At 57.0% G+C, this 57,671-nt stretch carries 47 protein-coding genes (2 of these 47 running past the window's edge); 30 read left to right on the forward strand and 17 right to left on the reverse strand.

The window, feature by feature from the left end:
* Positions 1-415, reverse strand: partial view of a mechanosensitive ion channel family protein gene (locus BXY66_RS16290; RefSeq protein WP_132861441.1) — the 5' portion only. The gene continues 899 nt to the left of window position 1, outside the view; 415 of the gene's 1,314 nt are visible here — the first part of the coding sequence; its start codon is at positions 413-415; its stop codon lies beyond the left edge, outside the window.
* 82 nt (positions 416-497) lie between these two features.
* Between BXY66_RS16290 and BXY66_RS16295 the strand changes: the two genes are divergently transcribed.
* Positions 498-803 carry an HNH endonuclease gene (locus BXY66_RS16295; RefSeq protein ID WP_132861442.1) on the forward strand — a complete coding sequence of 102 codons (306 nt, stop codon included), beginning with the start codon at positions 498-500 and terminating at the stop codon, positions 801-803.
* A gap of 170 nt (positions 804-973) precedes the next feature.
* Here BXY66_RS16295 and BXY66_RS16300 read toward each other — a convergent pair whose 3' ends face one another.
* Positions 974-1,591, reverse strand: a complete 618-nt coding sequence (locus tag BXY66_RS16300; RefSeq protein ID WP_132861443.1) for an enoyl-CoA hydratase/isomerase family protein — start codon at positions 1,589-1,591, stop codon at positions 974-976.
* A complete protein-coding gene (locus BXY66_RS16305) occupies positions 1,588-2,340 on the reverse strand; it encodes an SDR family oxidoreductase (RefSeq protein ID WP_132861444.1) in 753 nt (250 codons plus the stop codon). The genes BXY66_RS16300 and BXY66_RS16305 overlap by 4 nt, the downstream gene beginning before the upstream one ends.
* Before the next feature lie 128 nt (positions 2,341-2,468).
* On the opposite strand from BXY66_RS16305, the gene BXY66_RS16310 reads away from it, so the two are divergent.
* The 6 genes from BXY66_RS16310 (at position 2,469) to lpxK (ending at position 8,782) form a co-directional block, all read left to right on the forward strand.
* A complete protein-coding gene (locus BXY66_RS16310) occupies positions 2,469-3,971 on the forward strand; it encodes a DUF2125 domain-containing protein (RefSeq protein ID WP_132861445.1) in 1,503 nt (500 codons plus the stop codon).
* A 115-nt stretch (positions 3,972-4,086) separates the two neighbouring features.
* Positions 4,087-5,433, forward strand: a complete 1,347-nt coding sequence (locus BXY66_RS16315) for a TldD/PmbA family protein (RefSeq protein WP_132861446.1) — start codon at positions 4,087-4,089, stop codon at positions 5,431-5,433.
* Complete coding sequence (locus tag BXY66_RS16320) at positions 5,420-6,208, forward strand: 3'(2'),5'-bisphosphate nucleotidase CysQ (RefSeq protein ID WP_132861447.1); 789 nt, start codon at positions 5,420-5,422, stop codon at positions 6,206-6,208. The genes BXY66_RS16315 and BXY66_RS16320 overlap by 14 nt, the downstream gene beginning before the upstream one ends.
* Positions 6,209-6,309: 101 nt before the next feature.
* Positions 6,310-6,552 carry a DUF4170 domain-containing protein gene (locus BXY66_RS16325; RefSeq protein ID WP_132861448.1) on the forward strand — a complete coding sequence of 81 codons (243 nt, stop codon included), beginning with the start codon at positions 6,310-6,312 and terminating at the stop codon, positions 6,550-6,552.
* Between the two features lie 8 nt (positions 6,553-6,560).
* Positions 6,561-7,781, forward strand: a complete 1,221-nt coding sequence (locus BXY66_RS16330; protein WP_132861449.1) for a 3-deoxy-D-manno-octulosonic acid transferase — start codon at positions 6,561-6,563, stop codon at positions 7,779-7,781.
* Positions 7,778-8,782 (forward strand): tetraacyldisaccharide 4'-kinase, encoded by a 1,005-nt coding sequence (gene lpxK / locus BXY66_RS16335; RefSeq protein WP_132861450.1) that lies wholly within the window; start codon positions 7,778-7,780, stop codon positions 8,780-8,782. Before BXY66_RS16330 ends, lpxK begins: the two co-directional genes overlap by 4 nt.
* A 19-nt stretch (positions 8,783-8,801) precedes the next feature.
* On the opposite strand, the gene BXY66_RS16340 is transcribed toward lpxK, so the two are convergent.
* Entirely contained in the window at positions 8,802-9,473 is a 672-nt protein-coding gene (locus BXY66_RS16340) for a DsbA family protein (protein WP_132861451.1), read from the reverse strand.
* Positions 9,474-9,989: a DUF721 domain-containing protein gene (locus BXY66_RS16345; RefSeq protein WP_132861452.1), complete on the reverse strand. Its 516-nt coding sequence runs from the start codon at positions 9,987-9,989 to the stop codon at positions 9,474-9,476. It abuts the gene before it with no gap.
* An 87-nt stretch (positions 9,990-10,076) separates the two neighbouring features.
* Here BXY66_RS16345 and mutY point away from each other — a divergent pair, with 87 nt between their 5' ends.
* Both mutY and BXY66_RS16355 read left to right on the forward strand, forming a co-directional pair.
* Complete coding sequence (gene mutY / locus BXY66_RS16350; RefSeq protein ID WP_132861453.1) at positions 10,077-11,129, forward strand: A/G-specific adenine glycosylase; 1,053 nt, start codon at positions 10,077-10,079, stop codon at positions 11,127-11,129.
* A 59-nt stretch (positions 11,130-11,188) separates the two neighbouring features.
* A complete protein-coding gene (locus BXY66_RS16355; protein ID WP_132861454.1) occupies positions 11,189-12,322 on the forward strand; it encodes an alkane 1-monooxygenase in 1,134 nt (377 codons plus the stop codon).
* On the opposite strand, the gene BXY66_RS16360 is transcribed toward BXY66_RS16355, so the two are convergent.
* The 4 genes from BXY66_RS16360 to BXY66_RS16375 all read right to left on the reverse strand — a co-directional run bounded on the left by BXY66_RS16360 (position 12,319) and on the right by BXY66_RS16375 (position 16,279).
* Positions 12,319-13,731 carry an adenylate/guanylate cyclase domain-containing protein gene (locus tag BXY66_RS16360; protein WP_132861455.1) on the reverse strand — a complete coding sequence of 471 codons (1,413 nt, stop codon included), beginning with the start codon at positions 13,729-13,731 and terminating at the stop codon, positions 12,319-12,321. The two genes, BXY66_RS16355 and BXY66_RS16360, sit on opposite strands and share 4 nt — an antisense overlap.
* 154 nt (positions 13,732-13,885) lie before the next feature.
* Positions 13,886-15,001 carry a site-specific DNA-methyltransferase gene (locus BXY66_RS16365; protein WP_132861456.1) on the reverse strand — a complete coding sequence of 372 codons (1,116 nt, stop codon included), beginning with the start codon at positions 14,999-15,001 and terminating at the stop codon, positions 13,886-13,888.
* A 106-nt stretch (positions 15,002-15,107) separates the two neighbouring features.
* A complete protein-coding gene (locus BXY66_RS16370; RefSeq protein ID WP_132861457.1) occupies positions 15,108-15,725 on the reverse strand; it encodes a ribonuclease HII in 618 nt (205 codons plus the stop codon).
* A gap of 107 nt (positions 15,726-15,832) precedes the next feature.
* On the reverse strand, positions 15,833-16,279 hold the full coding sequence (locus BXY66_RS16375) for a hypothetical protein (RefSeq protein WP_132861458.1): 447 nt from the start codon (positions 16,277-16,279) through the stop codon (positions 15,833-15,835).
* A gap of 176 nt (positions 16,280-16,455) precedes the next feature.
* Here BXY66_RS16375 and BXY66_RS16380 point away from each other — a divergent pair, with 176 nt between their 5' ends.
* The 4 genes from BXY66_RS16380 (at position 16,456) to BXY66_RS16395 (ending at position 20,204) form a co-directional block, all read left to right on the forward strand.
* Positions 16,456-16,758: a hypothetical protein gene (locus tag BXY66_RS16380; RefSeq protein WP_132861459.1), complete on the forward strand. Its 303-nt coding sequence runs from the start codon at positions 16,456-16,458 to the stop codon at positions 16,756-16,758.
* On the forward strand, positions 16,730-17,434 hold the full coding sequence (locus BXY66_RS16385) for a winged helix-turn-helix domain-containing protein (protein ID WP_132861460.1): 705 nt from the start codon (positions 16,730-16,732) through the stop codon (positions 17,432-17,434). The genes BXY66_RS16380 and BXY66_RS16385 overlap by 29 nt, the downstream gene beginning before the upstream one ends.
* A 106-nt stretch (positions 17,435-17,540) precedes the next feature.
* Entirely contained in the window at positions 17,541-19,100 is a 1,560-nt protein-coding gene (locus tag BXY66_RS16390) for a DUF427 domain-containing protein (protein ID WP_132861461.1), read from the forward strand.
* Between the two features lie 87 nt (positions 19,101-19,187).
* Complete coding sequence (locus BXY66_RS16395; protein ID WP_132861462.1) at positions 19,188-20,204, forward strand: LacI family DNA-binding transcriptional regulator; 1,017 nt, start codon at positions 19,188-19,190, stop codon at positions 20,202-20,204.
* On the opposite strand, the gene BXY66_RS16400 is transcribed toward BXY66_RS16395, so the two are convergent.
* The 6 genes from BXY66_RS16400 to BXY66_RS16425 form a co-directional block, all read right to left on the reverse strand.
* On the reverse strand, positions 20,205-21,125 hold the full coding sequence (locus BXY66_RS16400) for a phosphoadenosine phosphosulfate reductase (protein ID WP_132861463.1): 921 nt from the start codon (positions 21,123-21,125) through the stop codon (positions 20,205-20,207).
* A complete protein-coding gene (locus BXY66_RS16405) occupies positions 21,125-21,886 on the reverse strand; it encodes a sulfotransferase family 2 domain-containing protein (protein WP_132861464.1) in 762 nt (253 codons plus the stop codon). Before BXY66_RS16405 ends, BXY66_RS16400 begins: the two co-directional genes overlap by 1 nt.
* Positions 21,887-21,889: 3 nt before the next feature.
* Entirely contained in the window at positions 21,890-22,897 is a 1,008-nt protein-coding gene (locus BXY66_RS16410) for a hypothetical protein (RefSeq protein WP_132861465.1), read from the reverse strand.
* A gap of 86 nt (positions 22,898-22,983) precedes the next feature.
* Complete coding sequence (locus tag BXY66_RS16415) at positions 22,984-25,242, reverse strand: glycosyltransferase family 2 protein (protein ID WP_132861466.1); 2,259 nt, start codon at positions 25,240-25,242, stop codon at positions 22,984-22,986.
* Between the two features lie 31 nt (positions 25,243-25,273).
* Positions 25,274-26,326, reverse strand: a complete 1,053-nt coding sequence (locus BXY66_RS16420; RefSeq protein WP_165929222.1) for a glycosyltransferase family 2 protein — start codon at positions 26,324-26,326, stop codon at positions 25,274-25,276.
* Positions 26,327-26,395: 69 nt separating this feature from the next.
* Positions 26,396-26,785, reverse strand: coding sequence for a RidA family protein (locus BXY66_RS16425; protein WP_132861468.1), 390 nt, complete (start codon positions 26,783-26,785; stop codon positions 26,396-26,398).
* A gap of 165 nt (positions 26,786-26,950) precedes the next feature.
* Here BXY66_RS16425 and BXY66_RS16430 point away from each other — a divergent pair, with 165 nt between their 5' ends.
* The 6 genes from BXY66_RS16430 (at position 26,951) to BXY66_RS16455 (ending at position 33,541) form a co-directional block, all read left to right on the forward strand.
* On the forward strand, positions 26,951-27,730 hold the full coding sequence (locus BXY66_RS16430; protein WP_132861469.1) for a creatininase family protein: 780 nt from the start codon (positions 26,951-26,953) through the stop codon (positions 27,728-27,730).
* 12 nt (positions 27,731-27,742) lie between these two features.
* Positions 27,743-28,951 carry an amidohydrolase family protein gene (locus tag BXY66_RS16435; protein ID WP_243694407.1) on the forward strand — a complete coding sequence of 403 codons (1,209 nt, stop codon included), beginning with the start codon at positions 27,743-27,745 and terminating at the stop codon, positions 28,949-28,951.
* Positions 28,948-30,369 (forward strand): FAD-binding oxidoreductase, encoded by a 1,422-nt coding sequence (locus BXY66_RS16440; protein WP_132861471.1) that lies wholly within the window; start codon positions 28,948-28,950, stop codon positions 30,367-30,369. The genes BXY66_RS16435 and BXY66_RS16440 overlap by 4 nt, the downstream gene beginning before the upstream one ends.
* Positions 30,362-31,246: a TauD/TfdA dioxygenase family protein gene (locus BXY66_RS16445; RefSeq protein WP_132861472.1), complete on the forward strand. Its 885-nt coding sequence runs from the start codon at positions 30,362-30,364 to the stop codon at positions 31,244-31,246. Before BXY66_RS16440 ends, BXY66_RS16445 begins: the two co-directional genes overlap by 8 nt.
* Positions 31,247-31,333: 87 nt before the next feature.
* Positions 31,334-32,995, forward strand: a complete 1,662-nt coding sequence (locus BXY66_RS16450) for an ABC transporter substrate-binding protein (protein ID WP_132861473.1) — start codon at positions 31,334-31,336, stop codon at positions 32,993-32,995.
* A 63-nt stretch (positions 32,996-33,058) separates the two neighbouring features.
* Entirely contained in the window at positions 33,059-33,541 is a 483-nt protein-coding gene (locus BXY66_RS16455; protein WP_132861474.1) for a DUF2165 family protein, read from the forward strand.
* Between the two features lie 16 nt (positions 33,542-33,557).
* Here the strand turns inward: BXY66_RS16455 and BXY66_RS16460 are convergent, their stop codons facing one another.
* Complete coding sequence (locus tag BXY66_RS16460; RefSeq protein ID WP_132861475.1) at positions 33,558-34,628, reverse strand: zinc ABC transporter substrate-binding protein; 1,071 nt, start codon at positions 34,626-34,628, stop codon at positions 33,558-33,560.
* Between the two features lie 87 nt (positions 34,629-34,715).
* Between BXY66_RS16460 and BXY66_RS16465 the strand changes: the two genes are divergently transcribed.
* The 3 genes from BXY66_RS16465 to BXY66_RS16475 are packed head-to-tail and all read left to right on the forward strand — an operon-like array spanning position 34,716 to position 36,737.
* On the forward strand, positions 34,716-35,189 hold the full coding sequence (locus BXY66_RS16465; RefSeq protein WP_132861476.1) for a transcriptional repressor: 474 nt from the start codon (positions 34,716-34,718) through the stop codon (positions 35,187-35,189).
* Positions 35,186-35,941, forward strand: a complete 756-nt coding sequence (locus BXY66_RS16470) for a metal ABC transporter ATP-binding protein (RefSeq protein WP_132861477.1) — start codon at positions 35,186-35,188, stop codon at positions 35,939-35,941. The genes BXY66_RS16465 and BXY66_RS16470 overlap by 4 nt, the downstream gene beginning before the upstream one ends.
* Before the next feature lies 1 nt (position 35,942).
* Positions 35,943-36,737 carry a metal ABC transporter permease gene (locus BXY66_RS16475; protein ID WP_132861566.1) on the forward strand — a complete coding sequence of 265 codons (795 nt, stop codon included), beginning with the start codon at positions 35,943-35,945 and terminating at the stop codon, positions 36,735-36,737.
* 100 nt (positions 36,738-36,837) lie between these two features.
* On the opposite strand, the gene BXY66_RS16480 is transcribed toward BXY66_RS16475, so the two are convergent.
* The gene (locus BXY66_RS16480) at positions 36,838-38,013 is read right to left on the reverse strand and encodes a serine hydrolase domain-containing protein (RefSeq protein ID WP_243694418.1); all 1,176 of its coding nucleotides are present in this window, start codon (positions 38,011-38,013) and stop codon (positions 36,838-36,840) included.
* A 253-nt stretch (positions 38,014-38,266) separates the two neighbouring features.
* Between BXY66_RS16480 and BXY66_RS16485 the strand changes: the two genes are divergently transcribed.
* From BXY66_RS16485 to BXY66_RS16520, 8 genes are all read left to right on the forward strand, one after another.
* Positions 38,267-41,212, forward strand: a complete 2,946-nt coding sequence (locus BXY66_RS16485; protein WP_243694408.1) for a calcium-binding protein — start codon at positions 38,267-38,269, stop codon at positions 41,210-41,212.
* Between the two features lie 103 nt (positions 41,213-41,315).
* Positions 41,316-42,155: a glycosyltransferase gene (locus BXY66_RS16490; protein WP_132861478.1), complete on the forward strand. Its 840-nt coding sequence runs from the start codon at positions 41,316-41,318 to the stop codon at positions 42,153-42,155.
* Entirely contained in the window at positions 42,152-43,519 is a 1,368-nt protein-coding gene (locus BXY66_RS16495) for an oligosaccharide flippase family protein (protein ID WP_132861479.1), read from the forward strand. The genes BXY66_RS16490 and BXY66_RS16495 overlap by 4 nt, the downstream gene beginning before the upstream one ends.
* A gap of 87 nt (positions 43,520-43,606) precedes the next feature.
* Positions 43,607-50,068, forward strand: coding sequence for a type I polyketide synthase (locus BXY66_RS16500; protein WP_132861480.1), 6,462 nt, complete (start codon positions 43,607-43,609; stop codon positions 50,066-50,068).
* On the forward strand, positions 50,065-51,069 hold the full coding sequence (locus BXY66_RS16505) for a glycosyltransferase (protein ID WP_132861481.1): 1,005 nt from the start codon (positions 50,065-50,067) through the stop codon (positions 51,067-51,069). The genes BXY66_RS16500 and BXY66_RS16505 overlap by 4 nt, the downstream gene beginning before the upstream one ends.
* On the forward strand, positions 51,066-55,724 hold the full coding sequence (locus BXY66_RS16510) for a MupA/Atu3671 family FMN-dependent luciferase-like monooxygenase (RefSeq protein ID WP_132861482.1): 4,659 nt from the start codon (positions 51,066-51,068) through the stop codon (positions 55,722-55,724). The genes BXY66_RS16505 and BXY66_RS16510 overlap by 4 nt, the downstream gene beginning before the upstream one ends.
* A complete protein-coding gene (locus BXY66_RS16515; protein WP_132861483.1) occupies positions 55,721-56,452 on the forward strand; it encodes a 4'-phosphopantetheinyl transferase family protein in 732 nt (243 codons plus the stop codon). Before BXY66_RS16510 ends, BXY66_RS16515 begins: the two co-directional genes overlap by 4 nt.
* Positions 56,453-56,526: 74 nt before the next feature.
* On the forward strand, positions 56,527-57,671 hold the 5' portion of the coding sequence (locus BXY66_RS16520; RefSeq protein WP_132861484.1) for a GumC family protein. It continues 130 nt past the right edge of the window; 1,145 of the gene's 1,275 nt are visible here — the first part of the coding sequence; it begins with the start codon at positions 56,527-56,529; its stop codon lies off the right edge, out of view.

Raw genomic sequence — 57,671 nt, forward strand, 5'->3', positions numbered from 1 at the left:
TGCCCAGGACCTTCATCACCGGATCGGCGATGATCTCCCGCACCAGAATACGCACAGCAAGGAAAAGGAACACACGCTTGCCGAAAGCAATAACAGCACCGGACCCGAACATGGCCCGCGTTGCCGTTTCTCCAACACCGATAAACACATAGGCCAACAACGGCAGCAACAGCGGTAAAAACAACGCCACAAAGCGGCGGGCGCGCGCAACATATGTCTCCGCCTCGGCAGGCGGCGTCAGCAATTTGTCAAGCAACGGGCGAAGCTTCTTGGCTGCATAGACCGCCGCAACATAGGCCACCACCAACAGCGCGAATTGTGACCATGCAGCCGGCGACAACAGCCACCCCTGCGCGACTTCCCAGAACTCCGCCAATTTCTCCAGCGTCTTGTCGACGATCACTGAACCTTCCATCCGCGCCTCGCGTAACCTACCCTGACAATCCTCTTGCCTGCTTGGGCGGGCCAAAACAATGGGGAACAGAGGGGAAAGCACGATGGGGAACGTCACTGATGCACCGACCTGCCCGCTTTGCGAGCGCCCTATTCCGGCACATGCCAAACAGAGCCTGCATCACCTCGTGCCAAAACTGCGTGGTGGCAAAGGCGGCGAAACGGTGTTGCTGCATCAGATCTGTCACAACGAAATACACGCAAGCCTGACCGAAACCGAACTGGCGCGAGACTTCTCGACAATCCCTGCTCTGCGTGCCCATCCGAGGCTCGCAAAATTCATAGCGTGGGTGGCCAAACGCCCACCCGACTTTCACTCGAAAACTCCTGGCGCTCGCCGCAAACGCTGAAGGTTGCAACGCACGTCGCGTTTACGATCCGCGAAAACCGAATTGGCACCGACGTAATACCGACGTTTTGCAGACGCTTTGCAGACACTCGATTCGCGCCCAAAACGCCAAGGATTAAAGAGCGAGGGAAAATCGGGCGGCCTATGCTGCCTGCCGCCCGCTCGGTACATTCATGACCCGTTGCACAACGTTTTGATGCCGGTCGCGATCTCCGGCTTGGCGGCCAATGTGTCCGCTGCAATCAATCGTGCCTCGTCCAGCAACTGATCACGCGCAATCAAACGGTCCACCAATCCGAAGGCAAGCGCTTCATCTGCAGGAATTTTCTGTCCGCCCATCAAGATCAGCTTGGTCCGCGCGGGGCCAATCAATGCGGCCATGCGCGCCGGATCGGACGGTTGCGGCAAAAAGCCAAGCTTCATCACAGGATAAAAGAACTTTGCGTCCGGCACCGAAATACGAATGTCACACGCCAGCGCCATTCCCATTGCCCCGCCCGCCAAAGTCCCGTTTAGCGCCGCAATGCTCAGCCCCGGCAGCGCCGCTACAGCACCTGACAACCGCTCCCAGACATCGCTGGTCGCAAGCCCCGCGCGCGCCTCTTCAAGATCAGCGCCAGCCGAGAAAACCTTTCCAGTTCCTGTGATTACAAGGCCCCGTGCCTCCCGAGCCGCCTCGGCAATGTCTGCCAACTCGCTCAACATCGCATAGGTTAGGGAGTTGGCCTTGTCGGGGCGGTTGATCGTGACAATCCAGAGCCCCGACGGTTCTTTGATCAGGTCGATCATATAAGGCCGACCTTGCGGCGAATGTCTTCATCTCTCAGCGAGATTTCATCCCCCAGCCAATCATCAGCCGCGCTGGAGCACATCCAAAGCAGGCACTTCGCAGGCCATTCCGGCGGGATGTGATCCGTCCATTCCAGCTTGGACACAGGATTGATCCCGCTGGCTTTGATTTCCCTCTGCATTTGGGTCGCCACCGTGCCTGGGCTCAAACCGATGGCACGAATGCCTTTTTCGCCAGCTTCTTTATGAACACAGCGCGTCAGCATGTTCACCGCGGCCTTGGACGCGCAATAATGGCTCCAGGCCTCCACCGGCCCATGAGCTGCACCTGAACTGATGGTGAGGATTGAGCCGCCGCCCGCCTGTTCCATCATCGGCATGACCGCACGCATCCCGTGATACACGCCTTTCAGATTGATATCGATCACCTGTCCCCAATCGCTGGGATCCGACTGATCCAGATGAGAGATTGGCTCCACAACCCCTGCGTTATTGATGAGCACATCAACTCCGCCAAACTTGTCAACCGCCGCGGCAACTGCGGCTTCAACCTGCGCGTAGTCAGCAACATCGCAAGCCACCGCTAGCGCCGTATCACCGATTTCTTCGGCAATCGCATCAATCGCTGATCCGCTCCGCGCGGTCAGAACCACGTTGGCCCCCGCTGCCGCGAACGCGCGCGCCGCGCTTTCCCCAATTCCCCGGCTCGCGCCAGTGATCATGACAGTTTTTCCAGAAACATCAGACATATCGCTCTCCCGCCTTGCCGTTTGCCCTGTGCTACTGCGCCAGGCGCGATTGGTCCAGTCTTTCGACTTGACGACACGCCGCCTTAGACGGACTCTGTCGCGGACCTGTTCCAGTAAGGATTATTCAGATGCGCATTTATCTCACTTCACGACTACTCGCTGGCTCGACAGCCATTGCCCTCTGCAGCGGGCCCGTCTTCGCCGACATCACGGCTCAAGATGCCTGGTCCAATTGGCGCGCGTATATGGAAGAATTCGGCTACGAAATTCAGGCCACGGAAGAAGCGGGAGCCGGATCTCTAGCGATCAAGGATCTGGTCGCCACAATGGACATGCCCGAGGAGAGCGGGCAGGCACAGGTCAACATGTCGGAGATGGTTTTCACCGAAAACGGTGAAGGAGCTGTCTCGATCACGATTGCAGACAGCGTCCCTTTCAGCTTCAGCATGGACGACGGCGATGAGCAGGTCACTGCCAACATCATGATGACCCACGCGGGCCTCAGCACGATTGCCTCGGGCAACCCGGATGAGATCACATACGCCTATGGCGCTGAAAACGTGACGATGGCACTGCAGGACCTGGTCGTTAATGGCGAGACCATTTCCGATTTCAGCGGTGAAATCGCCGTAAATGGTATCGACGGAACTACCCAATTCTCGCTGGGCGAGACAATGACTTCCAAAGACAGCATGAGCGCCGAGCAACTCTCCGTGATGATCAAAGGCGTCGACCCTGACACCGGCGACAACGTGGACTTCGCGATGACCTTGGCTGGCCTGAATGGCACAAGTGAAGGCACAATGCCGCTCGGCAGCTTCACCAGCAACCCCAGCGCCATGTTCGCGGACAGTCTCGACCTGGTCGCAGATTTCACGATGCAAGCAGCGCAAATCTCCGCGGCCTTCGAAGACGAAGAAGGCCCAGGTCAGCTCAATCTTACAACCGGTCCCGGGGCCGTTGACGTTGAGATGACGGATGAACTCATGTCCTATGGCGGCAAAATAACCGACGTCGCAGCCTCAGTGGCTGCGCCGGACATTCCCCTTCCGATCGATGTAACTTTCGGCGAACTCGGATATGATTTTGCTGTTCCGCTAAAGGCATCAGAGGAAGCACAGGACTTCAACCTTGGTCTTAACTTTACGGATATCGGATTGTCTGAGTTTATCTGGAACTTGTTCGATCCGGGCGCGATCCTACCGAGGGATGCGGCAACTCTGGTTCTCGGCCTTTCTGGCAAGGCAACCGTTTTCCAAGACCTTGTGACACTTGACGAAAACATGTCCGAAGCGCCTGGCGAGTTGAACGCGTTGTCTTTGGACGAGCTGCAACTCAGCGCAGCAGGCGCAGATGTCTCCGGAACAGGAAGTTTCACTTTCGACAACACCGATCTGGTGTCGTTTGACGGGCTGCCACGTCCCGAAGGTGCCATCGATGTCAAGCTCAAAGGGATCAACGGCCTGATCGACAAATTGATCCAAATGGGCTTGCTGCCCGAGGAGCAGGCTATGCCCGCGCGTATGATGCTCGGCATGTTCTCGGTTCCGGTTGGAGAAGACGAGCTGACGTCCCGCATCGAAATAAACGAGGCCGGACATGTCTTGGCCAACGGACAGCGCCTAAAATAATCTTCGATTGAAACAACGATCCGGAGGCCGCCATGAGCGGCCTCCTTTTTTGCTGGCGCCTTGCACCGGACCTTCCAGCGGTCTAACTCAGTTGAAACACCGAAACGAGGACACAATGGCCCAAACTCCCGAAGCCCTGACCAACCAGCTTTTGGACGCCGCAAAAGTCGCGGGAGCAGAAGCATGCGACGCTGTTGTGGTCGTAGGCACATCGTTGTCCATCGAGGTGCGCGAAGGCACATTGGAACAGGCTGAGCGCGCCGAGGGACTGGACCTAGGACTCCGTGTCCTTGTCGGAAAACGACAGGCCAACGTTTCGATCTCGGACGCTCGACCCGACGCCATTCGGGAAATGGCTGAACGCGCCGTGGCCATGGCGAAGGAAGCTCCCGAAGATCCGTATGTGGGCTTGGCCGACCCGGGCCAGTTGGCGGCGGAAAGGGATGCAGGTTGCCTGGAGCTTTCGGACCCTTCCGCGGAACCTGACCCCTCGATGTTGCAGTCGGACGCACTTGCAACCGAAGCTGCGGCAAAGGCCGTTAATGGGGTCACCCAAGTGCAATCCGCCACGGCAGGTTATTCAGCCAACGATGTCTGGATAGCCGCCAGCAACGGCTTTTCCGGCGGATACCGACGCACCAGCCGTGGCACCTATTGTACTGCAATCGCAGGCAGTGGCGACGGTATGGAGCGCGACTATGACGGTGACAGCCGCATCTTTGCGTCTGACATGCGCGACCCCGCCGACATTGGTCAATCTGCCGGCGAACGGGCCGTGGGCCGCCTGCACGCGCGCCAACCAAAAACCGGTGCATTTCCTGTTCTGTTTGACGAACGAATTTCCAGTTCGCTTCTCGGCCACCTTTTGGCCGCCGCGAACGGCGCGACAGTTGCAAGGGGATCAGGTTGGCTACGCGAAAAACTCGGGGAACAGGTTTTGCCGACCACGCTTTCTGTAATCGAAGATCCACACCGTCCGCGTGTCACCGGCTCTCGCATGTTCGATGCAGAGGGTCTGCCGACCCAACGCCGGGCAATCGTGGAAAACGGCGTTTTGACAGGTTGGACATTGGATCTCGCAAACGCGCGCAAGCTTGGCCTGAGCAGCACGGCGAACGCTGCACGCGGCGTATCAGGGCCACCCTCTCCCTCCAATTGGAACGTCGCCTTGACGCAGGGAGAAAAGTCTCGAGACGCTTTGATCAAGGAAATGGGCACAGGCCTTTTGGTTACGAGCCTGATTGGCTCAACCATCAATCCTAACACCGGTGACTACTCCCGTGGTGCGGCTGGCTTTTGGGTGGAAAACGGAGAACTGACGCACGCAATCAACGAATGTACGATTGCTGGCAATCTGCACGATATGATGCGAACTCTTGTACCCGCCAACGACGCGCGCCAGCACCTGTCGCGACCGGTTCCATCGCTGCTGGTCGAAGGACTCACACTTGCCGGATCCTGATCTGAAGCTTCTGCTCGACGCCGCGGAGGAAGCCGGGCGCATCGCAACCCGCTACACCGGCTCCGAAGCAGAAACCTGGCACAAGCCAGACGGTGCAGGCCCCGTGACGGAGGCGGACCTCGCCGTCAACGATATGCTGGAAGCCACCTTGCGAGCAGCGCGTCCGGACTATGGTTGGCTCAGCGAGGAAAGCCACGATGGACCTGAGCGCCTCGAGGCAGCGCGTTGCTTTATTATCGACCCCATTGACGGTACCCGCAGCTTCATCGATGGCTCCAACACGTGGGCGCACTCGCTCGCAATTGCAGAACATGGCAAAGTCACTGCCGCGGTGGTCTTCCTACCTTTGCGCGACCGAATGTACGCTGCGGCGCATGGGGCCGGCGCTACCCTGAACGGCACTCCGATCGCAGCTTCCCAACGAGCCGAAATTTGGGACGCCAACGTCTTGGCGGCACGACCCGTCATGCATTCGGATCTCTGGCGCGCAAAAGCTCCAGGGTTCAAACTTGGCTACCGCCCCTCGTTGGCATACCGCCTCGCTCTTGTGGCTCAAGGCCGATTTGACGCAATGCTCACTCTTCGCCCGACATGGGAATGGGATATTGCCGCGGGTGATTTGATTTTGCGCGAAGCTGGCGCGGCAGTTTCTGATCGAATGGCCGAGCCGCTCACTTTCAACAAAGCCGACCCGCGACTAAATGGCGTTGTAGCCGGAGGCAGCGCGTTGCATCGGCAAATCTGCGATGCGCTCGCTCCTGTTAACTCACTTTAACCACTTGCCCCGATAGTTGAAACTGCATCAGGTCAGGCCTTGAGGCCCGTCGCCATCGCCTTTAGTTTGCGCGCAACGCAGCATCTCAAAGGAGATTGACGATGGCGCAACGCCTGCACCTTGTATTCGGCGGCGAATTGATCGACCCGACAAAGACCGCTTTCAAAGACGTGGACGACATCCACGTTGTCGGTATTTTCCCCGACTACCAGTCGGCCTATGATGCGTGGAAAGCAGAAGCGCAGCGCACGGTAGACAACGCACACATGCGCTACTTCATAGCGCATCTTCATCGCCTGCGCGACGAAGAGCTCGCCGCCTCCTCCACCGAAGAACTCGGCTAAGGCCACCCATGCCGCGCTCGCTCGGACTGGCAGCATATCTGGCCTTTGCACGCCGCCAGCCGCGCAAGCCGGTACCATTGGCGGCCGAACGACCCAAAGGCGAGCTGATCTGGCTACACTGTTCCGACCCCTCCCGCGCCCGAAGCCTTGCTCAACTTGGCCTTCGTCTGGCGAATCTGCGGGACGAGACCCAAAAGGTTCTGATCACCACTGCGTCCGGCACCCCGCCAGCCCAGAACCTTCCGGACGGGGCAATTTGGCAGGAGTGCCCAACTGAAAACCCCGACGACATCGAGGCTTTCCTCCACCATTGGCGACCGGACATGCTTATCTGGCTTGGCAAGCTACTGCGCCCGGCCCTGACAGTTGCAAGTTCCAAGCGCATGCCTTGCATGTTGGTGGAACCCAATGCACCAACTCTGGAAAACAAACGCTGGCGCGTAGGCCCTGAACCAATTCGGGCAACCTTGGCGCATTTCAACGTAATTCTGGCCGACACCAAGGCCATTGTCGCACGCTTCCGCTCGATGTTGCCCGAGGACGTCGAGGTCCACCCGGGAGGCCTCCTGACCGAAGAACCCCCTGCGTTGGTACACGTGGAAAGCGACCTTGAGGAGCTTCGTGATGCTTTGAAGGGACGCCCTGTTTGGTTGGCCGCACGCGTGCATCCAGACGAGCTTCCGGCTATTCTCGCTGCGTTCCGTTCGGCGCTTCGGCTGTCACATCGGTTGCTGCTTGTCATCGTCCCGGATAGGGCCGACCACGCAACGGCCATCAGGGATCAGGTGCATGCACAGGATTGGCGCGTAGCGAATTGGGACGACGGGGCATTTCCCGAGGAAGATACCCAAATTCTCCTAACGGAGAGTCCTGGTGAATTGGGGCTGTGGTACCGGATCGCGCCGGTTAGCTTTGTTGGGTCTTCGCTGATTTCCGGCCACGGCGGTCGCGATCCATTGGAACCTGCTGCGCTCGGGTCTGCCGTTCTCTATGGGCCGTCCGTACGTAACCATCTGGACAGTTACACGCGGCTGGCCAACGCAGGAGCCGCGCGCATCGTCCGTGATGCCGACAGCCTCGCCACTGCGCTCATCCAGCTGGCAGCGCCCGACCAACTGGCAGCCATGGCCCACGCCGGTTGGCAGGTCATTTCCGAAACGGCCGAAGTGACCGACGCCATCGTCGCGCACGCTCAACGGCTTCTGGACGGTGACGAGGTCGTAGGATGAAACCCCCTGTATTCTGGAACAATGCGCCAGACGCCCCCGGTTGGAAATCCACGCTGCTGGCTCCGCTTGGCAGTCTCTACGCCTCGGCCACACGACGTCGCATTGCCAAATCGGGCAGTGCCTACCACTCGCCAGTACCCGTGATCTGCATCGGCAACCTGAACGCCGGTGGCACAGGCAAAACACCAACCGCCATCGCTCTTGTTCAACACCTACAGGCGAGAGGGTTTTCACCGCATGTCGTGTCCCGCGGATACGGCGGAAGCCTCCACGGCCCGGTAGAAGTACATGAACGCACCCACACCGCTGACCAAACCGGCGACGAACCCCTCCTGCTTGCCGCCTTCGCCCCGACCTGGGTGTCAAAAGACCGCGCAAAGGGTGTCAAAGCCGCGACCGAGGCAGGAGCCAAGGTAATTTTACTTGATGACGGATTTCAAAATCCGTCCGTATACAAGGCCGCATCTATCGTCGTGGTAGATGCAAAACGCGGTTTCGGGAACGGGCGATGCATCCCTGCCGGACCACTGCGAGAACCCGTTGGTGAAGGGCTAAAGCGCGCAGATGTCGTACTTTCAATCGGCGATGCTCCAGCGCAAAAAGCTTTCTCCGAAACATGGGGGCATGCGATTTCGCTACCTCACGTTCAGGGCGAGTTAGTGCCATTACCGACAGGCATGGACTGGACGCAAACACCCTTCTTGGCCTTTGCCGGCATTGGTCATCCGGAGAAATTCTTTGCTACATTGCGAAGCCTCGGTGCCACCATCCTTCATGCCGAAGCTCTGGACGACCACCAACCGCTTTCCCCGCAACTCCTCACCCGTCTTTCGATGGACGCCCAACGCCTTGGCGCTCAGCTGGTGACCACCGAAAAAGACGCCGTTCGTTTGCCACAAGACATGCGCCGTGAAGTTTTGACAGTCCCCGTGAGACTTAACATTTCGGATTGGTCAGAAGTGGATACGATGCTGGATCGGGTGTTGCCCGAGCAACCGTGAGTCACTCGGGCAACTGTTTTTATTCGCCCAGTTTGGCGTCAAGAATTTCCCGCAGAGCGTCATAGCTCATGTTGGAATGTTTCTCTCCGTCAATGATCAGCGTTGGCGTCGCGCTCACGTTGTCCGCAGCAGCGTTTTCCTGAAACCACCCGACCAAGGCCTTGGCTTTATCTTCATCCTGCAAGCAGGCCTGCAGCGTGTCGTCATCAAGGCCTGCCAGTCGGCCGGTCTTGCGCAAAGAACCGGCAATTGCAGTCGGATCACCTGCGCGCGTCCATTCTGACTGCGTCTCCATCAGGATATCTGTAATCCCGAAAAATTTCTCGGGCCCACCGCAGCGAGCCACCATGCTGGCCCAAAGACCGAAGCGGTCAAAATACACGTCACGGAAGATGAACTTCACTTTGCCGTTATCCACGTAGTCCGCCTTCAAAGGCTTCAAAACCTGTGTGTGGAACGTCGCGCAGTGCGGGCACGTGAAAGAGGCATATTCGACGATCGTGATCGGCGCATCGTCTGCGCCCATCATCATTTCAACAATGCCAGAAGTCTCCACATCCGCGCCGTCCGAAGACACTGGCTCAATGTTGGTAACGCCCGCTACCGGGGCCGACTGTTGTGTATTCATCCAATATGCGCCGCCGGCAATTGCTAGCACGGCCACCGCCACTATGGGAAGGAGTCGTTTCATTTAGAAACCTTTCTTCGAGTTTTTGTTCTTGTCGATAACATTCTCGGCCAAACGCGCCAGCGCCTGCCGCAAATCCGCATCCCTCACTGGCGCTGCAACTTCCGCTGCTTCTCGCACCACATCCGGGTCTTTGAGGGCATCTGTGGATTCCTTTTTCGGAGCAAATTGGGCCTGGCCTTCGGCAAACCCTGACGCGGCAGTCTGCGTAATACGCAAATGCGCAATAGCGTTGTAACCATAGGCCGCGTTCACCTTGCCCCGTAGTTTTTCTTTTTGCATCTCTAGCATCGGCGCTTGGGCACCGGTGGTAAGCACCGTGAGTGTGGCCCCGAAACCTGATCGCCCGTACTTCACATCAACGGGACGACACACGCTGGCCATATCTTGCCCTACAATTTCAGACCAATGCGTCAGCACGCGCGTAACCGCAAAACCACGGCTTTCGCCCGCGCTGCGGATACGGTCCCGCAACAGGGTCGAAGTGCGTTTGAAGCCTTTCGTGGTGGCGCGTCGCATGGTCGGCCTTGCATCCTTGGGTCGGGCGCTATCTTAGTAGCCCCGCGCCAGTGTGCCAGCGAAACCGACCAATTGAGAGGATAAAAGTTGCGTGACCAGCCAAACAGCGTCGATTTGCTGGAATGGTATGACCACCATGCCCGAGTAATGCCATGGCGCGTCGGTCCGGCCGAACGTGCCGCAGGGATCGCTCCAGATCCTTACAGGGTATGGCTATCAGAAATAATGCTCCAACAAACAACGGTAGCCGCCGTCAAAGACTACTTCTTACGCTTTACTACAAGATGGCCGACGGTCAGCGCACTGGCAGATGCGGAAGATGCGGACGTCATGGCAGAATGGGCAGGGCTTGGCTACTACGCGCGGGCCAGAAACCTGCTCAAATGCGCCCGGGTTGTTGCCAACGAAATGCAGGGAAAGTTTCCTGCAAACTATGAGGATCTTCTCAAGCTACCCGGTATTGGCCCTTATACTGCTGGGGCTGTATCCGCCATTGCGTTTGACCGTCCTTCTACCGTCGTTGACGGAAATGTAGAGCGGGTCATGGCCCGCCTCTTTGATGTACATACGCCTCTCCCGGCCGCAAAGCCGGAGTTAACCGATTTTGCGACGCGCCTCACGCCAACGGACCGCCCAGGCGATTATGCCCAAGCAGTTATGGACCTCGGCGCCACAATTTGCTCCCCCCGTAATCCCGCGTGCGGAATTTGCCCTTGGCGGGAGCCGTGCAAGGCCCGCGACTCTGGCACCGCGGCCGATTTGCCAAAGAAAACTCCAAAGAAACCAAAACCTGTCAGGCACGGGGTTGTCTATGTTGCAAAGCGCGTTGACGGCGCATTTCTTCTGGAGCGCCGACCCGACTCAGGCCTTCTTGGCGGAATGCTGGGCTGGCCCGGTTCTCCTTGGCAGGAAGGTGAAATACCTCCGCATTCCCGGCCAATTCGTGCGGAATGGAAAACACTATCCGGCGAGGCGCGCCATACTTTCACTCATTTCCATTTGCGCTTGACCATCAAGACCGCGTTGGTGCCAATGGATCGCAGTCCCGACACCGGGTTCTTTGTCGAAAAGACCGCGTTCAGTCCTTCAGACCTTCCAACAGCAATGCGCAAAGCATTTGACTTGTATTCCAAATCATAGAGCCGTTGCGAGGACATCGGGAACGGCTCATACTCCGGACAAATTCGATGGAGTCGCCCATGATCCCTGCCAAAGACGTCGCAAAGCTCACTAGCGCGTTGCCTTTCTGGTTGTCGCTGATGCTCATTCCGCTGATCTGGATTACCGCAGGTCTCGGCGGCTGGTGGGTACTGCTCGTACCCGTGACGACTTGGTACCTTTTTGCAGGTCTGGATGCCGCGCTCGGTCTCAATCTCGAGAATGCCGATTTGGATACAACAGACGAGCAGCTGCATTGGTACAGCCTGATTACAAAGGTTTGGCCGTTCGCTCAGTTTCTTACACTTTTCGGGCTGATATGGTTTGCCACTCACACCGATCACCTCAGTGTCGGCGCGACGATTGGCCTGTTCTTCGGCATGGGAGTGATCTCAGGCACGATCGGGATCAACTACTCTCACGAATTGATGCACCAGAAAAACAAGACCGAGCGTTGGATGGGCGACATCCTTCTGGCAATGGTCCTTTATAGCCATTTTCGCTCTGAACATCTGCTGGTGCACCACCGCTACGTCGGCACCCCGCGCGACCCGGTGACCGCGCGATACAACGAAGGATTTCACCGCTTTTTCCCGCGTGTCCTGATCGGATGCTTCAAGAGTGCTTTCCGGGCAGAGAAGGAGATGCTGGAACGCAAAAACCTTCCTTGGACAGACCTGTCTAACCCGTTCTTTCGCTATTGGGCACTCCAAGGCGGAATGCTGCTTTTTGCGCTCATCGTTGGCGGCTGGATCGGCTTCCTACTGTTCATATGGCAAGCGTATATCGCAATTTGGCAACTGGAGTTGGTCAACTACGTGGAACACTACGGGCTAACCCGCAAACATCTGGGGGAAGGAAAATACGAGCATGTGAAGCCCCATCACAGCTGGAATGCCGCTCACAAAGCGTCCAACTGGCTTCTGATAAACCTGCAGAGACATTCGGACCACCATTACAAGCCTGACCGCCGTTTCCCGCTTTTGCAAAATTACACAGATGCTGACGCACCGCAGTTGCCGTTTGGCTATCCTGTGATGACCATCGCAGCGATGATCCCGCCGCTTTGGAAAAAGGTCATGAACCCCCGCGTTCGTAAATGGCGAGGCATGTATTATCCGGAAATCACCAATTGGCATGCCTACAACAAGGCCAAGAACCCATTGCCGCGCTAGGTGTCGCTGGAAAGACCGTGTTCAAGAGGTCGTTCAAAGGCCCAAACCGTCAATTTTTCCGCCACACCCCGAATGTCCTGATCGGTAAACTTCTGCAAACCGTCCAGGCATTCGTCTCCACCTTCGCGGATAACTTCGGCGCGCATCCCGTCGCTGATGACCAATCGCGCATTCAGCCCTCGCGTCATGCTTTCCAACCGTGAAGCAACATTGACTGTGTTGCCTACGACCGCGAACTCGAGGCGGTTTGCACCAATATCGGCAAGAACTGCAGGTCCATAATGGGCGCCAAAGCCGACACGCAAAGGCGGCTGCCCGTCTGCAATGCGTGCATTGTTCCATTCGTCCACATCGGCCATCATCTGGCGTACGCATCGCAACGCGTTTTGCGCATCGTGGTCGGACGGGCTCGGCGTGCCAAACGTCGCCATCAGTCCGTCGCCAAGGTATTTGTCCAGCGTACCGCTGTGGGCAAAAACCGCGTTTTCCATAAGGCCATGAAAATCCCGAAGAGTACCAATCACTTCTTCCGGTTCTCGCTCGGCTGCGAACTCCGTGAAGCCCACGATGTCCACAAACAGCACCGCAATGTTGTGATTTCTAATTTGCTTAAGCGGTTCGTCGTTCTGGCTTAACTCCTCGACGACGTTGGGTGAAAAATACCGTGATAGGTTGGTTCGCTCTCGCTCCAGAGCCGCGTTGGAATGCAGCAAGCGATTAAAGCGGCGCATGGACAGCCCCATCGTTACCGCAACGAGCAGAAAGACCATCGCCTCTTGGACGCGCAATTGAATGTTGAATGCGTTCGGATCGACATGAGACACCAATTGCGGAAAGTCCTTCAACGCCTCTGCGATGCCCTCGGTCACACCGGGCGTCGGTTCCGTCAACCACATCGTAAGGCCAAGCGCGATCATCCACATACTGACGGTCCAAGTGCCAATCGCAATCACCGTGCGCCAGCTGTAGGCCAGGGTGCCGACCGCGAGGATCACAAAGAAATAGATGAAATTATCAAACTGATAGACCGACGCTGGTGGCCAGTCGCGCGTATCCAGCGGGTTTGGACCGAGCATCCCAAAGACCATGATGAACAGATCAAGGAAGATCAGAAATAGCTCAGTTCGAGAGCGTCCCACCCGTCCGGCGCGGCGAATGAAATATCCGTTCACACAAATCAGAACGAGGATGAACTCATGATACAGCACCGCCGGCATGGGCGCGACAAACAACAAGAACACGCCGACAATGGCCATCGCTATCCAGCGTGCCTTTACAGCAAGCTCAAGGCCTTCGCTCTTGTGGCGTTCCAAAATCGCCTCGGTATAGCGATCCTCGCGCGCTTCTGAATCCTCGAACTGATCAAGGAAATTGCCCGGCTCTTGATGTGGCGCGTTCTGCTCAGCCATGTCTCGGCTCCTCACCTCTGTGATGCACAGATGGGGTCTTGTTCTACCTACCACACCCCCTTGCTCGCAAAAAACCCCGCCGGTGAACGGCGGGGCAAGTCATAGCGCTGATCCGCACAAATGCCGGATCGCGCTGGCGGTATCACTTGAGTGATCAGTTGGGCCGTGCGGCCATCTCTGAGCGGATCTGCTGGCGGAGCAGATCGATCGGAACCTTTTTGCCGTCCTTTTTGAACGACCAGTAGGTCCAGCCATTACAGCTTGGCGCACCTTCCAGGTGCGCGCCGACCTGATGGATCGACCCTTTTATGTCGTCCCCGATCAGCGTGCCGTCAGCACGGACTTTTGCCTTGTGACGACCATTGAGAGAGTAGAGTTCTTCTCCCGGACGCAGCATACCACGCTCGACCAGTTGGCCGAATGGCACACGCGGCTCGGCGCGTTTCGACGCCGTGACCTGCAATGCTTCGCGGTCAAACTTGCGCACAGATTTAATGCGCTTCTCGGCCACCTTCCGATAAGCCTCCTCGCGTTCAATACCGATAAATTCGCGGCCAAGCATCTTGGCTACGGCACCGGTGGTGCCTGTGCCAAAGAATGGATCGAGGACCACATCACCCGGGTTGGTCGAACCAACCAGAACGCGATGCAACAGGCTCTCCGGCTTCTGCGTGGGGTGAGCCTTATCGCCGTTATCGTCTTTCAGACGTTCGTGGCCAGTGCAGATAGGAAGTACCCAGTCTGACCGCATCTGAACGCCTTCGTTCAACGCTTTCAGCGCTTCATAGTTGAAGGTGTACTTCGCACCTTCGGACTTGGACGCCCAGATCATTGTCTCATGAGCGTTCGTAAACCGCTTTCCGCGGAAATTAGGCATCGGGTTGGACTTGCGCCAAACGACATCGTTCAAAATCCAGAAGCCCTGGTTTTGAAGTTCGGCCCCCATTCGGAAGACGTTGTGATAGCTACCGATTACCCAAATCGCTCCGTTCGGTTTTAGAATGCGACGCGCGGCCTTGAGCCAAGCGCGGGTAAACTTGTCGTATGCCGCAAAACTGGAAAATTGATCCCATTCGTCGTCCACGGCATCCACTTTGGAGTTGTCGGGACGATGCAGGTCACCCTTCAATTGAAGGTTATACGGCGGATCTGCAAAGATCAGGTCAATCGAGTTCTCTGGGAGACTGTTCATCACCTCGATGCAGTCACCAGACAATATGCTATTGATCGGGAGCGCGGATGCGCTCTTCGCTTTGGTCATCGTTTTCATTTTCTGCCTCATACACGGCGCAGTTTTTTCGCGCTCGTTGATTGCCTCTAGGATGAGTCAATCCTGATTCGGCGTCAAATTCTTTTTTGAATCAACGACTTACATTTTACTCTTGATACAAGATATTGTGCACGGGCTTGAACGAACGTCTATGATGTGGGGTTACACCAAGATTTCGGAGTGCCTCTTTGTGGCTTTTTGAAGGATATCCTGCATTGGTCTCCCAGCCATAGCCCGGAAACTGTTGCGCTAAATCCATCATGATCTCGTCGCGTACAGTTTTTGCCACTATCGAAGCAGCTGAGATCGACACCGAACGAGCATCGCCTTTGACCACCGCCTCTGACGTAATCGTCAACCCTTTGGGAATAAGATTCCCGTCAATCAGCAAATAGTCTGGCGCCGGATCCAATGCGGCCACGGCGCGCTCCATCGCAATGTGGCTGGCACGCAGAATGTTATGCTCGTCAATTTCCGCGACCGACGCGTGCGCCACAGAGACCTGAGCCACCGACCTTATTTCCGTGGCCATCTCAGTGCGCTTTTTTGCAGACAGCTTCTTGGAGTCGTTCAGTCCAGCTGGAATGTTCTGCGGATTCAGGATCACAGCCGCAGCAGTCACGGGTCCGGCAAGCGGTCCGCGCCCCACCTCGTCAACACCTGCAACAAGTGTGGCGCCTTTGGAAAAGGCCGTTCGTTCGAGTGAAAAATCTGGAGAGCTCATACAGTTTCACAAGCACGCATCCGAAGCGTGCGCAATAGAAAAAGCCGGAGTACCACCGTCAGCACTCCGGCCCCTTGTGCCGATCTACGTCGGCTTTGCTCGACGGTTTACCGCCAGCTTACCGGATACCCGCGGCGCTGGAGACAGCCAGTCTTGTATCCGGAGATCCGTGCTCCGTGTTGGTTGATGCCATTGAACCTGCAAGCTTGCGGCAACCGAGCCTTGTTAACCCGCGCCTGGTTCAGGCAACCCTCTCCGTATGCTTGAACAATTCGTCCATTCCGAAGCGTGAAGTCGCGGGAACAGCGGCGCGGCAAAAAAACCCGGCTGGGAGGCACGTTGCGACGAACATTTTTCGAGCGAGGCTGTGTCACGTTTCCCGGATCGCGATCATTGTCGCTGGCGACTGCATTTCCGATGATCACCAGAGCCGTAGCTCCAAAAAGAAGTTTGGCAAGATCGTCATTGCTCAGAGCGCGCGCTGGCATCGCTGAAATTCCGGTAACAGCCATTGCCAGCCCGAGGATTGTTCCGATGAAGTGCTTGGAGGTCATTTTGTGTCCTTCCTGTCATGTATGTGCTCGATAGGTGGCGCTTTGTGCGCCGGTGACGAGCCAACATTCGCCGGGCTTTCAAAAATCGCTCAATATCAGTGGCTTGTTATGTGATAACCGAGTGAAACGCGCTTGCGGTTATTGAATAACAGGCAATTTCGGCGCACTTTCACCTCATGTCTTATTCGCTTTCTCAAATCACGCGCATTGCGGTTGTCGGCCTCGCAATTTCAATCGCCAGTCCGGCTGCGGCCGCAGAGTGTTACGCAGACTACAAGGCCAAAAAGGACAACCCCTTGCGTCTGCACTACGGTGTAATCGCACTGAATTCCGGCTGCGATAAAGCGTCCGCCAGAACCGAGATCAAAGCGCGTATCGCCAAAGATGGCTGGAAGTTGCTAAATGTACTCTCTGTTTTTGACAAAACCCAACTCTCGGGAAAGGAAGCCAGTGCAGGGCAATTTTACCTCCGCTTCTGAATCGCGGCGCAACAGTGGCCGGATCGTGGGCATCGGTATCGGCGCAATCGTGGTCATTTTGCTGATCGCCACGGTTTTGCTGATCGCGACGTTGCCAGACGCCAACGCCTTCAACGCACGTGTTGAGCAGTTGTTTCTGGAAAACGATTCACTCACTGGTCAGGCAGAAATCAGACTTCTGGAAATCCTTGCGCAATCCGGAACTGCCTTCGCCGACACATTGGCAAGCTACAGATTGGTGATCCTTGTTCTTCTGGTATTTGCCGCCGCTATGCTTGTTGCAGCCTTAGTGTTTCTGGTTGCGCTGGTCATGATGAACCGGCGGATGGCACAGATTGAACGCGCAGGGATTCAGGTGAACTCCCTGATCGTGAGCCGCGACGAAAAAACGGTCTATCTCAACAATATGGGATTTAAACTCACCGATGCGGCCATGGAAACATTGTCGGTCCTTGCAGAAGCCCGGTTGGATGATGATGTGATTTCCGGAATAGAGATAGAGGCCATGATTTCCGGCAAACCTGCTGCCGACTGTGAAGAAGCCGCGGGAGCGACGCGGATCAAACGCCTTCGCGACAGTCTGGGAAACCAGATGGTAAGCGAGCTGCTGGTGAAAAACATTGCCCGAAAAGGCTACATGCTTGCCATCGACAAGGATGTAATTCGGGTTCTATGATCCAATTTTGAGCCACGGCGTTTCACCGGTCTTACAGCCGGTCGGGCTTGGATTCCATCGACGCAGACCTCACATAACGCACCAAGAGATAAGGGAGGGTCGCCCAATGGAAGGGTCCCGTTTCAATACGGCGTCAGGCTACGGCATTGACATCGAACCCATAGACGGACGCGTACGAATTCTTCGCAACGGTACTGTGCTGGCGGATAGCACTCGGGCAAAAGTCATGTACGAAACACGCCTCAAGCCCCAGATATACCTCCCGATTGAAGATGTTCTGGTGGCTCTTTCAGACCAAACAGCTCTAAAAACCTTCTGCCCCTTCAAGGGCACCGCGCGATATCGAAATTTGCTTCTCAGCGATGAAACGGTCGAGAACGGCATTTGGTCGTATGATGATGCGCTACCGGAAAGCCGCGGCATAAACGGCTACATCGGTTTCATGGCCGACAGCTATACTGACATCGATCTCGGTGGAGTCACTCTCGATCCGGGTGGCGACGGAAATATTAGCGGGCCGCTCGTTGATTGGCTGATGCGTGGTGCGGCATTTGAGAACACTCCTGAAGACTTCCTACGTGCCCTAGCTGGGAAAATGCTCGAAAGCGGAATCGCCATCTCACGCATGTCCGCAATGATCTGGTCATTGCATCCTCTGATCGCTGGGAAAAACTACATCTGGAAGCGTGGTGTCGAGGACATCACGACCTTCGCCCCTTCGTATGAGCTATACGACCATCCCAGCTTCAAGAATTCCCCGCTGAGCCACGTGTCCAAAGGACTGGGAGGCGTAAGACAAAAACTGGACGTTGCGGAAGAGCACATGCAATTCCCCATCATGAAGGACCTCAAGGAAGAAGGAGCTACAGATTATGTCGCCATGCCACTCTTTTTTTCGAACGGCCAAGTCAATGTGCTGACGCTGACAAGCGATCACCCTGACGGGTTCACAACCGCGAACCTCGGGCTAACATTCGAAGTCTCCAGCGTCATTAGCCGTTTTTTCGAAGTCTTCACCCAAAAGGAAAATGCGCAGTCATTGCTGGAAACCTATGTCGGAAGACGCTCCGGCGCGCGCGTTTTAGGCGGGGAAATCCGACGTGGCGATGGCGATGAAATCGATGCCGCAATCATGTTCTGCGACCTGAGAGGGTCAACTCGGCTGGAGGAAAAACTTGGTCGGGATGATTACATCGATTTGTTGAACGGGTTCTTCGAAACAGCTTCCGGTGTGGTGCATGAAAACGGCGGCGAAGTTTTGAAGTTCATTGGAGACGCGGTGCTCGCAGTGTTTCCCGATGGGGAGAAAGGGATCGAGGGCTGCACAAACGCCATAGCAGCCAGCAAGGGAATAGTTGCCGAATTGGACAGACAAGCGGCCGAAGGCACAAAGCGTATCGAGTGTTCCATTGGCGTGAGCCACGGAACAGTAACTTATGGAAATGTCGGTTCACAGGAGCGACTAGACTTCACCGTAATCGGGCAGCCAGCGAACGTTGCGGCACGCCTCGGGGATTACGGAAAAAAGGTCGGACACCGCATCGTCGTTTCCCAAGATCTGGCAGATCAGTGCAACGATTGTATTCCGCTTGGGCCAGTGTCGCTTCACAACGTATCCCAGCCCGTCGAAAGCTACGCTGTCAGCGCCGGAGTACCAAAAGCCTGATCCATGAGCTTAAACTGCTCCCTAACCGCTTGAACAGCCTGAGATGTTCACGCTAGCATCACAGGCAGATCAGCGGGAAAATAATCAATGACACAAAACAACCGTTCCTTGACCCTTCGCGATGTATCCGAAGCCTCGGGCGTGTCGGAAATGACCGTAAGCCGCGTGCTGCGCAATCGCGGTGATGTTTCCGCAACGACGCGAGAAAAAGTCCTCACCGCAGCTAAGGAACTTGGATACGTCCCCAACAAGATCGCAGGCGCTTTGGCAAGCCAACGGGTCAACCTGGTTGCCGTCATCATCCCGTCTCTTTCCAACATGGTCTTCCCGGAAGTTCTTGCTGGTGTAAGCCAGGTTCTTGAAGACACCGAACTCCAACCTGTGGTCGGTGTCACAGACTACCTGCCTGAAAAAGAAGAGAAAGTTCTTTACGAAATGCTATCCTGGCGTCCTTCAGGTGTGATCATCGCAGGGCTCGAGCACACAGAAGCAGCACGTGCTATGTTGAACGCAAGCGGCATTCCCGTTGTCGAGATCATGGACGCCGACGGAGAGGCAGTAGACTCGATGGTGGGCATCTCGCACAGACGCGCCGGGCGCGTGATGGCCGCATCAATCCTCGAAGCTGGCTATAAGAAAATAGCCTTCCTTGGCACCAAAATGCCTTTGGACCATCGCGCACGCAAGCGGTTCGAAGGTTTCACCGAAACTCTAGCCAAGTCTGGTGTAGAGGTCGCAGAACGTGAGTTTTACTCCGGTGGATCCGCGCTCGCCAAAGGTCGCGAAATGACAAAAGCCGTTCTGGAACGCAGCCCGGACATTGATTTCATCTACTACTCTAACGACATGATCGGCGCGGGAGGGCTCCTTTACCTTTTGGAGAAAGGGATCGACGTACCTGGCCAAATCGGTCTGGCCGGCTTTAACGGCGTTGAGTTGTTACAGGGTTTGCCACGTCAATTGGCAACGATGGATGCGTGCCGGCGGGAGATCGGAGTGAAAGCTGCCGAAATCATCGCTGCCCGGGTCAACAACGAGGAAACTGACAAAGCAGTCACACTGACTCCAAAGATCAGCTTTGGCGATACCCTGCTTCGAAAGTGATCAGTTTTTGAACTTGGCGATGCGCGCGTCCGCCGCACGCAAAGCTTTTCTGAACACGGGTGCGCCACGTCGAGCCAGCACAGCTTCACAGTAGCGTTTGATTAACTTGGGCCGATCTGCCTTTTCCAACGCCGCAAGCATTTCCTTCTGAAACCGTCCGATCTCTCTGCGGCGACGCAATAGGGTATAGAACTCTGCTTGCGTCATTGTCCCTGCCACACAACCTTCGATCACCGGTTTGAGGACACCCATCAACAGCCATAGTGACGCAATTCGGTGCCCCATAAACCGGCAACGATACTTCGTGACGTTTTCTCCCCGAAATAGCGCGGCGTGCATCGCATCCAAGGGCGCACGCGGATCATAAAAAACATGTACAGCTTCTGCAGATTGAACCATCTCGGGCCCGTATGCATACCGGCTATGGAAGTTGCGGCGCCACGCTTTTCGGTACCTTGTTTCCCAGCTGGCAATCTCTCGATCAAGCGTGGCTTGAGGCGAAATACAAATCACCGTAGCTCCAGGCGCCGCAGCCGAAAACACTGAAGCCGCATAAGCACCCATCGAAGCACCATAAAAAATCACTTTGTCAAACCGCGAAAAAAAACCCTCTTCTCTCAGGCGATCAAAGAAATCGTGCACGGCGTCATCTCGGTACCAAGTCCAGTCATGCGCCATCAATCCCAGCATTGACCAGCCTCGGGAAGTGACAAAATCATACCCCCAGGGCATGCGATCTTCACCGCGTTCGTACACGTGATCTAGGTTCTCGAAGGTTACGATCAAAGTTTTGCCGCGTTCCACAAACAGGGCCGTATGCTCATCGCCTAGCGCTTCGTAAAAACCTTGAGCTGCGCCAACCTTTTCGAGATTCGCCCGCCATTCGTGCTGCGTAGGTTCTGCCGTTGCGACCTCCACCATCACGCAGCCCGCGCGAGCCGTTGGCGCACGTCCTCATACATTTCGAAGTCCTCGCCAAAAGCGGTTTCAATATTCCGCCTGTCTTTAGACGTCATCGCTTCGATCATTTCCGCACTGGCTGATTTATGACCAAGGGATTTCCGGGTGTCCTGAAGTTCAGGCGTGTCCACACCAAAGATCGTCTTGACCACGTGGCTCATTGCGCCGTTCAAGTCGGCCATATCGCCTACGAAATCGTAATTGATGAAATCATAGGACACCTCCTTGCGCTGGCTGCGCCAGTGACGATCAATGTCCCTCGCCGCTTCGTCATGAGCCATAATGTCCAGAAACTCGGATAGTGAAATCTCGTCATCTACCGGCCGTTTCAGATGACGCATCAACTTGGCCTTTTGCTTCTCCCCTTTCACAATCTTGTCGGAAAAGGACGACACTGTTCTGGCGACAGGTTCACGCACTATGGTGAAACGAAATACTTGCCGATCAGCCAAAGCTTCCATCACCCGCTCCATTGTCAGCCCGCGAGGTCCCGTCAGCAAAAGCGACTTGGGCGGCGTATGTACGCTGGTCATATCGATGGTCTCGCCACCGTCGCCGCGCAACTTGATCAGATGATCCATGAGCGTTGCGAGCACTGTGGTACAGGCCGCTTTATGGTTTTTCATATACAGAAAAGGCGTTCCAAACACCGGCACGTTCACCAATTGCAAGAAATGTTTGGTGTGCAGATAGTTGTCGAGAATTCGAGGACGATGATCCATCGCTTATCCCTCTTGGAATAGGCTTGGCGCTGCCGCGATCAACTTGGCTCGGCAATCCTTGATGAACTGTTTGTCTACGAGAAAATCGCGGGAGATCTTCTCGACGGAGGCTTCGCCCTTTAGAGATTCAATTGCGATCTTGGCACGGAATTCCGGATCATTCACGGGTGCTTTGTGCGTGATTTTCTTGGCGGGGATCGGTGCCGCATCAGGATCAATGTCATGCTTCTTCATAACTACGTCCATGAACGAACCACGGCGTGGGCGATTGTTCTCGGCCTCTTGCAGACGCGGCTTCATACGGCGCGCCCAAAAGTGCACAGCCTTGGTGTCTTCCGTCAGCCAATCCTTTTCAATGTCAAACTTGCTTTGGAACATCTTGTTCCTGTCTTTAAAGGAAACAGGGTAGAAAGCCTCTACTGGTTCAGCATATTTGATTTCGCCGGACTCTTTCAGAAACCATGTTACTGCGGCCGGCCCTGTGAAGCCCCAGTTCTGGGCAGTCATATGCACGGGTTTTCCCGCATCCTTTTCAGCCTGAAGCTCTTTTTGTTGCCAGGGTTTCAACCAAGGGCCAATCGCATACTCGTCCTCAAAGAACTCCAGCATACCTTTCAAGGCGCGGGAGGTTTTTGGCAGACCAAGAACCGCATTGCACACCAGTCCGTCTTTCTCCCAGCCAAAAACTGTTTTGCGGGTGAAGTTGAACGGACGGTAGCAATAAATGTCTGCGTCGACCCAGATCTTGTCAGTCTTGGCAAGCATATTCAGCCGCCATAGGTCCGCGTGGATCGCAGGACTGCCGGTTCGCACGTGGCGGTGCATGGGCTCACCCGGAAAAATCTCGGCGGCATCTGCTGCGTGAACACCTTCGGGAATATTCGGGATTTCCTCGTAGCTATAAAGCGTGGTGTGATGTCCCATATCGGCAAAAGACTTCAGGCACAACTGCTCCAACCATGACAGTCGTCCGCCGATCCACAACGATGCAATTTCAGGAAGCCCGGCCATCTTGCCTCACCTTTGTTCTTTATTTGAGAACAGTTTAGCCCAACATCAGGCCATTGTCTCCGAATTTCAAATCTAACGCCGCGCGGTTAATGCGCCGTTTCTTGCTTCTCCACCGTAAAGAAAAAATCTTCCGGGAGATCTTCGCGTTCCCAAACCCAATCCGGGATCACTTCCGGCCCGGCGAGGAACACATTTGCACCGAAATAAGGATGCATTCGGGCCAAACGCTCCTGACGCGCACTCGTCAGATCATCATAGAACTGGGCATAGTTTGAAGTTTGCTTAAGCGCGTCGATTTTTGCGCGATGTTTATCCACGGAAAATGCGTGTGCCTCCGCAATCTCGGGATCAGCCAGCAATCGGTTCATCTCAGCCTGCATTGCAGGGATCATTCGCTGAATCGATGTGTCTTCGTCGACGTTGTTGTTCATGCGGAACCAATACGCCATGCCTTGATCGCGATCGACATGGTTCACACGCCCGCGATCTCTCTTCACTAGGAAGCTCTCCGCAGATCGCACAGCATAATGGTTGAGTTGCACTAGGTCGTACCCGATCGTCGAAGTTGTTGATCGCCACGCATTGCGATACATGTCGCGCGGCAGCGGGTTCCCTGACCCATTGACCCAATTGATGTGGGACCAGAGTTGGGGGTTGAGTCCCTTTGGTCGGTGTACGCCGAGCTTCTTGAACAAACCAATATTGCGATAAAGGGTTTTGAAACCCCAAGCTTGGTGTGGTTTGCGGGTTTGCTCCAATGCACAGCGAGTGAATTGTGCCGTGAGCGGTTCGTCCACGTATTCATGTACGTCTGAATTTCCAAACAAACGCCACGTGCAGGAAATCAAGTTCGCGTTCGGCACAGCCTCGAATAAGGCTTTTAAAGTACCATCGCCCGTTTTGATGTTGATGAACTCATCCACGTCCATCGAAATCACCCAATCGGCGTCCTTGATGATGGGTTCTTTTTCACCAGCTTGAAGAGCCGCATGCTGCGGCTTGAGACCTGTGCCTTTGAAAGGGTTGTCACGATGCTGCACGATGCCCTTTTCCTGCAGCAGATCCAGGAAACTGTCGGTCCCGTCGTTGCAATCGTTTGTGTAAACAATGAACCGGCTTACGCCGATCGCACGGTGATAGGCCAACCACTCTAGAATGAAAGGGCCTTCATTTTTCATGCAGGTGATGATCGCAACTTCATTGTTATCAAGATTAACCTCTGGTGCATCCAGCTCTGGCATGCGCAGAGGCTTATGTTCAAACACCTTTCGCGACATCTTCAACAGTTCGGTATCTTCAATAAGCGATGTTTTCGGCACAATCTGAGATACGGTGTCTGCCGGGTGGCGCAGCCCCATGAAGCGGAAAAATTTGACCCACTCATCATTCGCAGGACGCGTTCCAACCACTCGGATCAGCCGCCAGACGGCATCTGGCTTGGCTTTGGCAGGCGCCACACACCACCGACGACGAGCCTGGGTGGCGTCAAACTGCACACAGATATGGTCACCAAAGCTGACCTCATCATCGTTTCGCACGCGCCAAGGGTAACAGTGCAGCCCAACCAGATTGATTGACCCCGTTGTCGATTTCTCCGCCTTGTCAAACACTGTCTTGCCTTTGACACCCTTGCCTTTTTCATCGCTTAAAACATCCGAGATATCCAAGAGCGCCACAGCACGCGCTTTCGCCAGGAACCAGTAGCGCATCAATTCAAATAACTGCAGCTCTCCAAGCGGCGAAGACCACGGCTCTGGATCCGGAATATCCATCCGGTCCTTGCCTGGCGCATCAGGTGCATTGAACGGGTGCTGTTCAGGCGGCAAGTCATTCTGGCCAAGGGGCACATCGGCCCGCAAAACGACAACAGTCTTGAGTCCTCTGATAGAGCCCACCCCTGCTTCGACAGCATCAACGTACCCTTCGTCATCGCCAGGCTTGGCGCGGTCGATTATCAATGCCGCTTGCAGGTCTTGGCTTCTGGCATGCACCTCAAGCCAAGTTAGCGTACTTTCGGCGCTCTCTCCGTTGCGAACCGCCAAAAAGCAATTGAGTCCCTCAAACAGATCCAGCTCGGTTTTTGTTAGAGGCAAGTCTTGGCTCTGACCGTCAATTGCCAACCCTGGCACTGTTTCAAAGTCTTCCAAATGGGCGATAGCGCCGTTGCCTACGCTGCGCATCACCGAGAGTTTGCAGCCATCGACCTGCGCAAAGCGGTCAGTTTCCACTCCAGTTTTGAAAAAGGCCATGGCTTGGCCCGGTGCCGTATCGAGACACGCCAAAAGCGTAGCTTGCCCTACTGCAGAATGCGAAATCTGGCGTCTGAAAAACGCGGGTTTGCTCATTTTTTCGACCTGCTCGGCCCCTTCAGAGGCCTTATGAATTTTCTTTGTTGGCAACTTGATACCATCGAACCAACATTTTCTGCAATTGAGGGCTCGGAACTTCGGAACTTCCTGCGCAGAGAACTTGTGACATAAGCTCTTGATTTTCGGGCTGTTTGATCAACTCCTCAAACCGTGCACGGTGCCACTTCAGTGCCTTAACATGGAGCTCCTCCACATCAGGTAAACGCATCAATTCTTCAGTTGCCGCTTTTGTCGCAGCGGACATGTTTGAAATACTACAGTCCTCAATCGTGTTGAAGTTTCGCTCTACCCAATACGCCAGATCGACTTTTTTGGTGGCTCGATTGGGCAATCCACGGTCGCGTTTCACAATAAAGCCGGCAGCGGAGCGAATGGCATAGTGATTGAGTTCGACCAAGTCACGGGCGACGCCCAGTTGCCACAACGACAGTCGCTGTGGGTGATCTGCAAGAAACGGATGCATAGCCTCGCCTGATCCGTTGAAGATCTTTGGCAGACGCGCCTTATCGCGTGGTTTTTGTTTTGGTCGGTGGACGCCAAACTGGTTGAACGGCCCCTTCGCACGAAACAGCATCTTAAATAGGCTCGCCGCGATCGGATACTGCGCGTCCGCGGGGATCGCCCGAGTGAACTGCTCCGTTACCGGAAGAGCATCGATACCTGACACACCGTTGTTCCCGAACAAGCGCCACGGTAAAACGATGGCATCCGCGTCCTTTGGCAACCTTTCGATCAAGTCCGGAATTGTATGGCCTTTTGCGTGGATATTGATGAACTCATCAACATCACTCACCAAAATCCAGTCTGCTTCTTTTCTTAAAGGGTGTTTCCACGCTGCGCGAAGGGCTTGCCACTGTATGGATTTGGCTTTTTCCGGAACATGCGGAACGTGGGTCACGACCCCTTCGGCGGCCAACGCGTTAAGAAGTTCGTGGGTGCCGTCGTCGCAGTCGTTTGAATAGATCAAAAAATCCGAAACACCTGCTGCTTTGTGATGGGCAATCCATTCAAGCAGATAAGGTCCCTCATTGCGAACCGATGTGACGCTGAGAATGCGCAAATACTCTGCCCTCTTGGTGTTTTTTTCGAACGATACCACAGGGATATCGCACCCGTCACCCTTGCAGCATCATGGCGCCGAAGCCCAAACCTCTACTTCAACCACGAATTCAGGACGGGTGAAGCCGGACACAATTACAAGGGTCGAACTCGGCAAAGTGTCGCGTTTGGCAAGAAAGGTATCGCGCGCCGCCATGTAGCCGGCCATGTGAACTCGCTCCGTCACATAAGCTGACACGTGAACCACGTCATCGGAGTTCATATCGGCTTCAGCCAGAATATGCCTTATGTTCGCAAAACAAATCTCTGCTTGGGCTTCTGCCCCCTCTGGAATTGATCCGTCTGCAGCCAGTCCAAGCTGACCGGATGTGCGAACCAAACGATGGCCCACGGGAACTTCTACGCCATGTGAGTAGCGCGCGAAGGGGGCGGCAATGCTGTCAGGATTGAGCGGTTTCACGGCTATTCTCCTTGGAGTTTACGCAACACCTTGCACCTGTCCTGCAGCTTTGCAATGATAATGGCAACTCTGGCACAGCTGTAGGGCCACGTCATTCACCTCGGTGAACGCGCGTGGCTTTTGTCGTTTTGGCCTCTTGCGTTCCCCAAACCGCGAGGAGCCGAAATGCAGGGATATTGGGCCGATCTGAAGGCGCCCGACTTTGGCAACCTTCCTGAAGATACAGTCGCCGTTCTCCCATTGGGCGCAACGGAGCAACATGGACCTCACCTGCCGGTCTCGGTCGACAGTGACCTTGTAGCGGCCGTTTTGGATCGAAGCTTGCCGCTTTGGAGCAAAGACACCAACGCGCTGATCCTCCCGGCACTACAGATCACCAAAAGCAATGAGCATGCCAAGCACCCTGGCACATTGAGCGTTTCTGCCCGCACCCTACTCGCAACGCTTGACGATATTGGCGCGAGCGTTGCGCGTGCTGGCGTGAATAGGTTGTGCATGCTCAACGGCCACGGCGGAAACACCGCCGTTCTGGAAATTGCTTGTCGCGAGTTGCGCATCACTCATGGCTTGATTACCGCGCACGGAAGCTGGTTCGGGTTCGCCCAGTGGAACGGCATTATGGACTCAGGTGATCTTAGCCATGACCAGCACGGAGGCGACAGCGAAACCAGTCCAATGCTGGCTGCGAAACCTCATCTGGTCGACATGGCACAGGCTCGGAACTTCCGTTCCAAAAGTCGAGATTGGCAGGAAAACGGGTCGTGGATCGGACTCACTGGACAAGCCATGAGACCGGGCTGGGTCATCGACGACCTCAATGATTTCGGCGCCTGTGGCGATGCCGCGGCCGCGACCACTGCCAAGGGCCACGCGCTTCTTGATTCTGCAGCGCAAGGTTTTGCCAGCTTCCTGCGTGACTTCTCGAAGTTTGATCCGGCGGCGTAGGTCATGAAAGCCATGGCCACTCAACTCGTTCCTGATGTCGCAATTCCGTGCTCGCTTGCCGAAGGACTGCGCGGTTTTGTAGGTGAATGCCACAGCGACTGCCTTGTCGGTACGCTCTTGCTGAAGGGTGATCGGATCGGCGGCCTAATACGCGGCGACTCTACATCTGCGACCAAGCTGTTGTTTCCGGCTCCGGTCGAGTCCCACGCCCATTTGGACAAGTGTCACACAATTGACCGCATGCAATTCACCGGAGGCGATCTATCTGCAGCGCTAGAGGCTCAGCGCGCCGATAAAGATAACTGGACGGAAGAAGATCTGCGCACCCGCGCAACACGCGGCCTGACTGAAGCTTCTTCGGCGGGATGCAAGGCCATCCGTTCGCACGTTGACTGGGGGCAAGAATCTTCCGCTCCGCTGGCATGGTCAGTTTTTCTTGAGATGGCCCAAGACACCAAACTGCATCTACAGCTTGCCGCGCTTACTGGAATTGACCAACTCGCCGATCCTGCCTTTGCGTCGAAGGTCTCAAAACAGATCCCCTCCGGCCACGCCCTCGGCAGTTTTGTGCTGAACCACACAAGAACGCGCGAAGGCATATTGAACGCCTTCAAAACGGCTGCGGATAGGGGCCTCGCCCTCGACTTCCACGTTGACGAAACAACTGATCCGTCAAGCAATGGGCTGGAAATCATTGCCGACATTGCGTTGGAAACCGGTCACAAAGGTCCAATTCTTTGTGGTCACGCCGTCAGTCTCGCCTCTCAACCCGACGAGGTCAGAAAACGTATCATCGACAAACTCGCTCGAGCTGGCATTTTCATCGTCTCGCTCCCAACGACGAACCTATACCTCCAAGGGCGCGCCGGATCTGTTCCGGCGGCGCGCGGCATAACTCCGATAAATGAACTGCGAGACATGGGCGTCCAAGTGGTGATCGGAACAGACAACGTGCGCGACGCGTTTTGTCCCGTCGGACGCCACGATCCCGTGCGCGCTTTAGAACTCGCCGTCCTGGCCAGTCACTTGGATCCACCGCTTGACCTCTGGCTTCCGGCAATCACGACGACCGCAGGCGACGCCATCGGCCTGTCCTCACCGTCACTCCAAGACGCCCCACTTTCCGAATTCCGGATCGCAGATGCGAGCGATCTTTCAATCCTTGTCAGCGGCGCAGCGCACAGGCCCGCAACCACGCTTCTAAAGGAGCTGACACGATGAACACATCCTTATCCGGCAAGACTGTTATCGATTGGGAGGCTTTCGCCTGCGCCCTTGATCCAGTGGAAACCATTTCAGAAACCTCGACGGTAAAACGCCGTTCCCGCGACTTCTTCTGGTATTCACCGATTTTGAATGCACAACTGAAGCGCAGTTTTGGTGATTTGGTGGCGTTGCCCCAATCTATTGATGAAATCGCGCAGTGTTTGCGCGTGGCGCATGCTTTTGACGCGCCGATTACTATTCGCGGTGGCGGAACCGGAAACTATGGCCAGGCCGTTCCGATGGACGGCGGACTCATTTTGGACATGACGGCGTTTAGCGACATTCTCGACATCGGAGATGGCTTTGTTACCGTTCAGGCTGGCGCCAACATCAAGGAAGTGAACGAGGCCTTGAACGCCAAAGGATGGGAGCTTGCGATTTTCCCTTCCACTCAGGACATAGCGACAATCGGTGGTTTTGTAGGCGGTGGAAGCTCTGGCATAGGCTCTGTCGCAAACGGCATGTTGCGTGACCCCGGAAATATCCTGTCCTTGCGTGCCATGTCTGTCACTGCTGCTCCCGAGGAACACCTTTTCGAAGGAGATGCCATCAACCACATGCACCATGCTTGGGGTCTCAATGGCGTGATCACAGAGGTGACGTTACGCACTGTGCCACACCGTGACTGGATCGGCTGTATGGCGACTTTCGACAGTTATGAGGAGTGCTTTTCGGCAGGTTATGCTCTCGCACAAAGTGCTGAAGTTGGCCGCAAACTTGTTTCGACGGTGGATGCGCGCATCTGTGCTTACTTTCCAAAACTGGAGGGGCACATTCGCCCGGAGAAACACCTGATGGTCTCCTTGGTGCCGCGCGAAGATCTTGATGCATACCGGTCGTTGGTTGCCATGCAATCAGGATCGGTCGACCTCGCGATGAGCGAAGCAGAGCTCGCGGCCGCCAAACTGCCCCATGTGTTTGAATTCTCCTATAACCACACCACACTTCAAGTGCTCAAGGCCGACCGGTCTGCCACTTACCTTCAAGTCGGAGTGCCCACGCCGCCAGACCCTGCCAAAGTCGCGGCGCTCGCTCCAAAACTGGGCGATGACGTTTGGATGCACCACGAATTCGCGCTTCTCAACAAAGAGATTGTGTCTTTTGATCTTCCGATAATCTGGTTCACCGACGAACCCCGCTTGCGGGAAATTGAAGCGATCTACGAGAAGGATGGTTTCGCGGTCTACGATGCCCACATCTGTATGGTCGAAGGCGGAGGCCTAAAGAACGCCGATTACCGTCATCTCGCTTGGAAAAAGCGGATGGATCCAAAGGGGCTATTGAACTCTGCCAAATCGCGCGAGTGGAAAAACGTCGCACACTTGAGTCCAGAGCAGATCGAAGAACTCATTCCGGAGGATGCCGATGTCTAACTTCGACACATCACCGCTTTCACCCGAGTTCGGCGTTGAGATTCACGACCTCCAGCTTGCCGACGTGAAAGCCAATTCACTGTACCCCGAGATACGCGCACTCTTCGAGGAGCACTCTGCGTTGCTGTTTCGCGGTCAGTCCCTGAGTGACGAACAACATATGGCTTTGGCACGTCTGTTCGGGAGAATCGAAGATCGCAATGCCGACGAACGAAAACCCGACGAAGCCTTCCAGGTGCCCGAAGTGTCGAATATTCGACAGGACGGGTCGGTAACGGACCAGATGGACCTGCACACGCTCAACCTACAATCTAACATGCTCTGGCACTCAGACAGCACCTTCATGCCCGTACCGGCGCTGACCAACATTCTTGTGGGTCGCGTTGTGACGTCCAGTGGCGGCGCCACCGAACTTGCCTCTACGCGAGCAGCTTGGCGCGAGATGCCTGAGAAACTCGCAGAGAAGATCCGCGGCCGGGCTATCTGGCACCACTATGCCACCTCCCGCGCGAAGATTTCAGAGACACTCGCAAAGCTACCCATGTTCCACAAATGGCCAGCACAAAAATGGAAAGCGGTCTTGACGAATCCGCTTAACCACACGGAAAGTTTATATATTGCCTCGCACGCTTACGCCGTGGAAGGCTATACTAAGGAGGAAAGCCAGACGCTGCTGGAAGAGCTGACTGCGTTTTGCACGCAGGATCGCTTCACCTACAGCCACCGCTGGCAAGAGGGGGACGTTCTGATCTGGGACCAACGCGCCGTTATGCACAGGGGAACGCCCTGGCCGTGGCATGAACCTCGAAAACTGACCAGCCTCTGCGTCTCCATAGGCCCCGAAGACGGGCTGAATGAGATGCGACCCAAGGAATAACAAACCGGCGGGTTACCACTGCTCGCCAAAACAAGCGCAGCAACGTCTGCATCCCGGGAGTACCCGACTACAACAGAGAGGAAGCAAATGACCTTTAAGACACGTACTGGCAAGCCGATGCCAAAGGTTATCGTCGACCAGGCCCACAAGGTGGGCGAGGACGAAGTGAACCGCCGCGAATTCCTCGCGCTTGCAAGCGCCTTTGGCGCGACCGCAGCCACCGCTTATGGCATGCTGGGCATGGCGGCACCCGCCTATGCGGACGGGCACGCCAAAGACGGAGGCACCGTGCGCATCCAAATGGAAGTGCGCGCCCTCAAAGACCCGCGCACCTATGACTGGTCGCAGATCGCCAACTTCTCGCGCGGCTGGCTTGAGTATCTCGTAGACTATGGCCGCGATGGGACCTTTGGTCCTGGGCTTCTGGAAAGCTGGGAGATTTCCGAAGATGCGAAGACCTATACTCTTAACGTCCGTAAGGGTGTGAAGTGGAACAATGGCGACGACTTCACCGCAGAGGACGTTGCGCGCAACATCGCCGGTTGGTGTGAAAAAGAAGTTGAAGGCAACTCGATGGCCGGACGTTTCGCGACGCTTATCGACGAAGCCACTGGCAAGGCGGTCGACGGCGGCATCGAAGTGGTCGACAGCCATACCGTAAAGCTGAACCTGCCGAAGCCGGACATCTCGCTGATTCCGGGAATGGCCGACTATCCAGCCGCAATCGTGCACAGCTCGCACAACCCGGACGACATGCTGTCCAACCCTGTTGGTACAGGTCCATACCTGCCTGAAAGCCTCGAGGTCGGTGTCAAAGCTGTTCTCAAGCGCAACGACGGGCACACATGGTGGAACGCCGGTAACGGCGCTTGGATGGAGTCCATCGAGTACATCGACTACGGCACCGATCCTGCGGCATGGGTTGCCGCTGCGGAGTCTGAGGAAGTCGACATGCTCTATTCCGTGGACGGCGAGTTCATCGACCTCGTGTCGTCGCTTGATGGCTGGGTAGAAAACGAGATTGTGACCGCAGCGACCATCGTCATCCGCCCGAACCAACTGGCAGAAGTCGACGGAAAACAGCCATATGCAGACCCCAAAGTCCGCAAAGCAATCGCGATGGCGGTAGACAACAACGTTCTGCTGGAACTCGGATACGACGGCCGAGGCCAGGTCGCAGAAAACCACCACGTTGGTCCGATGCATCCGGAATACGCACCTCTGCCCGCTCTCAAGCATGATCCGGCTGGCGCAAAGGCGCTTCTGGACGAAGCAGGCATGGGCGATTTCGAGATGGAAATCATCTCGATTGACGATGCATGGCGCAAGAATACAACCGACGCTGTCGCGGCTCAGCTGCGCGACGCTGGTTTCAACGTCAAGCGGACCATCCTGCCAGGTTCCACCTTCTGGAATGACTGGGCGAAGTATCCATTTAGCTCCACCAACTGGAACCACCGCCCCCTCGGCGTTCAGATTTGGGCGCTTGCCTATCGTTCCGGCGAAGCTTGGAACGAGTTCGGATACTCTAACCCCGAGTTCGACGCGAACCTTGAGATGGCGCTGGCAACAGCCGACATCGAGAAACGTCGCGAGCTGATGGCAAAAGGTGAGGCGATGCTCCAAGAAGACGCTGTCACCATTCAGCCTTACTGGCGTTCGCTCTACAACCACACGGTTGAAGGCCTCGAAGGTGGTGCTCACCACATCTCGTTCGAGATCCACCCAGCCAAGCTGCACTGGACCTGATCCGGTCAGCGCACGGAACTCGGGCCGCCTTCGGGCGGCCCGTTTTTATGATGGGGAACCACAATGGACATGCTGCTCTTTGCGCAAACAGTCTCGCTCCTGTTGCCAACGCTCTGGCTGACGACTGGCGTGCGGGACAATATACTTTATCCGCCGGTCAACGAAGTGTTCACCGCACAGGTTCTCACAATGGAGCGGATGAAAGAAGATTATCCTGAGGAATATGCCCGGGTTGCGCACAGAGCCATCCATAACCGAGCATGGCAGAAGGGACTGTTCCGCTTGATCGTCGCCGCCGAGGTAACAACCGTAGTGGTCATGTGGGTCGGCGTTATTCTTCTTGCTTTGGCTACCCTTGGTATCGCTCTGCCTTCAATGGCACGCGGGGCCGCATTGATGGGCGCTCTTATGTTTACCGGCGTCTGGGCAATGTTCACCGTGGTTGGCAATCATTTCAGCTATTGGTTCTGCCACGAAGGCGCACAGAACACGCATTTTCAACTGCTGCTCTGGGGCCTCGGCAATATGATCTTGCTGAACCTTTGACGGTTCCGCAAATCCCTTAGTGATCGTGGTCCAGACAAGCCGCGAAGTTATCCGCTAGATTGCTCAGAACCGCATAATACAGACCCGGCCCAATTTCCTGGGTGGCGCCATGAGGATCAACCTCAGCCGTCTTGATATCCAAGCCTTCGGAAACAGAGGCGACAATCTCGTCAGGGAATTGCGGTTCGCTGAAGACACACTCGATTTTGTTGTCACTTAGAGTAGTCCGCACTTCGCGGAGCCGCGCAGCGGAGGCCGACGAAGCATCTCCAACCCGGATAGCGCCGGCAGCCTTAAGGTCAAACCGTTTTTCAAAATACTGGTAGGCATCGTGGAAAACGACAAAGCGGCTGGCGTGGACCGGTTCCAATTTCGCCGCTATGTCCGCTTCGAGCACATCAAGTTCCGCCTGCGCACTCTTTGCGTTCTCCGCATATGTCGCGGCATTGTCAGGGTCGATTTCAGAAAGTTCGGCGGCAATCAAACCTAGCCAAACACGGGCGTTTTCAGGGTCCAACCAAGCATGGCTGTCGGTGCCGGAATGATCGTGATGATCATGGTCATCATGCCCAGCGTGATCTTCGTCACCATGTTCTTCATGTTCATCGTGACCGGCATGTTCTTCATCACCGTGATCATCGTGATCATCATGACCGGCATGCTCCTCGTCACCGTGATCGTCGTGTTCAGCATGATCGTCATGGCCATGATCATCGTCGGATGCGACCTCAAAGTCGTCCGAAGAACGATAGTCGTGAGCCACGGTGCCTTCTTGGTTCAATAGCGCCATGTGGTGCGCATCACCGGCCAGAGACTCGATTGTTTTTTCAAGCTGAGGGGTCAGTTTTGGCCCAATCCAGACGACCAGATCCGCGTCTTGCAGGGAACGGGCTTCGGACGGACGCAGTGCATAGCCGTGCGGTGAGACACCCGGCTTGATCAGTAAATCAGGGGTTCCGACACCTTCCATGACCTTTGAAACAAGGCTATGGACCGGCGCGATGTCTGTCGTTACACGGGGCGCTTCGGCTTGTGCAGCGATGCCGGCACCCAGAAGGGCAACGAAGCTTGCGGGGAGAATTCTCATCAGGGCACCTTTGTATTAATGTGACGCGATGACTGGCACTAATGAAAATGTTATATTATATCAAGTCGAAATCTGTCGGAGGTCCAAATGGATAGTATCGGGTTTGCACAACACGATCACGCTGCCTGTGTAGGCAGCGGCATGCAGGCTGCCGAAGAGGTCTGCGCAGCCAAAGGCTTGCGGCTGACCAAAGGACGACGGCGCGTGCTGGAAATTCTATTGCAGGAACACCGCGCGATGGGGGCCTATGACATTCTTGGCCTTCTCAGCGAAGAGGGCTTTGCCGCGCAGCCTCCTGTGGTCTATCGCGCATTGGATTTCCTGACTGAAAATGGCTTTGTGCACAAAATCGAAAAGCTCAACGCATACGTAGCCTGTACTCACCCTCAGGATGATCACGCCCCGGTTTTCCTGATTTGTCGGGACTGCGAGACGGTTGCCGAAACAGGCATGTCCATGCGCGCTAGCCTTGGCGCAGTTGCCAAGGAAATGGGTTTCAAGATCGAAAGCACAGTGGTCGAGGCCGAAGGCCTGTGCCCCTCGTGTCAGCCCGCAACATGAGGTTGGTCACCATAAAAGACATGTCGGTGAAGCTGGGCGCGCATCAGGCTTTGTCTCATGTGGACCTGACCATCGACAAAGGCGAGATTGTCACGATTGTCGGGCCGAACGGCTCGGGCAAGTCGACCCTGTTGCGCAGCGTGATCGGCGCGATCCGGCCGGACAGCGGGACAGTGCTGAAAGCGGCGGACATGAAAATTGGGTATGTCCCTCAGAGCCTCTCAATTGATCCCACTCTCCCTTTGACCGCAGGCCGGTTTCTGAGCCTGCCAAATCGGCGTACCAAGATCGCCGCTCTAGCGGCACTTACGCAAGCCGGCGTCGAAGACATCGCCGATCGGCCAATGTCTGGCCTGAGCGGTGGTCAATTCCAGCGTGTTTTGCTGGCAAGGGCCCTCATGGACGAACCTGATCTCCTTATTCTGGACGAGCCCACGACAGGTCTCGACCAGCCAGGATCAGCCGATTTCTACACCCAGATCGAGCGGGTACGCCGCGATACAGGCGCTGCAATACTCATGGTAAGCCACGAGTTGCATGTGGTCATGAGCGCGTCCGATCGCGTGGTCTGTCTCAACGGGCACGTCTGCTGCCACGGTGCACCCGAAGTGGTGGCCTCTGCTCCGGAATATCGCGCTTTGTTTGGCACAGGCACGCACGGTGCGTTGGCGCTGTACCGCCACGAACATGATCACCATCACCACGATGGGGACGCCTGCGACCACGACCATCAGCATCACGAAAGCCACTGATATGTTTGATGATTTTCTGGTGCGCGCGATTTTCGCAGGTATCGGCGTCGCTCTTGCAGCGGCACCGTTGGGATGCTTCGTCGTCTGGCGTCGCATGGCCTACTTCGGTGATGCAACCGCACACGCCGCAATCCTTGGCGTGGCTTTCTCGCTGGCCTTTGGGCTATCGATTTTCATCGGCACGCTCACGGTTGCTCTGGCTATGGCGCTCACCGTCACAACGCTTGCCGGTCGGGGATATGCGATGGACACATTGCTTGGTGTGCTGGCGCATAGTGCGTTAGCCTTTGGCCTGGTTGCAGTGTCGCTTCAGCAAGGAATTCGCATTGACCCGATGTCGTACCTGTTCGGGGACATCCTCGCCGTGTCAAAGAGCGACCTTGTCGTAATCTGGCTGGGAGCAATCGGTGTGGTTGCCTTGATGATCTGGCGATGGCAGGGCCTTTTGACGTCTACGCTCAATCCGGATCTTGCCTATGCCAGCGGCATTGATCCCAAACGCGAGCAACTTGTCCTGACGATCGGACTTGCCGTGGTTGTGGCTGTGGCAATCAAGGTCGTTGGCGCCTTACTTATTGGGGCTTTGATTGTGATCCCGGCGGCGGCGACGCGGGCGGTGACACGATCGCCGGAAGCAATGGCAGCCAGTGCGGCACTGGTTGGTGCGGCGTCGGCCTGCGGAGGCTTGTGGCTCAGCTACACAATGGACACACCCGCGGGCCCATCCATCGTTTGCGTGGCAGCCATGTTCTTCGCCGCAACCAATCTTGTGGCGAGAATCGGGTTAACACGCTGAAATCCGGCCGAATTCCCTGTCAGTAAAACATCTGCAAAACGTCGGTATCGCATCGGTGTTCCTTTGCGCGATTCCGGCACTTAAGACAGCGTGCGTTGCATCAACCGGTCAATGCAGCGTGCACAACTGCTTTGATTTGTGGTCGGGTTGGGTAAAAGCTCGAAGGCGCCAATTGGGTGAAAAACACCACCGACATATTTTCCACGGGATCGACCCAGAAAAATGTCGAAGCCATTCCGCCCCAACTGAAGTCACCGACGTTGCCAGCCACTCGCACCCGCGCTGGGTTGAGCAATACGGCACCGCCGAGACCAAATCCCATGCCTTCCATCGGTTGCTCCGCAAAGCTTTGCGGACCCATAGAAGCGATGTCGCCCGGCAAATGGTTCGACATCATGAAGCGCAAGGTCCGAGGCGACAACAACCGCGCATCCCCCAAGGCCCCACCCCGTCGTAGCATTTCTGCGAACTTCATGTAGTCGTCCATCGTCCCAACGAGTCCTCCGCCGCCGCTCAGAAGAGAGGGCGCGCGAAAGGCTGCATCGTCGGGACCATAAACCAGACGCAGACTGTCTTCTCCTGCGCGGGCATCATTTAGTCCCATTGGGTCACCCGCCAGCGGGGTATAGAGCGCCGCAAACCTGTCTTCGGTACCGGGTCTGACTGCAAAGCCGGTCTCGGACATTCCAAGCGGGTCGAAAACCTCCTGCTGAAGAAAAACATCAAGCGGTTTGCCGGAAACCACTTCGATCACGCGCCCCAAAACATCAATGCCAACCGAATATTCCCACCGGCTGCCGGGTTTGAATGCCAGCGGCAAAGCAGCAAGTCGGTCGGTCAGTTCTGCCAATGGCTCCTGATCATTTTTGTAAATGATGTTCTGATCCGCCATCGCTTTGGGCAGAATGCCCGGATTGAACGGATAGCTGGTACCGCTGGTGTGCGTGGCAAGCTGATGCAAGGTAGGTGTGGCGCAGGGTTCAACTTGATCAATCCGGGAGGCACCCGGGATCAAAGCGGTGCAATCCGAGAAAGAAGGAATGAAATCCGACACCGGCGCATCCAGATGAAACAAACCCTTTTCCGCCAGCATCATCAGGGCAACTGTCGTCACCGGCTTTGACATGGAATAGATGCGCACGACGGTGTCCCGCTCAAACGGGGTGCCATCTTCTACGCTGCGCAAACCGGCGGTGCGTTCGTAAACTACATCACCTTCGCGAGCGATCAGGATGCCATTGCCCGCGTGGTGGCGCGCCGCCACAAGCCGGTCCATCCAGTCGCCAATCCGGTCAAGCCGGACTGGATCAAAACCTCGAGATTGAGGGTCTGCTGTGCCGATCATGCGCCGCGCCTCCCATTGCGCCTTGAGTTGCCACCAGAGTGGCGGTGGCATGTCTGCGGGACAAGCCTGTAAGATTACGTAGGTCACCGAGATGTGGTTCCGCGTGCGACAAGCTTCCCCCCTTCCATGCGGGTACGGAATCGCCACATACTCGGAACAACCGCGACACGTAAAGGATCGCTTCATGCGTTTGATTCAGGCTATGGCCTTGGGCCTGCTCACAGTTTTTGGCTCCGGTGTTGCCGCACAGGAGCGCGATGCGCTCAATCTCTATGTCTTTGGCAACAGCCTCGTCCACCATCAGAGTGACACCGACGAAACCACGGTGCCGCACTGGCTTGCGCAGTTGGCCGAAGCCGACGGCAAATCAATTGCGATCGACGGACAGTGGGGGTTTTTGCGCGATTTTGCCAAGAATGAAACGCCGCAGGCGAACTGGCGGTTTTCCGGCGTAGACCGCGCCTGGGGTCGGCAGTTCCGCAACTTCAACGATGTTGATTGGGACGTGGTGATGATCACCCCTGCCAATTTCATTCAATACCAGAGCGCGTCCGAGGCCTTTGACGGCGAAAACCCTGACAACGCGTCGCCCTTGACGGCCACTCTGGCTGTTATCGACCGCATGGCCGACGCAGCACCGGACCGCTTTGTCATCTACGAGGGATGGGCTGACATGTCCGGCTATGGGAGTTTCCCGCCCTCGGCGCGCAAGTTTCGCAAATACTTAGGATTCAACGCTGACGACTATGACGAATGGTATCAAGACTACGTCACGCAGTTGCAATCTAAGCGCCCCGATGTGCGCATCGACCTATTGCCGGTGGCCCGCGTGATTTCGGAGCTTGTCGACGGCGGCGTGCTTTTTGATATGACGCCTGAGGACCTTTACACCGATGATGCGCCCCATGGGACACCTACGCTGTATCTGTTGGCTGCGGCGATCAGCTACGTGGGTCTGCTGGAGACGGAGTTGCCGCTGGAAGTCGACTTGCCTGAGACCATCCACCCAGACGTGCGCACCTATTGGGAAGCTGTGCGGGAAGAAGTCCACCGCCTTGTGCTTGAACCAATTCGGGCCGCTGCTCTGGAGACACCCGTAAAAAAGGCTGAGGCTGCACCGGGGCAGCCTTTCAAAACACCGGCGACCGCTCCCGCGACTGGCGGCGCCAATGGACTTGGCTTGGCCGATCCCGCCCTGGCCATGGGACTGGCTGCGATTTCCGATTGGGGCACGCAATTGCCTTTCATCGACCTGATGAAAACGGCGCGACCCTGGGTCGGACACTTGCCGGACCAATGGGGCGGTGTGTCCGCCGATCAGATGGAGGATTTTGGCCTTTTTGACGAAGAGGGCTGGGTCTGGGGCATTCCCGACAACATTGCTTCAGTTGAAGCGATCATGTTGACAGACCAGCCGCCCGAAGCGGAAGACCTTGCTGGACGTTATCGCGTCACTTGGCAAGGCAGCGGCACTGTGGAGTTGACTGGCCGTGCACGTGTCACAAGCCGTGAAGATCACGAAATCTGGTTTGAGTACACTCCCGGTGAAGGCCAGGTTGGCGTGCGTATCCGTGGCACCGACCCGACGCGCACCGGGGACTACGTTCACAGCATTTCTGTGGTTGCGGAAAAGCATATTCCACTTTTTGAAGCAGGTGCCGTGTTCAATCCGGACTGGCTTCGGGTCGTCGGCGATTTGAGGCTGGTGCGGTTCATGGACTGGATGCAGACCAACAACTCGACGCAGTCCGTTTGGGATGACCGGCCGTTGGTCGAAGATTTTTCCTTTGGTTGGCGCGGCGTTCCCGTTGAGACCATGATCCAGCTTGCCAACGAGATCGGCGCGGATGCTTGGTTCAACATGCCTCACCTCGCAGAGGAAGAGTACATGCGCCGATTTGCGGAAACGGTACGCGATCAGCTTGACCCGTCGCTGGTGGCTTATGTCGAGTACTCCAATGAGGTCTGGAACTGGGGATTTCAGCAAGCGCAATGGGCGCTAAAGGAGGCGGAGGCGCGTTGGGGCAAGGTTGAAAATGGCCATATGCAAGTCGCTGGCGAGCGTGCGGGTGTCATGGGCCGGATCTGGGGTGACGTCTTTGGCAGTACCGCCAATGCGCGACTGGTCCGGATTGCGGCAACGCATACCGACTGGCCGGGACTTGAAAAAGGTTTGCTTGACGCCCCCATGGCCCAGAAAGACGGCGCGCCACCACCGGTGGCTAGTCTGGATGCCTATGCCGTGAGTGGCTATTTCGGCGTCGGCCTTGGCATGGATGGCGGTGCCGAAGAGGTATTGCAATGGCTGGATGAGGCGCGTGAACGGGCCGAAACGGTGGGTGCATCAGAGGGTTTGCAACGGGCAGCGCTAACCGCTTTTGTCGAGGAACAGCAATACAACGGCATGGACGCTAAAACCGCCGATGCGCTGCGCAACGGGTCCATGAAAGAGCTGATCACCGAAATGTGGCCCTATCAGGCTAAAGTCGCGCGCGACAACGGCCTTACTTTGGTCATGTACGAAGGCGGCAGCCATGTGACAGGCGTCGGCGAATGGGCAAATAACGAGACCTTGGGCAACTATTTTGCGGCATTGTCGACCAGCGACGAAATGGGCGCGCTCTACACTGAGTTGCTCGACGTTTGGCGTACGCTTGGAGGACGCAGCTTCAATGCTTTCAACGACGTCGGCAAATCCAGTAAGTGGGGCAGTTGGGGGCATCTGCGCCATCTGTGGGATGAAACCCCGCGCCATTTGGCGCTGGTGCAATACAACGACGCCGGTCCTCACTGGAGCGAAACCCGCATTGAGGGTGCGTTCCTTCATGGCGGCGTATTTGAAGGCACCGACGGCAACGACCGGATTGCCGGAACCGTCAAGATCGACACCCTTCTGGGGGGTGGCGGCAACGATGTGCTGATTGCGGACGGACGGGCGGACCGCCTGCACGGCGGAGCAGGCAGCGACCAGGCAATTCTCCCGGGAACACGGACGGACTACATGTTTGTGCGGGAAGGTGGCCGTATTCGCGCCACTGCCGAGGGTCGTGACTATCTGCTGACCGACATCGAGGCGGTGGGGTTCTCGGAGGCGCCCGCGCTGGTGGTCCCGATGTCCGGTTTGCTCTGAGTGGACGCCAAGTCACAGATAGCATGGGCTTTTTCGGTGACCACTGTTCGCCAGCCCTCGTGATCTGGTAAGGTCGCGCCAAAGCCCTGACATCGGGCACGAAATGAGGCGACCGCTGGTGTTGAGCATCATCATCCCTTCGCACAACGAGGCAGATCACATTGATGCCTGTCTGAAATCTGTGCTGGCCTCCACCGGCCCCAAGGTGGCGCAGGTGATCGTGGCTGCCAACGGCTGCGAAGACGACACAGTCCTGCGGGCTCAGATGTACGAAGGCATCGCCGGCAGCCGGGGTTGGCACATTGACGTGCTGGATATGCCGGCAGTCGGAAAAATCGGCGCACTCAATCAGGCGGATCACATCGCCAAATTCCCCATGCGCCTTTACCTGGACGCAGACGTCACCATAGATCCTGATCTGCTCCGTCAACTTTGTGTGGTGCTAGACACGAAGGAACCACGTTACGCCAGCGGACAGATGCGGTTGGCTCCGGCCCAAAGCTGGGCCACTCGGGCCTATGCACGCATTTACGCGCAGGTCCCGTTTGTCACGGATGGCGTTCCCGGCGCGGGCCTGTTTGCGGTAAACACGGCGGGGCGGCACAACTGGGTTCTGTTTCCCAAAATCATCTCCGACGACACTTATGTGCGACTGAGTTTTTCGCCAGATCAGCGAATCGCCGTTGATGCCGGATATGACTGGCCGTTGGTCGAAGGCTTTCCTGCACTGGTTAAAGTCCGACGGAGACAAAACGCAGGGGTGGCCGAAGTCGCCGAGAAATATCCCTACCTTCTCGAAAATGACGACAAACACACCCTTTCATTCGGGGAGAAGCTGCGCATGGCCTTGAGCGATCCGCTCGGCATGCTGGTCTATGGCGCTGTGGCTGTGATCGTAAAACTCACCCCGCAAAAAGATGGCAGTTGGGGGCGCGGCCGATGAGTCGTCTTTCCGGCCTCACGTCCGGCAACTCCCTCTCTGCGAGAGCGTTTCGGTCGGGCGGGCTCACCATTCTTGGCTATGGCGGCAGCCAAGCCTTGCGATTGGCCTCCAACCTCATATTGACACGTTTGCTGTTTCCGGAAGCCTTTGGCCTCATGAGCCTTGTCTGGGTTTTCCTGCAGGGCCTGAGCAATCTGAGCGACATGGGCGTGACCCAATCCATCCTTCAATCCAAACGCGGCGAGGATCGCGCATTTCTGGACACGGCCTGGACCATCCAAGTTCTGCGCGGGGTGCTTCTACTCGCTGTGACATGGTCACTCGCCGCTCCTGCAGCCGCATTCTATGATGCGCCGGAACTGGCGGAGATCCTGCCGGTTGTTGGTGTAACGCTTCTGGTCATGGGGCTTTTTCCAACAAAACGAGATAGCGCCAACCGCAATCTGGTTCTGGGACGGATCACGGCCATAGACCTGAGCGCCCAGGTCATCGGGCTGGTCGTAGGCGTGGTTATTGCCTGGACTACCGGATCAGTTTGGGCGCTCGTCGCGAATGCGGTGACCACAACGGTCATGCAATTGATTTTTTACTATGTTTTCCTTCCGGGTGACGCCAACAAGCTGCGCTGGGAGAAACCCGCGGCACGGGAACTAATCGGGTTTGGCAAATGGATTTTTCTCTCGTCAGCTGCCGGCTTCCTGCTGTCGCAAGGTGACAAGATCGTACTTGGGAAGTTCCTCAATCTCGGGGCCTTGGGCGTTTACAACATCGGATTTTTTCTTGCCTCCTTTCCGCTCCTGCTGGGCGGCATGGTTATGCGACGGGTTATGATTCCGATTTATCGGGAGAAACCTCCGGGTGAGAGCGACGATAATCGCGCGAAGCTACATAAGATGCGCATGCTTCTGAGCACTGGCCTCATGGGGTTGCTGGCGGGTTTTGCCGTGTTGGGCGTGTGGTTGGTCGCTGTACTCTATGACCCGCGATACGCCCTTGCCGGAGGGGTCGTCGTGCTTCTTGCCGTGATGCAAATTCCGCAAATCATCGCGTTAACCTACGACCATGCCGCTTTGGCCGCCGGTGACTCCCGTGGATTTTTCATATTGGCCTCGATACGCGCAACGTTGATGATCGTGGGACTGATCGTCGGCGCCTCACAAGCTGGCCTGACCGGCGCGCTGGTCGGACAGGGCATCGCAATGGTCGCGGCCTATCCGGTTGTGGTCTGGCTTGCGCAACGGCACAAAGCATGGGACGCCCGCCACGATCTTGTCTTCTGGTGCGTTGGAGTGGCCCTTGCCGCCCTGAGTTTTTGGCTGCATCACCCAATCATTGGTGGTTTGTCTGCCCTCAATTTGCCCTGATTTGACCTTTGTAAGGCTCCTTAGGGGCAATAGTTTTGGTATCAATCAATGAGTCCCTAAGCGTTTTGCGCGCAAATGGGGGCCGGAATGGCATTGTTAGAAGCAGGTTCAAACGTGACCGATCAAGCGGACGCTCGGGTGAGCGAGACCGATATTGCGATTGTGGGCATGGCCGCCCACTTACCCGGCGCGACCGGCATTGATCAGTATTGGCAGAACCTGCGTGACGGTATCCGCTCGATAACCAAGCTTTCGGACGAAGAGTTACTTGCAAACGGCGAGAGCCTCGCGAAGTTGAAACATCGCAACTACGTGCCAGCAGCAGCCATGCTCGACGGCTTTGCCGAGTTTGATGCGGATTTCTTCGGCTTATCTCCGAAGGAAGCGGCGATTATGGACCCGCAACACCGACAGTTCCTTGAGGTCAGCTGGGAGGCGCTGGAAAACGCAGGCCACATGCCTGAGAACTTTGACGGCCCGATCGGCGTGTTCGCGGGTTGCGGCATGGGTAGCTATTTCTATTTCAATATTTGCTCAAACCGCGATCTGGTGGACAGCACCGGCATGTTCCTGTTGCGCCACACAGGCAACGACAAGGATTTCCTTGCTACGCGGCTCAGCCATTTTCTCGACCTGAAAGGCCCGTCACTGGGTCTACAAACCGCCTGTTCCACTTCATTGGTGGCCGTGCACTATGCAGCGCAGTCGATTCTGAACGGCGAATGCGACATGGCACTGGCCGGTGGCGTGACCATCGAACTGCCCCACGGGCGCGGCTATGTTTTCGAGGACGGCGAGATCCTGTCACCGGACGGGGAATGCCATGCGTTTGACCATCGCGCACAGGGCACAGTGTTCGGATCTGGCGCAGGCGTTGTTGTGCTCCGCAGGCTTGAAGATGCAATCGCCGACGGAGACCACATCTGGGCCGTGATCAAAGGCTCGGCCGTGAACAACGATGGCAGCGACAAAGCCGGCTACCTTGCGCCCTCTGTGGGCGGGCAGGCGTCCGCTGTGGCTGACGCGCTGGCGATTGCCGATATCAGCGCAGAAACTGTGGACTATGTGGAATGCCACGGCACCGGCACCTATCTTGGCGACCCGATCGAAATCGCAGCTCTGACAGAAGCCTTCCGCGAAACGACCGAAGAAACGGGGTTCTGCCGCATAGGTTCTGTGAAAACCAACATCGGGCATCTGGACACAGCAGCCGGTGCGGCGAGCCTGATCAAAACGTCACTGGCTCTGCACCACAAGCAGATGCCGCCGTCACTGGGTTTTGAGAAGCCCAACCCGGCCATCGACTTTGGCAGCAGCCCTTTTGCGGTAAACGCGGGCTTGAGGGACTGGGCGCCACGCAATGGTCCACGCCGCGCAGGTGTGAACAGCCTCGGTGTGGGCGGCACCAATGCGCACGTGATCGTGGATGAAGCCCCTGCGCGGGCACCCAGCCAAGAGAGCGACTGGCCGTTCCATTTGATCGCTCTGTCCGGACGAAACAACAAGGCACTGGAGGCCAATGCGGCCAACCTCGCCGCGCATTTGCGAGCGAACCCGGACCAGCCTTTGGCGGACATCTCGCACACTTTGCTTAACGGGCGGCGAAAGTTCGAAAAGCGGCGGGTGCTGGTGGCAGAGAGCCATGCTGAAGCGGCAGATTTGTTGGAATCCGGAAACCTTCTGCGCGTTTTTAATCATTCAGCCGAAGCCGAAACGCCAGATGTCGTCTTCATGTTCCCCGGCGGTGGGGCCCAATTCGTCGGCATGGGGCGTGATCTCTATGAGACCGAGCCGGTCTTTGCAGAGTGGATGGATCGCGGTTTTGACGTACTTGCCGGAAAAGGCGGCGAAGGGTTACGCGCCCTGTGGCTGGCCGAGGGGACGCAGACTCCAGAGGCCGAGGAGGCGCTGAAAAAACCGAGCCTTCAGCTTCCGCTTATCATGATGGTGGAATATGCGCTGGCCCAGCTCTGGATCAGCTGGGGCGTGACACCTGCGGCGCTTGTGGGTCATTCAATGGGAGAAAACACCGCCGCCTGCCTGGCAGGCGTCATGTCGTTTGAAGACTGCCTCGGCCTTGTGCAATTGCGTGGCAGGCTCTTCGACACTGTACCTGCAGGCGGAATGTTGTCGGTACCACTGCCCTTGGGGGACGTCGAGAAACGACTTGATGACAATCTAGACATCGCGTCGGTAAACGCGCCTTCGCTGACAGTCGTTTCCGGCCCTGATGCTGCGCTCGACAAGCTTGCAAAAGATCTCGCGGCAGAAGAGGTCGACACCCAACGCGTAGCCATCGACATAGCGGCCCACAGCTACATGTTGGAGCCTATTCTGGAACAGTTTGGCGAGTATCTGCACGCCATTGACTTGCACGCACCGAAACTACCGATCATTTCCAACCGCACGGGTGCAGCTCTGCTGGAAAGTGAGGCCACAGACCCCGACTATTGGGTTGCCCACTTGCGCAACACTGTCTTGTTTGCAGACGATGTGACAACTCTCAGCCAAACCCCCAGCCGTGTCTTTCTTGAGGTCGGTCCGGGCAAGGCGTTGTCTTCCCTTGTGAAAATGCACGGCGCAGTCAAAGCCGACAAGGTACTTTCCTCGCTGCGCCACCCTGAAGACACGATTGCCGATGACGCCTACTTCCTCGCCACTCTTGGCCGGCTTTGGGCTTGTGGCGTCGAAGTGGATTTTGAGCAATATTGGGGTGGAGTGCCCCGTCAGAAAGTTGTGCTTCCCAGCTATGCGTTCCAGCGCAGCCGGTATTTCATCGAACCCGGCAAAGACCAGATCGACTCCCCGGATGACATGCTGATGCGGCTCGAGAACACGGCGGACTGGACCTACGCACCCAGATGGCGCCCTCGTCTGGCAGACTGTGATTTCGACGTGGCAACAGAACTCGCCGATGCCCCCAAACATCATTGGCTGATATTCACCGATTCAGGGGGCACCGGCACGGCTTTGACAGAGCAATTGCGCAAGGCTGGTCATGACGTGGTGACCGTACGCGCAGGCGACGCCTTTGCTCAGGCCGGACCCGACGCCTACGTGCTCGCCCCCGAGCGTGGCCGTGAAGGTTATGACGCGCTGATTGCCGACCTCATGGCACGCGGACGCGTTCCGGACCGGATCGTGCACATGTGGCTGTTGACCGAAGACGAATACCACAGGCCCGGGTCGAGCTTCTTCCACCGGAATCAGGAACAGGGTTTCATGAGCCTGTTCTTCTTGGCGCAGGCCATAACGGACGAAAACCTACCGCGTCCGCTGCATGTCACGGCGATCAGTTCCGGCGCGGTGCAGGTGCGCGACGAAGCTGTGCCCTATCCTGAAAAGGCCACTGCGCTTGGCGCGGTACAAGTGATGCCGCGTGAATTACCAGACGTGTCGGCTTCGCTTGTGGATGTGACCCCACCTGCCCGCAAGGGTCATCTCTCTCTAGCCATGCGGCTTCTCGAAGATCTTATGTCCGAACCGCGCAGCACCCTTGCCGCGTGGCGCGGCGAAAAGCGGTTCGAGCGAGGCTACCGCAGAACAGAACTGAAAGCCGACGACCTGCCTGTCTGGAAAGAGGGCGGCACCTACTTGATCACTGGCGGTTTTGGCGGCATCGGGCTCACGTTGGCGGAACGTGCCATTCGCGAGGCAAAAGCGAACATTGTCCTACTGTCGCGGGATGGGCTGCCCGACCGCGATAGCTGGGCTGCGTATCTGCGCGGCCATGCTTCGCACGACAGGATCGCCGGCCGTATCCGCGCCATCGAAAGGCTCGAAAGCCTTGGCGGCCGCGTACTCTGTCTTGCCGCTGATGTGTGCAACATAGACGAAATGCGTGAAGCCGTTGACGCAGCCACCACCGCATTTGGCCCGATCAATGGCGTCGTGCATGCCGCCGGTGTTATCGACGACGCGCCTTTGCTGGCCAAAACCTCAGCGCAGATAGACGACGTTCTCGCGCCAAAACTGCATGGTACACAGGTGCTCGAACAGGTGTTCCCTGACGGGTCCATCGACTGGTTGACCCTGTTCAGCTCTTCTTCCACCGCAACAGCGCCGATCGGCCAGATCGATTATGTTGCCGCGAACGCTTATCTCAACGCATACGCGCAATCGCGCGCGGCCGACAGAACCCGTGTTCGTGCAATCAATTGGGGGATCTGGGCCGAAGTCGGTATGGCTGCCGAAGCCGTTGCAGCACGCCAAGGAGAGGCAGACCCCGCACCTGCGGAACCAATCACGGCGCCGCTGCTGGACACAGCAGGGTTTGACGGCGCGGGACACAGGATTTTTGAAGCCACCTATGATACGTCACGCTGGGTTCTGGATGAGCACCGCACCAAAGATGGCACCGCGATCCTTCCAGGAACAGGTTATGCCGAACTTGCGGCCGAAGCCATGCGCGCGCATGGCGAGGCAGGCGGGTTTACGCTGCGCGATCTCCTGTTCTTGCGCCCCTTGCAAGTCGCCGAGTCCGAAAGCGTGGGCCTGCGCGCGCGCCTTGAGCGCTCGGATGAAGGCTACCGCTTCGAGGTCCAGAGCGCCTGCATGTTCGAGGGCCGCGAAGGCTGGCAAACCCATGCCGAAGCCCGTCTGATCCCGCATACCGGCAAGCGCGCCACACTCGATGTGGCTAGTCTGCAAGGCCGCTTCGGATCCGTGACCGCCGCAACAGACGCTCCGCTGAGTGCACCACAGGAGGCCCACCTGAACTTTGGCCCTCGATGGAAGGTTCTGCGCAGCATGGCCCTCGATCAGAACGAAGGCATCGCAACCTTGTCGCTGGACGCCAAGTTTGCGGATGACGGATGCCTGTTGCCGCCAGGATTGCTCGACATCGCCACCGGCTGGGCCATGGACCTAATCCCCGGCTACGCACAAACAAACCTCTGGGTTCCTGTCAGCTATGGCGCGCTGATCATGCATGCGCCGCTTCCTGCAGAGATAGTTAGCCATGTTCGCCTCGTATCCGGCTCCAGCTCCGACGGTGTTGCGAGTTTCGATGTTGCATTGGCCACGCCTGAGGGTGCGATCTGTGTCGAGGTCGAGGGCCTGTCCATCCGGCAACTCGAAGGCGCGGCATTTACCGCCCCGCCGCCGCTCACCGCAGCAGAAGTTTCTTTCGACAAATCGGGTCAGACGACGCAGCCTCTCTCAGTTGCAGAGGAACGGCTGGCCCACAACCTGAGTCAGGGCATAATGCCACCGCAAGGCGCCAAGATGTTCGAGGCGGCCCTGCGCGGGCCTTTGCCTCAGGTCGTCATTTCCTCACTCGACTTGCACGCATTGATCGCGCAAGCCGATGCGGGAATCCCCGCCGCATCCGGTGACGGTCAGGCTTTCGAACGGCCGGAGCTCGACACCGACTTTGTCGAGCCAACTAATGACATCGAACGCACGCTTGCTGGCTTTTGGCAGGATCTTCTGGGCGTAGACAAAGTAGGGATCCGGGACAGTTTCTTCGATCTGGGCGGACATAGCCTGATCGCTGTACGGCTCTTTGCCATGGTCAAGAAGGCTTACCGCATCGAGTTTCCCATTTCCGTGCTGTTTGAAGCTCCGACCATCGAAACTTGCGCCGCGATGATCGCGGAAAGACTCGGGGGAGATGTGTCGACTGCCGAAGTCGCGGCCGCGACACCCGACGGCGTTTCAGAGCCCGAGGCAGGACTGCGACCGCGAAGTCGTTTCACGCACCTCGTGCCAATGCACACGGGTGAAGGTGGGGCGCGCCGCCCGTTTTTCCTTGTGGCTGGCATGTTTGGCAACGTTCTGAACCTACGCCACCTGGCCCATCTAATTGGCTCGGACCGTCCGTTCTATGGCTTGCAGGCCCGCGGGTTGCTTGGCGACACGGCACCGCATGACGATCTGGTTGAAGCCGCGCGCGACTACATCGCTGAAATGCGGCAGGTGCAGCCACACGGGCCATATCTGATGGGCGGATTTTCCGGTGGAGGCATTACCGCCTACGAAATCAGGCGCCAGCTTGAGGAGGCGGGAGAAGAGGTTGCATTGGTGGCCATGCTGGACACCCCCCTACCGCAACGCCGCGCTCTTAGCCGGTCCGACCGGATGAAAATCCAGATGCAGGAACTGAAGGCCAAAGGCGTGGCATACCCGCTGATCTGGGCCAAAAACCGGATCGCATGGGAATTGTCCAAACGGCGTGCACCGGAAGAAACCGCACACGACGCGCAAGGCCAGCAGTTTCACGATGCCGAAATCGAAGCCGCCTTCCTGCGGGCTGTGGCCTCATACGAGGTCGCGCCGTGGTCCGGCAATCTGGTGCTGTTCCGGCCTCCGCTCACCGGCAAATGGGACATGGGAGAAGGCCGGCTGGTGGACAGCGACCGCGCTTATGTATTCCACGACAACGATTGGGGTCAGTACGTCCCGCACGTACAGGTCTTCGAAGTCCCCGGAGATCACGACAGCATGGTGCTTGAACCCAACGTCCGCGTGTTGGCAACACGAATGAAGAAGGTGATCTCTGCCGCGGAAGCCGCCATCGCTGAAAGTCAGAAGGAGGCTGCGGAATGAGCGAAGCGCCCCGCCTTCTGACCGTAATCCTGAACTGGCGAACGCCGGACATGACCCTGCGCGCGGCTCAAGCCGCCGCACGCGAGATGCAAGGCTTGAACGGGAGTATCGTCATTGTCGATAACCACAGTGGTGACGGCAGTTTTGAGGCGTTGCGTGAAGGGGTCGCTGCGGCGGATTGGGCCGCGCAGCGTGTTGAGGTCATTCAAACGGGACACAACGGCGGCTTTGGTGCGGGCAACAATTTCGGCATCCGCCATGGCGCAACGAAGGGGTTCGACTACGTCTATATCCTCAACTCCGATGCCTTCCCCGATCCGGGCAGCATACAACTGCTTTTGGCGCATTTGACTCTGAATCCTGATGTCGGGATCGCCGGAAGCTATATCCACGGCGAAGATGGCGACCCGCATGTTACTGCCTTCCGCTTTCCCGGGACGTGGGGCGAACTCGAAGGCGCTGCACGGATTGGTATTGTCACTCGCCTGCTGAAAAACCATGTTGTGCCCCTTCCGGTTCCATCGGACACCACTCGTGTGGATTGGTTGGCCGGCGCCTCTATGATGATCCGCCGAGACGTACTTGAAGAGATCGGTCTCTTTGACGAAACCTTCTTTCTGTATTTCGAAGAAACCGATCTTTGTCTGCGCGCGCGAAACGCCGGATGGCCAACGGATTATGTCCGCGCGAGCGAGGTGACGCACATAGGGTCGGTCTCAACCGGCATGAAAACCTGGCAGCGCATGCCGCAGTACTGGTTTGACAGCCGGCTGTACTATTTCCGGAAGAACCACGGCAGCGCATTTGGCCCAACGGTTGCCCATCTGTGCGGCACCTGCTTGTGGAAAATGCGCCGTCTGATCGGCCGCAAGGCACGCCGCGATCCGAACTGGTTCCTTTGGGATCTGATCTCACACTACATCCGCAGTCTTTCCAACCGGACCCCGCGCGAACGGTCCGCAACGCCCACGTTAAACCCGCGCAAGGAGGCCCGCTCATGAGCCTTGATACTCTGTCTACCGCCCGCATGACCGCCGTGATGATCGGCAATGAAAGTCTGCTTATTCAATGCGCGACGATCTGGCGTGATGCAGGGCACGTGGTGTCCGCCGTTGTCACACGCGCCAGCGACATCCGAACCTGGGCCGAGACAGAGGGACTCCGCGTGGTGTCCTCAGACTCCGACATCGCAGGAGAACTGTTGGGTGACTCTTTTGATTGGCTCCTGTCGATTGCCAATCTGGATATGCTGCCTGGGCCGGTGCTGAACCTGCCAAGAAAAGGCGCTGTGAATTTTCACGACGGGCCACTGCCTCGCTATGCGGGACTGAACGCGCCGGTCTGGGCCCGCATGGCGCAAGAGGCGCGCCACGGTATCACTTGGCACAAGATCGAAGAACGAGCCGACACAGGCGATATCATCGCCCAGCGCATGTTTGACATCTCGCAGTCAGACACTGCCCTAACGCTCAACACCAAAGCCTACGCTGCCGCAATCGAGAGCTTTCCAGAGGTTGTAACGGCTCTGTCCGAAGGCGCGCCAAACGCGCGGACACAGGACATGGGTCAACGCAGCTATTTCGGTCTGGGAAAACTGCCGGAGGCAGCTGGCCGGATCGATTTCCGCCGCGATGCGCAAGAAGTCGTCGCTCTTGTCCGGGCGTTGGATCACGGGGACTACTTTAACCCGCTCTGCGCGCCCAAGATTGTCGCCTCCGGTCGAATCCTTCTGATTGGTAGCGCCGAGATCGCCGAAAGTGCAGGTCACGGTGAGCCTGGAGCCATACTTGCGGCATCGGACGAAACCATAATCATTGCCTGTGGTCGTGGTGCAGTCACCCTTTCACGCGTGACCGACACAAACGGCAAAGCCGAAATCCCCGGAAATGTGTTGCGCGAAGGCGAACGCCTACCGCTTCTGGATCGCGGTGCAGCGGAGACCTTGAGCGCGACGGTGGCCAGAGTCGCTAAATCGGACGCCTTCTGGCGCACCCAAATGGCAGCGTTCCTGCCTGCCTCCCTTCCACTGGTTGCCACCAGCGGCGATCTTCCAGAAATGCGCAAGGTCAAACTGACCTTGCCCGAGTTGCCCTCCAAGCAAACCCTGACCGCAGTGACCCTCTGGGCATTGCGGTCAGGTGTAGCGGAGGCGTGTGACATAGCGCTTCAGCCCGCGGATCTACCCCGCGCGACCGGAATATTGAGCGATTGGGTACCTTTGAGGATCAGCGCTGCGTTGCTGCACGATGCCGTCGATTTGGCCGTCGACAAGGTTTCACAGTCCGCCGAGCTTTTGAAACGTCATGGGACATGGATGTGTGACCTGATCGCTCGGGATACCAACATTGCGAAGCCATCGATCCCGGATATCGCTGTGACGTTTGAAGACAGCGGTGCATTGGATGGGGCCGCTTTGACCGTTGCATTGGGAGCAGCCCCCGCTTTGCACTATGACGCTTCGCGTCTAAGCGAACCTCACGCAAAGCGGCTCGCAGCACGGCTGGAACTTCTACTGGCAGCCATGCCGACCACGGAACACGCACAAGACCTCCCGTTTCTGCCGGAGACCGAACGGAAAGACCTGCTGACCAAGTGGAACGAAACCGAAGCTCCCTTTGACGCGGACGCCACGATCGTTTCTCAGTTCGAGACACAGGTGTCTAAGACACCCGACGCTCCCGCGCTGGTTTTCGAACATGAGGTCCTGAGCTACGCCGATCTCAACGCCCGAGCCAACCGCGCCGCGCATGTTCTGCGCGATATGGGGGTGACCCGAGGGTCGCTTGTTGGGTTGTGCACGAAGCGCGGCCCCGATCTGGTGGCAGGGGCGCTGGCGATCCTCAAAGCCGGCGGGGCGTATGTCCCGATGGATCCAACCTATCCCGCCGAGCGTCTGGCACACTTCGTCACCGACTCGGGCTGTGGCGTGATCGTCACGCAAGCTGCGCTCTCACAAAACCTGCCCGATCATCAAACGCAGGTTCTCGAACTGGATACAGACACACGCCTGTCGACGGCCATCGCAACAAACCCGGACGCAATCGCGAAAGGTGAAGACCTTGCGTATCTGATCTACACATCTGGATCCACTGGAACTCCCAAGGGAGTCATGGTGGAGCACGGTAATGTCGCCAACTTTTTTGCAGGCATGGACGCCCGTATCACGCACCAACCCGGAGACACTTGGCTGGCGGTCACATCCCTCAGCTTTGATATTTCGGTTCTGGAACTCTTTTGGACCCTGTCGCGCGGTTTCAAGCTGGTGGTGTCAGGCGACGAAACAACAACCCAGATTTCCAACGGGCGCCTGCCCGCCGCCTCTGGCGGGATGGAGATGTCGATCTATTATTGGGGCAATGACGATGGCCAGGGCTCCCGAAAATACGAGCTTCTGCTCGAAGGTGCGAAGTTTGCCGATGCGCATGGATTCTGTGCGGTCTGGACACCGGAGCGCCATTTCCACGCGTTTGGCGGCCCCTATCCGAACCCTTCGGTGACCGGTGCAGCAGTGGCCGCCGTGACAAAACAGATTGGCGTGCGTGCCGGTTCCTGTGTCGCGCCGTTGCATCACACGGCACGCATTGCCGAAGAATGGGCAGTGATTGACAACCTGACCAACGGGCGTGCCGGCATGGCAATTGCGTCGGGCTGGCAACCGGATGATTTTGTGTTGCGACCGGAAAACACGCCTCCCGCAAACAAGCCTGCAATGTTTGAACAGATGGCGGACCTGCGCAAACTTTGGCGGGGAGAGAAAGTCTCATTCCCCAAAAAAGACGGTTCGATGCATGCGGTTGTGACACAACCGCGTCCCGTATCCGAAGACCTTCCGCTTTGGGTCACGACGGCAGGCAATCCGGAAACATGGAAAGAGGCCGGTCGTCACGGATGCAATGTGCTGACCCATTTGCTGGGGCAAAGCGTCGACGAGGTTGGCCAGAAGATTGCGCTGTATCACGATGCCCTGCGCGAAGCTGGTCATGATCCAAAGGACTTCTCGGTCACGTTGATGTTGCACAGTTTTCTTGCAAACGACCGCGAGACAGCCCGCGAAATCGCACGGGAACCCATGAAGGACTACCTGCGCTCCGCCGCCGGTCTTATCAAGCAATACGCATGGGCCTTCCCCGCCTTCAAGAAGCCCGAAGGCGTGGACAACGCCTTTCAACTTGATCTGGGTAGCCTGACCGAGGAAGAACTCGAAGGTATCCTGGATTTTGCTTTCCTGCGTTATTTCGAGGACAGCGGTCTGTTCGGCACTGTCGACGACGCGCTGGACCGGGTGGAGCAGGTAAAGCGCATTGGGGTCACGGAAATCGCCTGTCTGATCGACTACGGCATCGACAGCGATACGGTTCTTGAAGGGCTGAAACCGCTGGCTGAAGTGCTGCGGTTGGCAAACGAAGGTGGTGAACTGGACCCATCAGACGTTTCCATTGCCGCGCAAATCATCCGCCACGATGTCAGCCACCTGCAATGCACGCCTTCCATGGCGCGCATGATTGCCATGAATGACGAAGCGCGGTTTGCGCTTGGCCGCATTAATCACCTTATGGTCGGCGGCGAGGCACTGTCCGGAGCGTTGGTGGCGGATCTGAATGCCGCCACGGACGCAAGTGTCCAGAACATGTACGGTCCGACGGAAACCACGATCTGGTCTACGACCGACACAGCTGATGCCGCAGAGGGCATCGCCAATATCGGAGCGCCGATTGCAAACACGCAGGTCTATGTGTTGGACGCAAGCGGTCAGCCCGCGCCGGTCGGTGTTGCCGGTGAATTGCTGATTGGCGGTGCGGGTGTCACGCGCGGCTACTGGCGGCGTGAGAAACTGACTGCAGAGCGTTTTGTCGCAAACCCGTTCGGAGAAGGGCGGCTCTATAAAACCGGTGATCTTGTGCGCTGGCGCGATGACGGTAAGCTCGATTTCCTTGGTCGCGCAGACCATCAGGTGAAATTGCGCGGCTATCGTATCGAGTTGGGCGAAATAGAGACCCGCCTGGAGGAGATCGCAGGTATCGCACAGGCTGTCGTTGTCCCTCGTGAAGACACGCCGGGAGACATTCGCCTTGTGGCTTATCTGCGTGGCGACACCATTCCCGCCGAGGCGGACTTGCGGGCTGCCTTACGCACAAACCTTCCGAATTTCATGCGACCGCAACACTATGTGACGGTTTCCGAATTTCCGCTGACGCCCAACAAAAAAGTTGATCGCAAGGCTCTTCCGGCACCTGAGGAAACCCGCACCGTCGAGGTCGCGAAATCTGTTGCCACGCCGAGCGTACCAACACCGGCAGTTGTGACCGGTGACGTTGCTGCCACTGTCGCGACCATCTGGGCCCGCGTGCTGGGCGTCGCAGAGGTCAACGCCACGGACAACTTCTTTGACATTGGTGGCCACAGCCTGCTGGCGGTGCAGGCCCATCGCGATATTCGCACGGAGACAGGCGCGAGCAAATTGTCGATCACAGATATTTTCCGCTTCCCGACAATGGGCGGACTTGTGGCGCGCATCGAGGAACTTACAGGCAGTGCACGCCCCGAGAACGCACCCCGGGCCGCGGCCGCAGAAGAGGTTTCGGAACGGGCAGACAGCCGCGCCGAACTCATGAGCAAACGCCGTGCGATGCGGGCCCGTCGGAGGGCACGGACGTGACCGGATCAAGCAACGAGTTGAACGCCCTGCGCGATCTGGCGCTGCGGTTCGCACCGCGTGGTGTGGGCGTAGGAGTGGCTGACCCGACCGCCGGACCAGCCACGGTCCTGCCGGAGGAAGCGGTGGCCATAGCAAGCGCTATTCCGAAAAGAAAACGTGAATTTGCCGCTGGCCGTCGTGCCGCGCGGGCCGCCCTGCAGAGCATCGATCTGCCTGCCGTGGCCATCCCCAAAGGCACCGACCGCACGCCGACGTTCCCGTCTGGTGTTGCGGGCTCGATCACGCACAACCGAAAGGCCGCTCTTTCCATTGTCGCGCCGGAAACCCGTTTTCGCACCTTGGGCGTAGACATCGAACCCGAAGCCCCTTTGAAGCCTGAGCTTCTCAAGGCGATCTGCACACAGCAAGACCGCGATATGCTTGACGCCCTGCCCGCAACCGACCGTCTTCTGCTTGCCCGATGTCTGTTTTCCGCCAAGGAAGCCGTGTTCAAGGCGCAATACCCGATCACGCGGCAGGTCTTCGGCTTTGACGCGGCATCAATTACGTTCAACTCCTTGCGCACAGGCTTCACCGCAACATTCCATCGTGATATCGCCTCTATCCGCGCCGGAAGCACAGTGTCGGGTCAGTGCGGCGCCGCGGGCGGGCACATCCTGACGATGGTCACGCTCGGCGCAGTGCAGGGCACGGAAAACGTCAATTTCCCCGTTTGCGCCACGGGATAACCACATTCATCCACCATAGTTTCCGGCAACAGAGCGCGAAATCACGGCGCCGGAACGACTTTTGAGGATCAGGCATGGACAGGTTTCAGTCTCTTGGCGAGGTGCTGAGCATGCTCCGCAGAAGGGCTCTTCTGTGGGTGTCTGTTATTGTGATCGGCGTCCTGATCTCGCTGTTTTACGCGCTGTCGCTTCCGCCGGAGTACGAAACCTCCGCGACAATCCAGATTGAACAACCAACCATCCAGACCGGAGAAACTTCTCGCGGTTCGCTCAACGCAGACATGTTGCAAAAACTGCAAATTGTCGAACAGCGCGTTATGGCCCGTGACAACCTCCTGACGATCATAGACAAATTTGGATTGTACCGGAACGCCGGTCTCTCTGATCTGCAAAAGGTCGACTTGCTGCGCCGCGCAGCCCGGGTGCAACACATCACCAACCCGCAACTGCGCTGGCGTCAGGATATCAGCCCCTCTGCCTTGCTCGTCACCGTCCGCATGACGGACCCGGTTTTGGCCGCCAACGTTGCCAATGAATTGGTCAACAATGTCTTGCAGGCAGAGTCCGACAGCCGGTCTGCGCGGGTGCGCGAAACCCTGGATTTCTTTGATAGCGAGGAACGCCGGATTGCAGCAGCAATCTTTACCCAGGAAGCAGAAATTGCCGAGTTCAAACGCGAAAACGCCGTGATACTGCCAGGAGGCGTTGAAAGCCTACGCACCCGATTGACGGACCTGCAGGAAATCGAGCTCGAAGTACAACGTCAGATTCTTTCACTGCAGGATGGCGGCCAAGCCGGCGCCGGAACGATCCGTGCTCAACGGGTGTCCCGCCTTCAGGAGGAAGCGGCGCTGTATCAGCTTGAGATCAGCCAGATCGAGACTGAAATCGCCGAAACACCTCGCCTTGAGCAGGAGTTCAGCAAACTTGAGCGCGAACTCAAAAAACTGGAAGACCAGTACGAAGCTGTCACTGTTGGCAAAGCGCAAGCCGAGATGAACCAGATGCTTGAGGCATCAAGCCAGTCCGACAGTTTTGCCGTGCTGGAAGAGGCGCTGGCACCTGACTGGCCCATCGCCCCCTCCCGCAAGAAAATCCTTGCCATGGGCGGGCTGCTGAGCGGGGCGGTTGCGCTTACGCTAGTGTTCCTCGCCGAGATGCGCAGCCCGGTGATTTGGACCCGTGGCCAACTGGAGCGCCAGCTGCGTCTCCGTGCAGT

This window comes from Shimia isoporae, from assembly GCF_004346865.1.
GTDB lineage: Bacteria > Pseudomonadota > Alphaproteobacteria > Rhodobacterales > Rhodobacteraceae > Shimia > Shimia isoporae.

Coding starts and splice junctions, on each gene's coding strand:
- BXY66_RS16295 (WP_132861442.1), top strand. CDS start 498: ATGGGGAACGTCACTGATGCACCGACCTGCCCGCTTTGCGAGCGCCCT.
- BXY66_RS16300 (WP_132861443.1), bottom strand. CDS start 1,591: ATGATCGACCTGATCAAAGAACCGTCGGGGCTCTGGATTGTCACGATC.
- BXY66_RS16305 (WP_132861444.1), bottom strand. CDS start 2,340: ATGTCTGATGTTTCTGGAAAAACTGTCATGATCACTGGCGCGAGCCGG.
- BXY66_RS16310 (WP_132861445.1), top strand. CDS start 2,469: ATGCGCATTTATCTCACTTCACGACTACTCGCTGGCTCGACAGCCATT.
- BXY66_RS16315 (WP_132861446.1), top strand. CDS start 4,087: ATGGCCCAAACTCCCGAAGCCCTGACCAACCAGCTTTTGGACGCCGCA.
- BXY66_RS16325 (WP_132861448.1), top strand. CDS start 6,310: ATGGCGCAACGCCTGCACCTTGTATTCGGCGGCGAATTGATCGACCCG.
- BXY66_RS16330 (WP_132861449.1), top strand. CDS start 6,561: ATGCCGCGCTCGCTCGGACTGGCAGCATATCTGGCCTTTGCACGCCGC.
- lpxK (WP_132861450.1), top strand. CDS start 7,778: ATGAAACCCCCTGTATTCTGGAACAATGCGCCAGACGCCCCCGGTTGG.
- BXY66_RS16340 (WP_132861451.1), bottom strand. CDS start 9,473: ATGAAACGACTCCTTCCCATAGTGGCGGTGGCCGTGCTAGCAATTGCC.
- BXY66_RS16345 (WP_132861452.1), bottom strand. CDS start 9,989: ATGCGACGCGCCACCACGAAAGGCTTCAAACGCACTTCGACCCTGTTG.
- BXY66_RS16355 (WP_132861454.1), top strand. CDS start 11,189: ATGATCCCTGCCAAAGACGTCGCAAAGCTCACTAGCGCGTTGCCTTTC.
- BXY66_RS16360 (WP_132861455.1), bottom strand. CDS start 13,731: ATGGCTGAGCAGAACGCGCCACATCAAGAGCCGGGCAATTTCCTTGAT.
- BXY66_RS16365 (WP_132861456.1), bottom strand. CDS start 15,001: ATGAAAACGATGACCAAAGCGAAGAGCGCATCCGCGCTCCCGATCAAT.
- BXY66_RS16370 (WP_132861457.1), bottom strand. CDS start 15,725: ATGAGCTCTCCAGATTTTTCACTCGAACGAACGGCCTTTTCCAAAGGC.
- BXY66_RS16375 (WP_132861458.1), bottom strand. CDS start 16,279: ATGACCTCCAAGCACTTCATCGGAACAATCCTCGGGCTGGCAATGGCT.
- BXY66_RS16380 (WP_132861459.1), top strand. CDS start 16,456: ATGTCTTATTCGCTTTCTCAAATCACGCGCATTGCGGTTGTCGGCCTC.
- BXY66_RS16390 (WP_132861461.1), top strand. CDS start 17,541: ATGGAAGGGTCCCGTTTCAATACGGCGTCAGGCTACGGCATTGACATC.
- BXY66_RS16395 (WP_132861462.1), top strand. CDS start 19,188: ATGACACAAAACAACCGTTCCTTGACCCTTCGCGATGTATCCGAAGCC.
- BXY66_RS16400 (WP_132861463.1), bottom strand. CDS start 21,125: ATGGTGGAGGTCGCAACGGCAGAACCTACGCAGCACGAATGGCGGGCG.
- BXY66_RS16405 (WP_132861464.1), bottom strand. CDS start 21,886: ATGGATCATCGTCCTCGAATTCTCGACAACTATCTGCACACCAAACAT.
- BXY66_RS16410 (WP_132861465.1), bottom strand. CDS start 22,897: ATGGCCGGGCTTCCTGAAATTGCATCGTTGTGGATCGGCGGACGACTG.
- BXY66_RS16415 (WP_132861466.1), bottom strand. CDS start 25,242: ATGAGCAAACCCGCGTTTTTCAGACGCCAGATTTCGCATTCTGCAGTA.
- BXY66_RS16430 (WP_132861469.1), top strand. CDS start 26,951: ATGCAGGGATATTGGGCCGATCTGAAGGCGCCCGACTTTGGCAACCTT.
- BXY66_RS16435 (WP_243694407.1), top strand. CDS start 27,743: ATGGCCACTCAACTCGTTCCTGATGTCGCAATTCCGTGCTCGCTTGCC.
- BXY66_RS16440 (WP_132861471.1), top strand. CDS start 28,948: ATGAACACATCCTTATCCGGCAAGACTGTTATCGATTGGGAGGCTTTC.
- BXY66_RS16445 (WP_132861472.1), top strand. CDS start 30,362: ATGTCTAACTTCGACACATCACCGCTTTCACCCGAGTTCGGCGTTGAG.
- BXY66_RS16450 (WP_132861473.1), top strand. CDS start 31,334: ATGACCTTTAAGACACGTACTGGCAAGCCGATGCCAAAGGTTATCGTC.
- BXY66_RS16455 (WP_132861474.1), top strand. CDS start 33,059: ATGGACATGCTGCTCTTTGCGCAAACAGTCTCGCTCCTGTTGCCAACG.
- BXY66_RS16460 (WP_132861475.1), bottom strand. CDS start 34,628: ATGAGAATTCTCCCCGCAAGCTTCGTTGCCCTTCTGGGTGCCGGCATC.
- BXY66_RS16465 (WP_132861476.1), top strand. CDS start 34,716: ATGGATAGTATCGGGTTTGCACAACACGATCACGCTGCCTGTGTAGGC.
- BXY66_RS16470 (WP_132861477.1), top strand. CDS start 35,186: ATGAGGTTGGTCACCATAAAAGACATGTCGGTGAAGCTGGGCGCGCAT.
- BXY66_RS16475 (WP_132861566.1), top strand. CDS start 35,943: ATGTTTGATGATTTTCTGGTGCGCGCGATTTTCGCAGGTATCGGCGTC.
- BXY66_RS16480 (WP_243694418.1), bottom strand. CDS start 38,013: ATGGACCGGCTTGTGGCGGCGCGCCACCACGCGGGCAATGGCATCCTG.
- BXY66_RS16485 (WP_243694408.1), top strand. CDS start 38,267: ATGCGTTTGATTCAGGCTATGGCCTTGGGCCTGCTCACAGTTTTTGGC.
- BXY66_RS16490 (WP_132861478.1), top strand. CDS start 41,316: ATGAGGCGACCGCTGGTGTTGAGCATCATCATCCCTTCGCACAACGAG.
- BXY66_RS16495 (WP_132861479.1), top strand. CDS start 42,152: ATGAGTCGTCTTTCCGGCCTCACGTCCGGCAACTCCCTCTCTGCGAGA.
- BXY66_RS16500 (WP_132861480.1), top strand. CDS start 43,607: ATGGCATTGTTAGAAGCAGGTTCAAACGTGACCGATCAAGCGGACGCT.
- BXY66_RS16505 (WP_132861481.1), top strand. CDS start 50,065: ATGAGCGAAGCGCCCCGCCTTCTGACCGTAATCCTGAACTGGCGAACG.
- BXY66_RS16510 (WP_132861482.1), top strand. CDS start 51,066: ATGAGCCTTGATACTCTGTCTACCGCCCGCATGACCGCCGTGATGATC.